The sequence below is a fragment of the Streptomyces racemochromogenes genome, assembly GCF_044129415.1.
GTDB classification, from domain to species: Bacteria; Actinomycetota; Actinomycetes; order Streptomycetales; family Streptomycetaceae; genus Streptomyces; species Streptomyces racemochromogenes_A.
Genome location: NZ_JBBDHD010000036.1, coordinates 1 through 56,511, shown reverse-complemented (window position 1 = coordinate 56,511; position 56,511 = coordinate 1). Strand labels below are relative to the sequence as shown.

Sequence of the window (56,511 nt, the reverse complement as noted above, 5' to 3'; positions counted from 1 at the left end):
GGGGCCCCGTACAGCCGACCGCCCGCCAGGAGGAACCCTGGCGGGCGGCGGTGTGCGCGGGGGAGGGGGCGGGTCAGTACGAGGAGATCCCGACCGGCACGGTCCTGGCCACGGCGGCGGACAGGTCCACGAGCATGCTCGCGTCCGTGGCGTGCTCCTTGTCGATCCAGACCTCCGTGTAGGCGAGCCGCGAGCCGGTGGTGAACTTCAGACCGCCGTCCGCGGGTCGCTCCACCAGCCAGCCGACGCCGTTGACCTCCACGCCGTCCGCCTTCGGATCGGCCATCTTCGCGGGCTTGGGGATCCCGCACCGCAGTACGATCGCCGGGCCGCCCCACGCGGCGGTCAGGTCCGACGCCGGTTCGGTGGCGGTCCGCTCCAGCCCGGACACCGTCTCCGGAAGCTCCTTGTGCAGTGCGGCACAGAGCCCCGCGACGTCGGCGGGCGGCGCGGGCGGCGGAGTCACCCGGGCCGTCGAGGCCCCGGGGGAGCAGCCCGCCAGGGCCAGGCCCGCCGCCAGGGCGGGCAGGGCCATCAGACGCAGGGGCCGGCGGTGCGAAGACATCACCGGCCAAGAGTAGACGGGGGCTACAGATGGACCACGGGGCAGGTCAGGGTGCGGGTGATCCCCTCCACCTGCTGCACCTTGGCGACCACCATGCGGCCGAGATCGTCGACGGTGTCGGCCTGGGCGCGCACGATGACGTCGTACGGCCCCGTCACGTCCTCGGCCTGGATCACCCCCGCGATGTTCCCGATGGACTCGGCGACGACCGACGCCTTGCCCACCTCGGTCTGGATGAGGATGTACGCCTGTACCACGGAACCTCCAGGGCGGCCACGAGGATCATTTCCCCTAACCTTCGGATGGGCCCGACAGAATCGGAAGGGCCGGGGGAAGAAGGGACGCCACGGTACCGCGTCGCCGGGTGCCACGGGGAGACCCGCAGACCAGGCGCCACGCACAGCGGGGCGTACACAGACCAGAAGTTGACGTATCTGTTGACGGTACCCAGAGCTGTGACGGCTCGCGACCGCAAGCGGACTTGCCAAGAAGGGGCACAGCGATGAAGGGCACTGTGGGCGAGCTGGGGGAATTCGGGCTCATCAGGGAGCTCACCTCACGGCTCACCACCACCCCGGCGGTCCGGCTCGGGCCGGGCGACGACGCCGCGGTCGTGTCGGCCCCCGACCGGCGGGTCGTGGCCAGCACCGACATCCTGCTGGAAGGCAGGCACTTCCGGCGCGACTGGTCCACCGCCTACGACGTCGGCCGCAAGGCCGCCGCGCAGAACCTGGCCGACATCGCCGCCATGGGCGCGGTGCCGACGGCCATCCTCCTCGGCCTCGTGGTCCCGGCGGAGCTGCCGGTCACCTGGCCCACCGAACTGATGGACGGCATCCGCGACGAGTGCCAGGTCGCCGGCGCGGCCGTGGTCGGCGGCGACGTCGTCCGCGGGGACACCATCACCGTCTCCATCACCGCCCTCGGCGACCTGCGCAACCACGAGCCCGTGCTGCGCTCCGGCGCCCGCCCCGGCGACGTCGTGGCCGTCACCGGCTGGCTCGGCTGGTCCGCCGCCGGCTACGCGGTGCTCTCGCGCGGCTTCCGCTCGCCGCGGGCCTTCGTCGAGGCGCACCGGCGCCCCGAGCCGCCGTACCACGCGGGCCCGGCGGCCGCCGGACTCGGCGCCACCGCCATGACCGACGTCAGCGACGGCCTGATCGCCGACCTCGGGCACATCGCCGAGGCCAGCCACGTACGGATCGACCTGCGCTCGGGGGCCGTGGACATCCCGACCCAGATGCACGACATCGGCCAGGCCGTCGGCGTCGACCCGCTCCAGTGGGTGCTCACCGGGGGAGAGGACCACGCCATCGTGGCCACCTTCCCGCCCGACGTGAAGCTTCCGGCCCGCTGGAAGGTCATCGGCGAGGTCCAGCACCGCTCCGCCCTGCCCCAGGTCACCGTGGACGGCGCCCCCTGGACCAGCACCGGCGGCTGGGACCACTTCGGGGCCGACCCGGTCGAGGGCGAGGCCCCGTGAGCCGGGCCGGCGGGCCCCCGCCGCTGTGCCTGACCGTCGCCGGATCCGACTCCGGCGGCGGCGCGGGCATCCAGGCCGACCTCAAGACCATGCTCGCGCTCGGCGTGCACGGCATGAGCGTGGTCACCGCCGTGACCGCACAGAACTCCCTCGGGGTGACGGGGGCCTGGGAACTGCCCGCCGAGGCCGTCACGGCCCAGTACCGGGCCGTCGTGGACGACATCGGCGTGCAGGCCGTCAAGACCGGCATGCTCTCCTCCGCCGTCCTGGTGGAGACCGTCGCGGGGCTGCTGGCCGGCACCGACGCCCCGGTGGTCGTGGACCCCGTGGGGGTCTCCAAGCACGGTGACGCGCTGCTCGCCGCCTCGGCACTGGACGCCGTACGGGGCGAGCTGCTCCCCCTGGCCACGGTCGCGACACCGAACCTCGACGAGGTGGCGCAGCTGACCGGGGTGGTCGTCGAGGACGAGGACGGCATGCGGCGGGCCGCCGACGCGGTCCTCGGCCACGGGCCCCGCTGGGCGCTGATCAAGGGCGGCCACCTCGCCGCGCACGGCGGCCGGGCCGTGGACCTGCTGACCGACGGCTCCGAGGAGCTGTGGCTGCGGGCACCCCGCCACGACAACCGGCACACGCACGGCACCGGCTGCACCCTCGCCAGCGCGGTCGCCGCGGGCCTGGCCAAGGGCCTGCCCGTCCCGGAGGCCGTCACGGCGGCCAAGGAGTACGTCACCGGTGCCATCGCCGCCGGCTTCGCGCTCGGCGGCGGCATCGGCCCGGTGGACCACGCCTGGCGGTGGCGCTGAGGCGTCAGGAGCAGCCCTTGACCGTCAAGGGCTGCTCCCCGGAGGCCCCGGACAAGGCAAAAGGCCGGCCCACCAGAGGTGGACCGGCCTTCTTGGCAACCGGAAAGGGCTGCGCTACGACGACGGGAGGCGTCAGCGCGAGACCTTGCCGGCCTTGATGCACGAGGTGCAGGCGTTGAGGCGCTTCGGCGTCCCATTGACCACGGCACGGACGCGCTGGATGTTCGGGTTCCAGCGACGCGAGGTGCGGCGGTGCGAGTGGGAGATGTTGTTGCCGAAGCTCGGCCCCTTGGCGCAAACGTCGCAGTTGGCAGCCACAGGTCACTCCAAGACTTCAGATGCAATTACGGTGGAATCCGGCACACCGGAATCAGAGATCTGAAGTGGCTTGCCGGACGAATGACCCGACTCTCGACGGGCAACCTGAGCAGCATACAACGACTGCTTGGGTCCGAGAAAACTACCATGACGGGGCCGGACTCCGCCCCGGCGTCCCGGGTGGGCGGCCGTCCTTCGTTACCCTGCGGTGAACCCTGGCCCGCACAAGGAGGAACGCCCGGTGGCGCACGAGCCCGAGCCGCACACCCTCGACGCCGAAGCGGTGCGCACCTGGAGCTCCCTGGCCCTGACGGCGCTGGGCCGGGCCCGGACGGACATCGACGCCATCAACGTCTACCCCGTCGCGGACGCCGACACCGGCACCAACCTCTACCTGACCGCCCAGTCCGCCGACCGCGCCCTGGCCGAGGCCTTCGCCCGTTCCGCCCCCGGCGTGACCGACGGCACAGCCCGGCCCTCCCCGGCCTCCCTGCCCGAAGCCGTACGGGCCTACGCGCACGGCGCGCTCATAGGCGCCCGGGGCAACTCCGGGACGATCCTCGCCCAGCTGCTGCGCGGCGTGGCCGACGTCCTCGGCGCCGACCCCGCCGGCCGCGCCCCCGGCCCGCTGCTGGCACAGGCCCTGGAGCGGGCCGCCGAGGAGGCCTACCAGGCCGTCGCACACCCCGTCGAGGGCACGATGCTCACCGTCGCCGGGGCCGCCGCCCGTGCCGCCGGAACCGTCTCCGGGACCGCCGCCGACGTGGCCCGGGCCGCCTACGAGGGGGCCCGCGCGGCCCTCGCCGACACCCCCGCGCAACTGGCCGCCCTCGGCAGGGCCGGGGTCGTCGACGCGGGGGGCTGCGGACTGGTCGCCGTCCTCGGGGCGCTCTGGCAGGCCCTGTCCGGCCAGGAGCCCGAGACCGAGCCCGTCCACGGTCCGGCCGTGCCCGTCGAACGCCTCCCCGAGCCCTGCGCCCAGGAGGAAGGCGGGCCCGGCTACGAGGTGATCTACCTGCTGGAGGCCTCCGAGGAGGCCGTCGGCGCGCTGCGCACCGCCCTCGACGGAATCGGCGACTCCCTGGTGGTGGTCGGGGGGGACGGGCTGTGGAACGTCCACGTCCACGTCGACGACCCCGGCGCGGCCGTCGAAGCCGGAGTGGAAGCCGGCCGGCCGTACCGGATCCGCATCACCCACTTCGGTGACGAACGCCGCCGTGCCAGCGCCCCCCGCGCCCAGCGGGCCGTCGTGGCCGTCGTCCAGGGAGAAGGGCTGGCCGCACTGTACGGGGAGGCGGGCGCGAGCACCGTCCCCGCCCGCCCCGGAGAGCCGCCCGCCGTCGCCGACCTGCTCGACGCCGTCCGCCGGGCCCACGCCCGCGAGGTGGTCCTGCTGCCCGGCAGCGCCGAACTCCGGGCGGCCGCCGGCGCCGCCGCCGAGCAGGCCCGCGCCGACGGCGTACGGGTGGCCGTGATCCCCACCCGGTCCGCCGTCCAGGGCCTGGCCGCCCTCGCCGTCCACGACCCGCAGGCCAGCTTCGACGAGGACGTCGTCACCATGACCGCCGCCGCCGGCGCCACCCGCTACGGGGAACTCGCCGTCGCCGAACGGCAGTCCTTCACCTCCGCCGGGATCTGCCAGGCCGGGGACGTGCTCGGGCTCATCGACGGCGACGTCGCCGTCATCGGCGCCGGCCTGCCCGAGACGGCCGAGGCGGTCCTGGAGCGGATGCTCGGCTCCGGCGGCGAACTGGTCACCCTCGTCCTCGGACCCGAGGCACCCGAAACCCTCGCCGCCCGACTGGAGGCGTACGTCCAGCAGGCCCACCTGGCCGTGGACACCGTCACCTACAGCGGCGGCAGGCACTCGGCGCCCCTGCTCATCGGAGTCGAATAGCGGCCCTGTCACAGGCATGGTGTGCAATGGAACACGTGCCCGCGCTCGACGAAGACCTCAAGAAGACCCTCGGCCCCGCCACCGCCAAGGTGCTCGCCGAGCAGCTCGGCCTGCACACGGCCCTGGACCTGCTCCACCACTACCCCCGGCGGTACGCCGAGCGCGGCGAGCTGACCTCGCTCGCGGACCTCGCCGACCAGATCGACGAGCACGTCACCGTCGTCGCCCAGGTCGCCGACGCCCGGATCCTGACCTTCAACGGGGGCCGCGGCAAGCGGCTGGAGGTCACCATCACCGACGGCAGCGGCCGCCTCCAGCTCGTCTTCTTCGGCGCCGGCGTCCACAAGCCGCACAAGGAGCTGCTGCCCGGCAGCCGCGCGATGTTCGCGGGCAAGGTCTCCCGGTTCAACCACAGACTCCAGCTCGCCCACCCGGCGTACGAACCCCTCGGCGGCGACGCCTCCGACCGGGACGCCGCCACCGCCTTCGCCGGCCAGCTGATCCCGATCTACCCGGCCTGCGCCAAGCTGGAGTCCTGGAAGATCGCCAAATGCGTGGACGCCGTCCTGCCCCGCGCAGGCGAGGCCCTCGACCCGCTCCCGCCCGCCCTGCGCGACGGCCGCGGACTGGTCCCCCTCACCGAGGCCCTCCTCAAGATCCACCGCCCGGCCACCAAAGCCGACATCGAGGACGCCCGCCGCCGCCTGAAATGGGACGAGGCCTTCGTCCTCCAGGTCGCCCTCGCCCGCCGCCGGCACGCCGACTCCCAGCTCCCGGCCGTCGCCCGCCGCCCCACCCCCGGCGGCCTCCTCGACGCCTTCGACGCGAAGCTCCCCTTCACCCTCACCGAAGGCCAGCAGAAGGTCTCCCGGGAGATCTTCGACGACCTCGCCACCAGCCACCCCATGCACCGCCTCCTCCAGGGCGAGGTCGGAAGCGGCAAGACGATGGTCGCCCTGCGGGCGATGCTCGCCGTCGTCGACTCCGGCGGCCAGGCCGCCATGCTCGCCCCCACCGAGGTCCTCGCCCAGCAGCACCACCGCTCCATCACGGAGATGATGGGCGAGCTCGCCGAAGGCGGCATGCTCGGCGGCTCCGACCAGGGCACCAAGGTGGTCCTGCTCACCGGCTCCATGGGGACCGCCGCCCGCCGCCAGGCCCTCCTCGACCTGGTCACCGGCGAGGCCGGGATCGTCATCGGCACCCACGCCCTGATCGAGGACAAGGTGCAGTTCCACGACCTCGGCCTGGTCGTCGTCGACGAACAGCACCGCTTCGGCGTCGAACAGCGCGACGCCCTGCGCTCCAAGGGCAAGCAGCCGCCGCACCTGCTGGTCATGACCGCCACCCCCATCCCGCGCACCGTCGCCATGACCGTCTTCGGAGACCTGGAGACCTCCGTCCTCGACCAGCTGCCCGCCGGCCGCTCCCCCATCGCCACCCACGTCGTGCCCGCCAAGGACAAACCGCACTTCCTCAGCCGGGCCTGGGAGCGGGTCCGCGAGGAGGTCGGCAACGGCCACCAGGCGTACGTGGTCTGCCCGCGCATCGGCGACGGCGAGGACGACCCCAAGGGCAAGAAGAAGGCCTCCGCCGAGGACGAGGCCGAGAAGCGCCCGCCGCTCGCCGTCCTGGAGATCGCCGAACAGCTCACCGCCGGCCCCCTCGCCGGGCTCTCCGTCGAGGTGCTGCACGGCCGCATGGACCCCGCCGACAAGGACGACGTCATGCGCCGCTTCGCCGCCGGCGAGGTGAAGGTGCTCGTCGCCACCACCGTCATCGAGGTCGGCGTGAACGTCCCCAACTCCACGGTCATGGTCATCATGGACGCCGACCGCTTCGGCGTCTCCCAGCTGCACCAGCTCCGCGGCCGCGTGGGCCGCGGCTCCGCCCCCGGACTGTGCCTGCTCGTCAGCGACATGCACGAGGCCAGCCCCGCCCGCGCCCGCCTCGCCGCCGTCGCCGCCACCCTCGACGGCTTCGAACTCTCCCGGATCGACCTCGAACAGCGCCGCGAGGGTGACGTCCTCGGCCAGGCCCAGTCCGGCGTCCGCTCCTCCCTGCGCATGCTCGCCGTCATCGAGGACGAGGAGGTCATCGCCGAGGCCCGGGAGGAGGCCGCCCGCGTGGTCGCCGCCGACCCCGCACTGGAGCACCTGCCCGGCCTGCGCACCGCCCTCGACGCCCTGCTGGACACCGAGCGCGAGCAGTACCTGGAGAAGGGCTGAGCGGCACGACCTATCGTGGGAGGCCAGAACGGAGGCCCCGGCCTCCGACGACCGCCGCACAGAAGGACCCCAGATGACCCGCGTGATCGCCGGCACCGCCGGCGGCCGGCGGCTGGCCGTGCCGCCCGGCACCGGCACCCGCCCGACCTCCGACCGGATGCGCGAAGGGCTCTTCTCCACGTGGGAGTCGCTCCACGGCGTCCAGGACTCACGGGTCCTCGACCTCTACGGCGGCTCCGGCGCCGTCGGCCTGGAAGCCCTCTCCCGGGGCGCCGCCCACACCCTCCTCGTCGAGGCCGACGCCAAGGCCGCCAAGGCCATCCGGGACAACATCAGGACCCTGGGCCTGCCCGGCGCCGAGTTCCGGCCCGGCAAGGCCGAGCAGATCGTCGCGTCCGCCGCGCCCGGGGACCCGTACGACATCGTCTTCCTGGACCCCCCGTACGCCGTCGGGCACGGTGAACTCGGGGAGATCCTCCTCACACTCCGTGCCAATGGCTGGCTCACCGACGACGCCCTCGTCACCGTGGAGCGCAGCACCAGGAGCGGCCCGTTCCCGTGGCCGGAGGGGTTCGGTCCGCTGCGCTCGCGCAAGTACGGCGAAGGCACCCTTTGGTACGGTCGCGCCGCCTCCACCAGCGAAGACTCATGAACGAGGGAGCTCAGTTGCGCCGCGCGGTCTGTCCGGGGTCCTTCGATCCCATCCACAACGGGCACCTCGACGTCATCGGACGCGCCTCCAGGCTCTACGACGTCGTCCACGTCGCCGTGATGATCAACCCGGCGAAGAAGGGCCTGTTCACCGTCGAGGAGCGGATCGAACTGATCCGCGAGGCCACCGCCGGCTACGGAAACGTTCAGGTGGAGTCCTTCCACGGCCTCCTCGTCGACTTCTGCAAGCAGCGGGACATCCCGGCCATCGTCAAGGGCCTGCGCGCGGTCAGCGACTTCGACTACGAGCTCCAGATGGCCCAGATGAACATGGGCCTGTCGGGCGTCGAGACGCTGTTCGTCCCCACCATCCCGACCTACAGCTTCCTGTCCTCCTCGCTGGTCAAGGAGGTCGCTGCCTGGGGCGGCGACGTCGCCCACCTGCTCCCCGCACACGTCCACGCCGCGCTGATCGAACGGCTGCGCGCCGAGTGAGCCGGTGGACGGGGGGCTGAGGTTCCCCCGTCCCGTCCCGCGTGTCCGCTCCGTGGGCCTACAGTCGTCCCGTCAGTCCGAGGCGAAGAGAGCGCGAGCCCCCATGGACGTACAGAAGAAGCTGGACGAGATCGTCGCGGCCGTCGGCGGTGCCCGGTCGATGCCCATGTCGGCCTCCTGCGTGGTCAACCGCGCGGAGCTCCTCGCACAGCTCGAAGAGGTACGCCAGGCCCTGCCGGGCTCGCTGGCCCAGGCCCGGGAGCTGATCGGCGGGCGCGACCAGATGGTCGAGGAGGCCCGCCGGGAGGCGGACCGGATCATCGAGTCGGCACACGCCCAGCGGGGTTCCCTGATCTCCGACACCGAGATCGCGCGCCGCTCGCAGGCCGAGGCCGACCGCATCCTCGCCGATGCCCGCCGGGAGGCCGCCGAGATCCGGGCCGAGGCCGACGACTACGTCGACAGCAAGCTCGCCAACTTCGAGGTGGTCCTCAGCAAGACCATCGGGGCCGTGGACCGCGGCCGCGAGAAGCTGCTGGGCCGCGGGCCGGGCCTGGACGACCGGGGCTTCGACGACAGCGGCGCCCCCGAGCCGAGCCCGGACCCGCTGGTCCGGCGCGAGCAGGCGGACGCGTACGTGGACACCAAGCTGGCCACCGTCGAGGCGGTGCTCGCCAAGACCCTGGAGGCGGTCGGCCGCGGCCGCCAGAAGCTGCTGGGCCGGGTGCCCACCGACGACCTCGGCGCGCACATGGCCGCCCAGGACGCGGCGGGCGACCAGCACGTGCGCCCGTCCAGCGACGCGGACTTCCTGGCCGGGCTGGCCGAGCCGGAGCCGCCGGCGATCCCCGCCCAGGCGGCCCCGGTCTACGACGGCTACGCGGCGGCGGCCTACGCCACGCCCTACCCGCAGCCCCCGCAGCAGGACGGCTACGCCTACCAGGACCCGTACGCGTCCGGCTATGCGCAGCAGCCCGACCCGTACGGCTACGCCCCGCAGCCCGACCCGTACGCCGGCGCGGGCACCGGCTCCACCGGGGCGGTGTACGCCGCGCACCACGCCGACCAGCGGCATCCGCAGCCCCACCACCCGCAGCAGCCGGCGCTCGACGAGACCAGCTTCTTCGACACGAGCATGATCAACCTGGATCAGCTGCGCCAGTACGAACAGGGTCGCTAGCCCGGATTGGGCTCTGAGCGAAGCGGCGGGTATCCTGGCTCTTCGGTCGCGCGTATCCGCTGCGATCCATGCTGCCCTTGAGCAGCGAAATCTTTGATCTTCAGCGATCTGTGAAAGCAGGAACGGCCCTGAACACCCGCCTCGACCACCGCAACCCCCTCGTGTTCGACACGCACGAGCTGGGCCGGCGTCCTGGTGCCATGCAGCGGCTGTCCCGTGAGGTCGAGGCGCCGGCGGACTTCGGTCTCGTCGACGTCATCGGAGTGCCGGAAGGCGCCCCGGTGAAGATCGAGCTCCGCCTGGAGTCGGTCATGGAAGGGGTGCTTGTCACAGGCACCGTCCGTGCAAAGGCCGTGGGGGAGTGCGTAAGGTGTCTGGAGTCCGTCGAGCGCGAGCTCAAGGCGGACTTCCAGGAGATGTTCTCGTACCCTGACGCCGACGACCGGGGCCGCCCCAAGGCGGAGCCGGCCGACGACGCCGAGGACGACGAGGACATGCTCTTCCTTGAGGACGGATTGTTCGACCTCGAACCCGTGCTGCGGGACGCGGTGGTGCTCGCACTGCCCATGCAGCCGGTGTGCCGGGAGGATTGTCTCGGACTGTGCCCCGACTGCGGGGTCAGCCTGAACGACGACCCGGAACACCACCACGACGCCGTCGACATCCGTTGGGCGGCATTGCAGGAACTCGTCGTGACCGATCAGGACGGCGAGAAGGACAACATGAGCGGCACTGCATCTGACGGAGTTCAGAGCGCCGCCGAGAAGCAGGAGAAGTAGCCGTGGCTGTTCCGAAGCGGAAGATGTCGCGCAGCAACACGCGCCACCGCCGGTCGCAGTGGAAGGCTGCGGTCCCCACCCTGGTTTCGTGCGAGCGTTGCCAGGAGCCGAAGCTCCAGCACATCGCGTGCCCGAGCTGCGGCACCTACAACAAGCGCCAGGTCCTCGAGGTCTGAGCGGCTGGTGAGAGGCGCAATGTCTGAGCTGTCCAACGCTGAGAAGCAGGCAGACAGTAACAACGCGGCCTCGTCCCACACGCTTCTGGAAGGGCGGCTCGGGTATCAACTTGAGTCCGCCCTTCTGGTGCGTGCGCTGACCCACCGCTCGTACGCGTACGAGAACGGCGGTCTGCCCACCAACGAGCGGCTGGAGTTCCTCGGGGACTCCGTCCTGGGCCTGGTGGTCACCGACACGCTGTACACGACCCACCCCGACCTGCCGGAAGGCCAGCTGGCCAAACTCCGGGCCGCGGTGGTCAACTCGCGTGCGCTGGCGGAGGTCGGCCGCGGCCTCGACCTGGGCTCCTTCATCCGGCTCGGCCGGGGCGAAGAGGGCACGGGCGGCCGGGACAAGGCCTCCATCCTCGCCGACACCCTCGAAGCGGTGATCGGCGCGGTCTACCTCGACAAGGGCCTCGACGCGGCCTCGGAGCTGGTCCACCGGCTCTTCGACCCGCTCATCGAGAAGTCCTCGAACCTCGGGGCCGGCCTGGACTGGAAGACCAGTCTCCAGGAGCTCACGGCGGCCGAGGGCCTCGGCGTGCCCGAGTACCTGGTCACCGAGACCGGTCCGGACCACGAGAAGACCTTCACCGCTGCCGCCCGCGTCGGTGGTGTCTCGTACGGCACCGGCACCGGCCGCAGCAAGAAGGAAGCGGAACAGCAGGCGGCCGAGTCCGCGTGGCGCGGGATCCGGGCCGCCGCGGACCAGCGGAAGGCCGCGGAAGCGGCGTCCGCCGAGGCACCGGCCGGGACCGACGGGGCGCCGACCCCCGCCGACCCGGCGGCAACCGCCTGACCGGCGCTTCCTTCGGTACGTCCCGCCCGCTCCTGCCACCGGCAGGGGCGGGCGGTCCCGTTTCCGGGCGCCGTCCTCCCCGGGCGCCGTCCCGCTTTCCGGGCGGGGCCCCGGACGGGCCGGGCCGCCGGGTAGGCTCGCGGCAGAGCCGGACGCCCGCGCCGCCGCGTCCCGCGAAGCCCGCTTTCATCCGGAGGAACACCGTGCCCGAGCTGCCCGAGGTCGAAGTGGTGCGGCGTGGCCTGGAGCGCTGGGTGGCGGGGCGGACCGTCGCCGCCGTGGAGGTGCTCCACCCCAGGGCCGTACGCCGGCACCCCGCGGGCGGGGCCGACTTCGCGGCGCACCTGGCCGGGGGCACCATCGGGGTGCCGCACCGGCGCGGGAAGTACCTGTGGCTGCCGCTGGAGGGCCGGGACCTGTCCGTCCTCGGGCACCTCGGGATGAGCGGGCAGCTGCTGGTGCAGCCGGCCGACGCCCCCGACGAGAAGCACCTGCGCATCCGGATCCGCTTCGCCGACGACGCCGGCACCGAGCTGCGCTTCGTCGACCAGCGGACCTTCGGCGGGCTCTCGCTGCACGAGGTCGTCCCCGGCAGCGAGGAGGGGCTGCCGGAGGTCATCGCGCACATCGCCCGCGACCCCCTGGACCCCCTCTTCGACGAGGGCGCCTACCATCTGGCGCTGCGCGCGAAGCGCACCACCCTCAAGCGGGCCCTGCTGGACCAGTCGCTGATCAGCGGGGTCGGCAACATCTACGCCGACGAGGCCCTGTGGCGCGCGAAGCTGCACTACGAGCGCCCCACCGCCACCCTGCCCCGCCCCCGGAGCACGGAACTGCTCACCCACGTGCGGGAGGTCATGAACGCCGCGCTCGCCGTCGGCGGGACCAGCTTCGACAGCCTGTACGTCAACGTGAACGGCGAGTCGGGCTACTTCGACCGGTCCCTGGACGCCTACGGGCGTGAGGGCGAGCCCTGCCGCCGCTGCGGTACGCCGATGCGGCGGCGGGCCTGGATGAACCGGTCCAGCTACTTCTGCCCGCGCTGTCAGAGGCCGCCGCGCGCGGTGTCGTAGGCCTGCCGCGAGGCGAGGACCTCGTCCATGCTGCCCTCCAGGAAGTGGATCAGGGAGAGCAGGCGGTCGGCGACCTCCCTGCCGAGCGGGGTCAGCTCGTAGTCGACGCGGGGCGGGTTGGTCGGCTGGGCCTCGCGCGTGACGATGCCGTCGCGCTCCAGGGCGTGCAGGGTCTGGGAGAGCATCTTCTCGCTCACCCCCTCGACCCGGCGGCGCAGCTCGTTGAAGCGGCGGGGGCCGTCGCGCAGGGCGCCCACGGTGAGGCTGCCCCAGCGGCCGGTGACGTGTTCCAGGGTCTCCCGCGAGGGGCAGGCGCGCGCGAAGACGTCGAACGGCAGGTCGGCCGCGGCGGCCTCGGCGCACGGGTCGGTACAGGCAGGGGTCTCCATGCGTCCAGCGTACCCCCGGGTAGCGCTAACCGTCTGCTTGCGCTTTCAAAAAGTTAGTGCTTCTCTTGTCCCTGTCGCACCGCGGCCCACCGCGGCGCACCGGAACAGTCCCTCTAGGAGTAGCGCCATGTCTGCCACCATCCCCGCCCCCGTCGTCTCGATCGCCTACCACTCGGGTTACGGGCACACCGCCGTCGTCGCCGAGGCCGTCCGGGCCGGGGCCGCCGCGGCCGGGGCGACCGTGCACGTCGTCAAGGTCGACGCGATCACCGACGCCGAGTGGGAACTCCTCGACGCCTCCGACGCGATCGTCTTCGGCTCCCCGACCTACATGGGCACCGCGTCCGGCGCCTTCCACGTCTTCGCCGAGGCCACCTCGAAGCGCTGGTTCGGCGACGCCTGGCAGGACAAGGTGGCGGCCGGCTTCACCAACTCCGCGTCCAAGTCGGGGGACAAGCTCAACACCCTCCAGTACTTCCAGATGCTGGCCTCGCAGCACGGCATGAGCTGGGTGAACCTCGGCCTGAAGCCGGGCTGGAACTCCTCCACCGGCAGCGAGTACGACCTCAACCGCCTGGGCTTCTCCTCCGGCGCGGCCGCCCAGTCCAACGCCGACGAGGGTCCGGAGGCCGTGCACAAGGCCGACATCGCGACCGCCGAGCACCTCGGCCGCCGGGTCGCCGAGCACACCCGCGTGGTCATCGCGGGCCGGGCGGCGCTGGCGGCGGCCTCGGCCTGACCCCGCCGCTGGGCCGGCGGCCGGTTCTAGAAGCCGAAGTCCTGGGTCCACCAGGGGCCGCCGGCGCCGAAGTAGACCCCGACGCCGAGGGTGCGGAATTCGCAGTTGAGGATGTTCGCGCGGTGGCCCGGGCTGTTCATCCAGGACTCCATCACCGTCTTGGCGTCACCTTGGCCGCGCGCGATGTTCTCGCCGCCCAGCCCGGATATCCCGGCGTTCTGGGCCCGCTGCCAGGGGGTGTTCCCGTCCGGGTCGGTGTGGTCGAAGAAGCCGCGAGCGGCCATGTCCTTGCTGAAGGCGGCGGCCAGCGCGGCCAGCGGCGGGTTCGCCCGGACCGGGACGCAGCCGGCCTGGGCGCGCTCCTGGTTGACCAGGGCGAGCACCTCCGCCTCCGCGGACGGGTTCGCCACCCCGGCGGCCGGCGGCTTGGGCGCCGCGGGCTGCGGGGCGGCCGCCTTCGGGGCCGGCGGGGCACTCGCCTTCTCCGGTGCCTTGGTGGAGGCCGAGGGGGACGGCGTGGGCGTCGGCGAGGCCGAGGGGGACGGCGAGGCCGAGGGGCTGGGGGAGGCCGTCGGGGTGGCCGACGGGGTGCCCGCGCCGGGGCCGGTGGAGGCGCGGCCGGACAGGTTGGCGAGGCCCCCCGTGTCCAGCCCCCGCTCCGGGGTCGGGGTGGGCTTCACCCGGGCCTCGGTCCGGTCGGCGGAGTCCGTGCCGACGTAGGGGAAGGAGCCGCCGACCGGCACGAAGCCGGTCGTGACGGCGGCCGTGCCGAGGACGACGGCCACGGAGACACCGAGCAGGCCGGTGCGCACGGCGGTGCGCCTGGCACCGCGGCGCGGCGCGGCGTGGAGTCGGTGGCGTCCCATCGGTCGCGGCCCCTTCTTTGCAGGATCGAAGTTTGCTCACCCGAACGGGTGGGCCATTGGTGGGGGACTGTAGCCCATGCCGCAAAGGGGCCGATGGGATCAAGAGGCCCTGGTCCGGTTAGCGTTCTTGCATGAATGAAGATGTCCGCATGACCGCCTGGGTGCGCGGCCGTGTACAGGGAGTGGGCTTCCGCTGGTTCACCAGGGCCAATGCCCTGGAGATCGGCGGGCTGGCCGGCTTCGCGCTCAACCTGGACGACGGCCGAGTGCAGGTGGTGGCCGAAGGTCAACGTGAGAATTGCCACCGGCTGCTCGACTGGCTCCGCGACGGCGACACGCCCGGCCGGGTGGACGGGGTGACGGAGATCTGGGGCACGCCTCGCGGCGGCTACGACGGGTTCGAGATCCGGTGATCTATCGACCGATCATGGACTGATCAGACTCCCGTACCGTCCGCACCCGGTCGGAACTGCGCATTCGCCGTCGCCCCGTTGCCGTGGGCGGCGAACCGTGGAAGGCTCGGATACGAGGATGATCTCCACGCCCCCTGCGAGGGCCGGGATGCCCGCCGATACGGGGCGTGATCGTGTTGACCGTCAAACTTTTTGGTGAGACGCTGGAAGCCCCGCGCACCTGAGCTGTTTGGCAGTGCTGGCAGTAGGTAGCGTCAGCAAGAGAACGAGTGCAGTGACTGACAGTCGCTGTCGGACATCCGCGGGTGCGATTCCCTCACGACCCACACCGCTTCGGTCGGTCACTCAGTGTGGAGGACCATCCATCATGGCAAAGGCGCTTCTCGGTTACGTCGGCGGCTCCGACCCGCGACTCCTCGCCGAGATGCGACGGCTTCAGCAGCGCGTCCAGGACCTTGAGTCCGAGCTCGGACGGATCCAGTCCGAGAACGACGCCCTGACCGCGGCCGCCGCTCAGCACGGGGACTCGCTGCTCGGCAGCATGGACCTCGACGACGTATCCCAGGCGGAGCCTGCGCTCACCTGATCCGCGACTCACCCGTCGTTCGATTCCGGCCCCGGCACGATCTGCAAGGGCCCCGGCATGATCTGCAAGGGACGCTCCGGCGTCCCTTCTTTCTTGCGGCGCCCAGACACCACCGGGCCCGGCGGGCCGCCGCCGGCACGTTGGGCCAGGTGGGGGGCTGCTTCCCGTGAGGTCCGCTCCGCCCTGCACCTTCATGGGTGAAACCGGACACGGAAGGTAGAGTCCGGCGGCGTGCACCTCAAGTCCCTGACCCTGCGCGGCTTCAAGTCCTTCGCCTCCGCCACCACCCTCCGCTTCGAGCCGGGCATCACCTGTGTCGTGGGCCCCAACGGCTCGGGCAAGTCCAACGTGGTCGACGCCCTGTCCTGGGTCATGGGGGAGCAGGGGGCCAAGTCCCTGCGCGGCGGCAAGATGGAGGACGTCATCTTCGCCGGGACGACGGGCCGGCCGCCCCTCGGGCGGGCCGAGGTCTCCCTCACCATCGACAACTCCGACGGCGCCCTGCCCATCGAGTACGCCGAGGTCACCATCACGCGGATCATGTTCCGCGGCGGCAGCAGCGAATACCAGATCAACGGGGACACCTGCCGGCTCCTCGACATCCAGGAGCTCCTGTCCGACTCCGGCATCGGCCGCGAGATGCACGTCATCGTCGGCCAGGGCCAGCTCGACTCCGTGCTGCACGCCGACCCGATGGGCCGCCGTGCCTTCATCGAGGAGGCCGCCGGCGTCCTCAAGCACCGCAAGCGCAAGGAGAAGGCGCTGCGCAAGCTCGACGCGATGCAGGCCAACCTCGCGCGGGTGCAGGACCTGACGGACGAGCTGCGCCGCCAGCTCAAGCCCCTGGGACGGCAGGCGGCCGTGGCCCGCCGGGCCGCCGTCATCCAGGCGGACCTGCGGGACGCGCGGCTGCGGCTGCTCGCCGACGACCTGGTCGCCCTGCGGGCCGCGCTGGACGCGGAGATCGCCGACGAGGCCGCCCTCAAGGAGCGCAAGGAGTCCGCCGAGCGGGAGCTCGCGGAGGCGCTGCGCCGCGAGGCCGAGCTGGAGGAATCGGTACGCCGCCTCGCCCCGCGGCTCCAGCGGGCCCAGCAGACCTGGTACGAGCTGGCGCAGCTCGCCGAGCGGGTGCGCGGCACGGAGTCGCTGGCCCGGGCGCGGGTCAAGAGCGCGTCGGCGCCGGTGGAGGAGGAACGGCGCGGCCGCGACCCGGAGGACCTGGAGCGGGAGGCCGCGCGGATCAGGGAGCAGGAGGCGGAGCTCACGGCCGCGCTCGAAGCGTCCGAACGGGCCCTGGAGGACACCGCCGCGCACCGGGCCGAGCTGGAGCGCGCCCTCGCCGAGGAGGAGCGCAGGCTGCGCGACGCCGCGCGGGCCGTCGCCGACCGGCGCGAGGAGCTGGCCCGGCTGACCGGACGGCTGGGCGCGGCCCGGTCCCGGGCGGGCGCGGCCCAGTCGGAGATCGACCGGCTCGTGGCGGCCCGGGACGGGGCGCGGGCCCGGGCCGAGGAGGCCCGGGAGGAGTACGAGGCGCTGGCCGAGGAGGTCGGAGGGCTGGAGGAACCCTCCTCGCAGGAGGGGGAGTACGAGGCCGCGCGGGCCGGGCTCAAGGAGGCGGAGGCGGCGCTGGCGGCGGCCCGCGAGGCACGGACCGCCGCGGAGCGGTCCCGGGCGGCCGTCGCGGCGCGGCGGGAGGCGCTCGCGCTGGGGCTGCGGCGCAAGGACGGGACCGGAGCGCTGCTCGCGGTGCGGGAACGGCTCGCCGGGGTGCTGGGGCCTGCCGCGGAGCGGGTGTCGGTGGAGGCGGGGTACGAGGTCGCGGTGGCCGCGGCGCTGGGCTCCGCCGCGGATGCGGTGGCCGTGGCCTCGGCGGGGGCGGCGGCCGAGGCCATCCGGCACCTCAGGCAGGCCGACGCGGGCCGCGCCACCCTCCTGATCACCCCGCCCCCGGCCCTGGGCCCGGACCCGGTTCCGGACGTGGGCTTCGCCCCGGGCTCGGCCCCGATTCCAGGCCCGGCCCCGGCTCAGGACTCGGACCCCGGCGTGGTGCCGGGGCAGGCCCCGGGGCCGGAGGGTGTGGCGCCGGGCGGTGCCGGGCTGCCCGGGCAGGCCCACGGGGCTGGAGACGTTCCCCACGCCTCACCTTCCCGGGACCGGGGTTCCGCCCCGGAGGCGCCGGGTCTGCGGGGCACCGTCCTGGGGCTCGCCCGGCAGGAGGTGGCCCGCGGGGGCGTTCCGGCGGGCTGCCGGGAGGCCGCCGGGCTGATGCGGGGGGACGAGGACGTGCTGCGGGCCGTCGCGTGGGTGCTGCGGGGGCACGTGGTCGTCGGGACCCTGGAGGAGGCCGAGGCCCTCGTCGCCGAGCGGCCCGATCTCGTCGCCGTGACCGCCGACGGGGACGTGCTCGGGGCGCACCTCGCGCACGGGGGTTCCGCCGGTGCGCCCAGTCTCATCGAGGTGCAGGCCGCCGTGGACGAGGCGGACGCGGAGCTGGAGCGGCTGGAGGCCGAGTGCCGGGAGCTGGCCGCGGAGGAGGAGGGCGCACGGGTGCGGCGCGCCGGCGCCGCCGCGCGGGTCGAGGAGCTCGGTGAGCTGCGGCGGGCCGGCGAACAGGCCCGGGCCGGGGCGGCGCAGCAGCTCGGGCGGCTGGCCGGGCAGGCGAAGGCGGCCCTCGGCGAGGCCGAGCGCGGCGCCCTGGCCGTGGCCACCGCCGAGGAGTCCTTGGAGCGCGCGCGGATCGACGTCGAGGAGTGTGCGGAGCGCCTCGCCGCCGTCGAGGAGCTGCCGGTCGCGGAGGATCCCGACACCTCGGTGCGGGACCGCCTCGCCGCCGACGGCGCCAACGCGCGGCAGACCGAGATGGAGGCCCGGCTCCAGCTGCGCACCCACGAGGAGCGCGTCAAGGGCCTGGCCGGCCGGGCGGACGCGCTCGACCGCGCGGCCCGGGCCGAGCGCGAGGCACGGGAGCGCGCCGAGCGGCGCAGGCAGCGGATGCGGTACGAGGCCGGGGTCGCCCGGGCCGTCGCCGACGGGGCGCGGCAGCTTCTGGCGCACCTGGAGGTGTCCGTCGGCCGGGCGGAGCAGGAGCGCACGGCCGCCGAACAGGCCAAGGCGCTGCGCGAGCGGGAGCTCGGCGAGGCCCGCGACCGGGGCCGCGAGCTCAAGGGCGAACTCGACAAGCTCACCGACTCGGTGCACCGGGGCGAGGTGCTGGGCGCCGAGCAGCGGCTGCGCATCGAGCAGCTGGAGACCCGTGCCCTGGAGGAGCTGGGCGTGGAGCCGGCCGCGCTCGTCGCGGAGTACGGGCCGGACCAGCCGGTTCCCCCGTCCCCGCCGGTCGAGGGCGAGGTGCTCCCGGAGGATCCCGAGCACCCCCGCAACCGGCCCGGCCCCTTCGACCGGGCCCGGCAGGAGAAGCGGCTCAAGGCGGCGGAGCGCGCGTACCAGCAGCTGGGCAAGGTCAACCCGCTCGCCCTGGAGGAGTTCGCCGCCCTGGAGGAGCGCCACCAGTTCCTCGCCGAGCAGGTGGAGGACCTGAGGAAGACGCGTGCCGACCTACTTCAAGTGGTGAAGGAAGTGGACCAGCGAGTCGAACAGGTCTTCACGGAGGCCTACCGGGACACCGCCCGCGAGTTCGAGGGGGTGTTCTCGCGGCTGTTCCCCGGCGGCGAGGGCCGTCTGGTGCTCACCGACCCCGAGAACATGCTGGCCACCGGCGTGGACGTCGAGGCCCGTCCGCCGGGCAAGAAGGTCAAGCGGCTGTCCCTGCTGTCCGGCGGCGAGCGGTCCCTGACGGCCGTGGCGCTGCTGGTCTCCATCTTCAAGGCGCGGCCCAGCCCGTTCTACGTGATGGACGAGGTCGAGGCGGCGCTGGACGACACCAACCTCCAGCGGCTGATCCGGATCATGGAGGAGCTCCAGGAGAGCTCGCAGCTGATCGTCATCACCCACCAGAAGCGGACCATGGAGGTCGCGGACGCCCTGTACGGGGTCTCGATGCAGGGCGACGGGGTGTCGAAGGTGATCAGTCAACGCCTCCGCTGAAGGTTGATCATTTAAGAAATGAAGACAACGGCTGGATTTATCCGTTAACCCAACCTTCACAGGAAGTATTGACTTCAGGAAATGAACACATAGGCTCTGGGCTGTCTCCCGGCTCCCAGTGGTGCCCGATCTTGATCTGTGCGCCACTGGGAGAACGGACAGAACCCCCCTCGGAGCACACCTTGACCAGCAGCACAACGAAGCCGTCGTCGGGCGGCGCGAACGCGCCCCACCCCGACCACCTCGGCCACGTCATCTTCATCGCCGCGGCCGCCGCTATGGGCGGCTTCCTCTTCGGATACGACAGCTCCGTGATCAACGGTGCCGTCGTCGCCATCCGTGAACGCTTCGACGTCGGCCCGGCCGTGCTCGCCCAGGTGATCGCCGCCGCACTGATCGGCTGCGCCGTCGGCGCCGCCACCGCGGGCCGGCTCGCCGACCGGCTCGGCCGCATCCGCTGCATGCAGATCGCCGCCGTCCTCTTCACCGCGAGCGCCATCGGCTCGGCCCTGCCCTTCGCCCTCTGGGACCTCGCCGTCTGGCGCGTGATCGGCGGTTTCGGCATCGGCATGGCCTCCGTCATCGGCCCCGCCTACATCGCGGAGGTCTCCCCGGCCGCCTACCGCGGCCGGCTCGCCTCCTTCCAGCAGGCCGCCATCGTCATCGGCATCGCCGTCTCGCAGCTGGTCAACTGGGGCATCCTCAACCTCGCCGACGGCGACCAGCGCGGCGTGATCGGCGGGCTTGAGGCCTGGCAGTGGATGCTCGGGGTGATGGTCGTCCCCGCCGTGCTCTACGGACTGATGTCCTTCGTCATCCCGGAGTCCCCCCGCTTCCTGGTCTCCGTCGGCCGCAACGCCGAGGCCCGCAAGGTGCTCGCCGAGGTCGAGGGCTCCCACGTGGACCTCGACGCGCGCGTCGCCGAGATCGAGACGGCCATGCGCTCCGAGCACAAGTCCACCTTCAAGGACCTGCTCGGCGGCCGCTTCGGCCTGCTGCCCATCGTCTGGGTCGGCATCGGCCTCTCGGTCTTCCAGCAGCTCGTCGGCATCAATGTGATCTTCTACTACAGCTCCTCGCTGTGGCAGTCCGTCGGCATCGACCCGACCAGCTCGTTCCTGTACTCCTTCACCACGTCGATCATCAACATCGTCGGCACGGTGATCGCGATGATCTTCGTCGACCGCATCGGCCGCAAGCCGCTCGCGCTGATCGGCTCGGCGGGCATGGCGATCTCGCTGGGGCTGTGTGCCTGGGCGTTCTCGTACAAGACCGAGGTCGCCGGCGAGATCTCCATGCCCTCCGCCCAGGGCACCGTCGCGCTGGTCGCCGCGCACGCCTTCGTGCTCTTCTTCGCCCTGTCCTGGGGCGTGGTGGTCTGGGTGCTGCTCGGCGAGATGTTCCCCAACCGCATCAGGGCCGCCGCCCTCGGTGTGGCCGCGGCCGCCCAGTGGGTCGCCAACTGGGTCATCACCGTCACGTTCCCGTCCCTGTCGGACTGGAACCTGTCGGGGGCGTACGTCATCTACACGGTCTTCGCCGTGCTCTCGATCCCCTTCATCCTCAAGTGGGTGCCGGAGACCAAGGGCAAGGCGTTGGAGGAGATGGGGTAACCAACCCCGCCACCACCCCCTCTCCTCCGCGGCGCTGCCCCGGCTCACTCCCTGAGCCGGGGCAGCACCCGTTCGCACAGCAGCCGCAGGCTGCGCCACCCCTCCTCCAGCGGCATCCCGCCGCACAGCGGGTGCAGCACCAGGTTCCCCGCCTCGCCCGCCTCCCGGCCGTAGGCCACCGCCTCCTCCGGGGAGAGGATCCGGTACACCCCCTCGGCCCGCAGCTCCTCCACCGTGCGGGCGCCGGAGCGGACCGCCGAGCGGATGTCCTCCGACTGCCACGAGGCGTACGTCCCCGCCTCGTGCAGGAAGTGCTCCCCGTACCGCGCCCAGGCGCGGTCCGGGTCCTCCGCGACGTGCAGCAGCGGCGTCCGCTCCGCCGGCATCAAGCAGAAGCCCTCGGTGCCGTACTCGGCGAGCCGCTCCCGGTAGTACGCCTCCAGCTCCGGCAGGTGCGCGCTCGGGAAGAACGGCAGCCCCAGCCGGGCCGCCCGCCGCGCCGCCGCCTTCGAACTCCCGCCGACCAGCAGCATCGGGTGCGGCTGCGTGAAGGGCACCGGGGTCACCTTCACCGTGCGGCCGCGGAAGGCGAACGGCTCACCGGTCCACGCCTTCAGCAGGGTCTCCAGCAGCTCGTCCTGGAGCCGGCCCCGCCGCCCCCACTCCACCCCGTGCTGCTCGTACTCCTCGGGCCGGTAGCCGATGCCCGCCACCGTCACCAGCCGGCCGCCGCCGATCAGGTCCAGCACGGCGATGTCCTCGGCCACCTTCAGCGGGTCGTGCAGCGGGCCGATGACCGCCGAGACCGTCACCGCGATCCGCCGGGTGGCGCCGAGCACCGCGCCCGCGAACGTGAAGGGGGAGGGCAGCCAGTGGTTGTCCGTGCCGTGGTGCTCCTCGGTCTGGATCGTGTCGATCCCGTGCTCGTCGGCGTAGCGGGCCATCTCCACCGCCGCCTGGTAGCGGGCGCCGAGGCTCGCGGGGGTGCCGTTCGGGTCGACGAGGTTGAAACGGGCCACGGTGACGGGCATGGAGGGGTTCCCCTTCGCCGGATGCGGTCGGGCGGGCGAAGGGGGAGGTTAGCTGACGGGGTGTCAGTTGGACAGGGCTCCGGCGGCCTCGTCCTCCGCGGCGGGCCGCTCCGCCGGAGCGGGGGAGGCCGTACGGGGGAGTACGGCGTACAGCGCGCCGGAGGTGAGGATGCCGGCCACCCAGCCCAGGCCGTTCTCGCCGACCCAGGTCGTCGCGAGCGGCCCGGTGAACCAGTCCACCCGGGTGAACAGCGTGCCCACCACCAGGGCCGCGGCCCAGGCCGTCATCGCCTGCCAGGCGAAGCCGCCCCGGTACCAGTAGGCGCTGGTGCGCGTGGTGTCCAGCAGCGCGGCGCCGTCGTAGGAGGTGCGGCGCAGCATGTCCACGCCGAACACCCCGATCCAGGCGGAGAAGGCCACGGCCAGCAGGGTCAGGAAGGAGATGAAGGAGCCGAAGAAGCTGGTGGCCACCACCATCAGCAGGAAGCCGAAGACCAGGCTGATGACGGCGTTGACGCTGACCGCCCAGGCGCGCGGCACCCGGATGCCCAGGGTCTGCGCGGTGAAGCCGGCGGAGTACATCGACATCGAGTTGATCAGCAGCATGCCGAGCAGGGCGATCAGCAGGTACGGGACCGCGATCCAGGTCGGCAGCAGCTCGCCGATGAAGGAGACCGGGTCCTGGGCGCCGGCCAGGTCCGGAGTGCCGACGGCCATGACCGCGCCCATCAGCACCATCGGCAGCACGACCACCCCGGCGCCGCCGATCGTCGCGCCGACCACGCCCCTGCCGGAGGCGGTGCGGGGCAGGTAGCGGGTGAAGTCCGGTCCGGACGGCACCCAGCTGATGCCGCCGGCCGCGATGGTGCCGATGCCCGCGATCATCATCGCCGTGGAGCCGGCCGGCTTGCCGAGGACGGCGGACCAGTCGGTGGTGAAGAGCAGATAGCCGAGCACCAGGACGCTGAACGCGCCGAAGAGGTACGTCGACCAGGTCGAGCAGGCCCGCAGCGCCTTGATCCCGAGCCCCGACACCACGAAGGTGCAGCCCACGAAGAACAGCAGGGTGACCACGATCAGCGCGGTGTTGCTCTTGATGCCGAAGAGCAGGTCGAGCACGGTCAGGACGGCGTAGGCGCCGCTGACCGCGTTGATCGTCTCCCAGCCCCAGCGGGCCACCCAGATCAGCGCCCCGGGGAAAAGGTTCCCGCGCTGGCCGAAGACGGCCCGCGAGAGCGCCATGCCGGGGGCGCCGCCGCGCTTGCCCGCGATCGAGACCAGCCCGACCAGCCCGTACGAGACCATGGGCGCGGCCACCGCGACGACCAGCACCTGCCAGATGTTGAGCTTGTTGAAGATCACCAGCCCCGCGCCCATGGTCAGCAGCAGCACGCTGATGTTCGCGGCCACCCAGGTGGGTACGAGCTCGCGGACCCGCCCGCCGCGCTCGCCGTCCGGTACGGGCTCCAGCCCGCGCGTCTCGACGGCCGTCTCTTCAGCAGGCATGGGTACTCCGGGGAAGCGGGTGCGGACAATCCGCCCATCATCGTAGAAGTGGCGTTAAGACCACAAATGGCGGATCGGTGCCCGGTGGGAAGGCCCAAGGTCCGGGGGCCGGGGCGACCCGTGGCCGATACTGGGACCGTTATGGAAATCCTGATCCTTGCTGTAGTCATCGCCCTGGTCGCGGTCGGCGCGATCAGCGGGCTCGTGGTCAGCAGCCGCAAGAAGAAGCAGCTGCCCCCCACGGCGCCGCCGAGCACGCCGACCATCACTGCCCCGCCTGCCGAACCGCAGGTGGGGGAGGACGCCGTAGAGACGGCGGAAGAACCGCGCCGCACCATCGAGGAGGTCGGGCTTCCGGAGGCGGAGGCCGGGGCCACCCCGGTGGAGGCGCCGGCGGCGGAGCCCGAGGCCCCGGCCGCCCCCGAGATCGAGGTGCCCGAGCCCACGGCCGGCCGCCTGGTGCGGCTGCGCGCGCGGCTCGCCCGTTCGCAGAACTCCCTCGGCAAGGGCCTGCTCACGCTGCTCTCGCGCGAGCACCTCGACGAGGACACCTGGGAGGAGATCGAGGAGACCCTCCTCATCGCCGACGTCGGCGTCGCGCCCACCCAGGAGCTCGTCGAGCGGCTGCGCGAGCGGGTCAAGGTGCTCGGCACCCGGACCCCCGCGGAACTGCGCGGCCTGCTGAAGGAGGAGCTGGTCGCCCTCGTCGGCACCGACTTCGACCGCGCCGTGAAGACCGACAGCGGCGTCGAGACGCCGGCCGTCGTGATGGTCGTCGGGGTCAACGGCACCGGCAAGACCACCACCACCGGCAAGCTGGCCCGCGTACTGGTCGCCGACGGCCGCAGCGTCGTGCTCGGCGCCGCCGACACCTTCCGTGCCGCCGCCGCCGACCAGCTCCAGACCTGGGGCGAGCGCGTCGGCGCCCGTACCGTGCGCGGTCCCGAGGGCGGCGACCCCGCCTCGATCGCCTACGACGCGGTCAAGGAGGGCATCGCCGAGGGCGCCGACGTCGTGCTCATCGACACCGCCGGCCGCCTGCACACCAAGACCGGCCTCATGGACGAGCTCGGCAAGGTCAAGCGCGTCGTGGAGAAGCACGGGCCGCTGGACGAGGTCCTGCTGGTCCTCGACGCCACCACCGGCCAGAACGGCCTGACCCAGGCGCGGGTGTTCGCCGAGGTCGTGGACATCACCGGCATCGTGCTGACCAAGCTCGACGGCACCGCCAAGGGCGGCATCGTCGTCGCCGTCCAGCGCGAGCTGGGCGTCCCCGTCAAGCTCATCGGCCTCGGTGAGGGCGCGGACGACCTCGCCCCCTTCGAGCCCGAGGCGTTCGTGGACGCCCTGATCGGCGACTGAGCGGCCGCACCGCCCCGCAGACGAGTGCCCCCGCGTCCGGAACTCCGGGACGCGGGGGCACTGCGCTGTGCGCGGACGGGGCGGGCGGGGCGTCAGCGCCGGAAGCGGTGGCAGGTGTAGGCGAGGGTGCCCAGCAGCAGCCGGGCCTGCGGGGGCCCGCCCGCACAGTCCAGGGCGGGCCCCCGCAGCCAGGCGGCCGGGCCGAGGCCCCCGTGGTCGGAGGGCGGCGCGGTGAGGAAGGCCCCGTGGCCCAGGGCGCGCAGGTCCAGGTCCGCGTCGTCCCAGCCCATCCGGTACAGCAGCTCGGGCAGCTCGGCCGCGGCGCCGGGCGCCACGAAGAACTGCGCCCGCCCGTCGGGGGTCACGGTCACCGGCCCCAGGGGCAGGCCCATCCGCTCCATGCGGACCAGGGCGCGCCGGCCCGCCTCCGCGGAGACCTCGATGACGTCGAAGGAGCGGCCGACGGGGAGCAGGATCGCCGCGCCCGGGTACTCGCCCCAGATCTCGGCGACCTCGTCCAGAGTGGCCCCGCCCGGGACGGTGGGAGCGAAGTCCAGCGGATGCGCCCCCGGCGCGGGGCAGTTCGTATGACCGCAGGAGCAGTCGCGGGCCGGGGCCGCGGCGCGGGCGCCGGGGACCGCGTCCCAGCCCCAGAGGCCGGTGTACTCGGCCACCGCCGTGCACTCCGAGGTGCGGCCGCGGCGCCGGACGCCGGAACGGAATTCCTTGGTGCCGCGGCTGCCGCCGATCGTGAAGCCCATGCCCATGCCCCCTCCAACGGGTCGGACGCGCCGGTGGTTACGACGTCGGCGAGACCTCTCGGAAGCCGGATCGAGCAGGCCCTCCACCGGGAGCCGCCCGGCGCACTCCCCGCCGCGCGCGCCCCGGGCGTGCTCCCGTCCAACCGTTCCGTTTCGCCTTCCTGTCAAGTGAATCGCGCCTGGCCGGTGGCGAGTTCATTCGAAGGGGTGGCGAATGGTGGCGTTTCCGCGATCGACCTCGCCGACGGGGTGATCGTAGGATTACTTTCGGTGCACGAACCCGGGAGGCGGGCCCATCCGTGGGTATGCCGGAGGCAATGTGTGGAGGATCTGTAAAGGTCCCAGGCGGCAGGGGCCGCCCCGGCCAGGGTTTCGTTGAAGAAGCGATGCGGATGGGGGCGTTCCAGTGGGCGGCAGCGGCGCAAGCGGAACGAGCGGGGAATCGGCCGGCCGCAACGAACAGCTGACGTCGTGGTTCGTCCGCAGCGGCTGGTCCAAGGGCGAGCTCGCCCGCCAGGTCAACCGCCGGGCCCGTCAGATGGGCGCGCACCACATCAGCACCGACACCTCCCGCGTCCGGCGCTGGCTCGACGGTGAACAGCCCCGCGAACCCGTGCCGCGGATTCTCTCGGAGCTCTTCTCCGAACGGTTCGGCGCCGTCGTCGCCATCGAACAGCTCGGCCTGCGCAGCGCCCACCAGACCCCGTCCGTCTCCGGCGTCGACCTGCCCTGGGCCGGCCCGCAGACCGTGGAACTGCTCAGCGAGTTCTCCCGCAGCGACCTCATGCTGGCCCGGCGCGGCTTCCTCGGCCCCTCCCTCGCCCTCTCCGCCGGCCCCGCCCTCATCGAACCCATGCAGCGCTGGCTCGTCCCCGCCCCGGCCGCCGACCCCGCGGCCCGCGACGCCGGCGGGCAGGCGGGAGCTCCCTCCGGCTACCGGCCGCCCCGCCTCTCCGAACCCGAGCTCGACCTCCTCGAAGCCACCACCGTGATGTTCCGCCAGTGGGACGCCCAGTGCGGCGGCGGACTGCGCCGCAAGGCCGTCGTCGGGCAGCTCCACGAGGTCACCGACCTGCTCCAGGAGAGCCACCCCGCCCCCGTCATGAAGCGGCTCTTCAAGGTGGCCGCCGAACTCGCCGAGCTGGCCGGCTGGATGAGCTACGACATCGGCCTGCACCCCACCGCCCAGAAGTACTTCGTCCTCGCGCTGCACGCCGCGAAGGAGGCCGGGGACAAGCCGCTGGGCTCGTACATCCTCTCCGGCATGAGCCGCCAGATGATCCACCTCGGCCGCCCCGAGGACGCCCTGGAGCTCATCCACCTCGCCCAGTACGGCAGCCGGGACTGCGCCGGACCGCGCACCCAGGCCATGCTCTACGCCATGGAGGCCCGCGCCTACGCCAACATGGGCCAGCCCAGCCGCTGCAAGCGGGCCGTGCGCATGGCCGAGGACACCTTCGGCGACGTCGGCTTCGGCGGCGAACCGGAACCCGACTGGATCCGCTTCTTCTCCGAGGCCGAGCTCAACGGCGAGAACTCCCACTCCTACCGGGACCTGGCCTACGTCGCCGGACGCAGCCCCACCTACGCCTCCCTCGCCGAACCCGTCATGGAACGGGCCGTCGAGCTCTTCGCCAAGGACGGGGAGCACCAGCGCTCCTACGCCCTCAACCTCATCGGCATGGCCACCGTCCACCTGCTCCAGCGCGAACCCGAGCAGGCGACCGTCCTCGTCGACCAGGCCCTCGACGTGGCGCGAAAGGTGCGCTCCGAACGGGTGAACACCCGGCTCCGCAAGACCGTCGACATCGCCGCCCGTGAATACGGCGACGTCGCCGAGGTGGTCCGGCTGACCGACCTCCTCGCCTCCCGCCTCCCCGAGGCCGCCGAGGCCGTCTGAGCCGCCCCCGGGGCCCGGGCCCGCGCCTGACGGGCGCCCGACCCCCGCCTGACCCTCACCTGACACGGACCGGACCCCCGCCTCACCGGTTCATTCAGGCGTAACACGCCCGACCTCTTCGTCATCGGGGCGAAACACCGAGCGGCACCGCCGGAAACCGGCCTGCGCGAACCTCAGGGCCAATAACCGGCCAGACCCTGCGCCGCCGCTCAGGCCCCACGATCGCCCGCACGCGAACGTACCGACGACGAGGAGACGCCGATGGCATCAGCCATCACGACCCTCGCGGCAGACACCCCGACCCTGTCTGCCGCGAACACCGGGTTCATGCTCATCTGCTCCGCCCTGGTCATGCTGATGACCCCGGGACTCGCCTTCTTCTACGGAGGCATGGTCCGCGTCAAGAGCAGTCTCAACATGCTGATGATGAGCTTCGTCAGCCTCGGGATCGTCACGATCCTGTGGGTGCTCTACGGCTTCAGCCTCGCCTTCGGCACCGACTCCGGCTCGGTCATCGGCTGGAACTCCGACTACGTCGGCCTCAGCGGCATCGGCCTCACCGAGCTGTGGGACGGCTACACCATCCCCGTCTACGTCTTCGCCGTCTTCCAGCTGATGTTCGCGGTCATCACCCCCGCCCTGATCAGCGGCGCCCTCGCCGACCGCGTCAAGTTCAGCGCCTGGGTGCTCTTCACCGCCCTGTGGGTCACCGTCGTCTACTTCCCCGTCGCCCACTGGGTGTGGGGCACCGGCGGCTGGCTCTTCAAGCTCGGCGTCATCGACTTCGCCGGCGGCACCGCCGTCCACATCAACGCAGGCGCCGCCGCCCTCGGCGTCATCCTCGTCATCGGCAAGCGCGTCGGCTTCAAGAAGGACCCGATGCGCCCGCACAGCCTCCCCCTGGTGATGCTCGGCGCCGGCCTGCTCTGGTTCGGCTGGTTCGGCTTCAACGCCGGGTCCTGGCTCGGCAACGACGACGGCGTCGGCGCCGTCATGTTCGTCAACACCCAGGTCGCCACCGCCGCGGCCATGCTCGCCTGGCTCGCCTACGAGAAGCTGCGCCACGGCTCCTTCACCACCCTCGGCGCCGCCTCCGGCGCGGTCGCCGGCCTCGTCGCCATCACCCCCGCAGGCGGCTCCGTCAGCCCGCTCGGCGCGATCGCCGTCGGCGCCATCGCCGGTGTGCTCTGCGCCATGGCCGTCGGACTCAAGTACAGGTTCGGCTACGACGACTCCCTGGACGTGGTCGGCGTCCACCTCGTCGGCGGCGTCGTGGGCTCCCTCCTCGTCGGCCTCTTCGCCACCGGCGGCGTCCAGTCCGACGCCAAGGGCCTCTTCTACGGGGGCGGCTTCGAGCAGCTCGGCAAGCAGGCGGTCGGAGTCTTCTCCGTCCTCGCCTACTCCCTCGTCGTATCGGCGATCATGGCCTTCCTCCTCGACAAGACCATCGGGATGCGGGTCGCCGAAGACGTGGAGGTCTCCGGCATCGACCAGGCCGAGCACGCCGAGACCGCCTACGACTTCAGCGGCGCCGGCGGCGGCATCTCCGCCCGCCCCGCCGCCTCCCACGCCCCCGCGGCCGCCGCCAACAAGAAGGTCGACGCATGAAGCTGATCACCGCGATCGTCAAGCCCTACAAGCTCGACGACATCAAGGAAGCCCTCCAGGCCTTCGGGGTCCAGGGCCTGACCGTCTCCGAGGCCAGCGGATACGGCCGCCAGCGCGGCCACACCGAGGTCTACCGCGGCGCCGAGTACACCGTCGACCTCGTACCGAAGATCCGCATCGAGGTCCTCGCCGACGACGACGAGGCCGAGGAACTCGTCAACGTCATCGTCAGCGCCGCCCGCACCGAGAAGATCGGCGACGGCAAGGTGTGGAGCGTCCCCGTGGACTCGGTCGTCCGGGTCCGCACCGGCGAGCGCGGCGCCGACGCCCTCTAGACGACGGGAGCCCCGGTGACGAGCGTCGAAGCGACCGCGCAGGACCCCACCGGCCCGGAACCCGGCGGATACGCCGAGGCCCGGCTGCGACTCCTCCAGCAGGAGCCGTGGTCCGGGCCCTCCCGGCGTTCCGGCCTCTCCGCCCTGACCGACCAGTGGCTGGCCGGCCTGTTCGCGGCCGCCGCGCAGGAAACCGGCGTACGGGGCGCGGCCCTCGTCGCCGTCGGCGGCTACGGACGCGGGGAACTCTCCCCCCGCAGCGACCTGGACCTGCTGCTGCTCCACGACGGCAAGGCCCGCCCCCGGGCGCTCGGCGCCCTCGCCGACCGCCTCTGGTACCCGGTCTGGGACACCGGGGTAGCCCTCGACCACTCCGTCCGGACCCCCGCCGAAGCCCGCAAGGTCGCCTCCGAGGACCTCAAGGCCCACCTCGGACTGCTCGACGCCCGGCTCGTCGCGGGCGACGCGGGACTCCTCGCGGGACTGCGCACCTCGGTGCTCGCCGACTGGCGCAACCAGGCCCCCAAGCGGCTCCCGCAGCTGCACGCCCTCTGCCGCGAGCGCGCCGAACGGGCCGGGGAGCTGCGGTTCCTGCTGGAGCCCGACCTGAAGGAGGCGCGCGGCGGGATCCGGGACGCCACCGCCCTGCGGGCCGTCGCCGCGTCCTGGCTGGCCGACGCCCCGCGCGAGGGGCTCGACGGTGCCCGGCGCCGGCTGCTGGACGCGCGGGACGCGCTGCACCTGGTCACCGGCCGGGCCACCGACCGGCTCGCCCTCCAGGAGCAGGCCCAGGTCGCCGCCCGGCTGGGGCTGCTCGACGCGGACGCGCTGCTGCGCGAGGTGTACGAGGCCGCCCGGGTGGTCGCCTACGCGGGCGACGTCACCTGGCGCGAGGTCGGACGGGTCCTGCGCGCCCGGGCCGCCCGGCCGAGGCTGCGGGGGCTGCTGGGAGCCCGGGGCGCGGCGGCCGCCGCCGAGCGGACGCCGCTGGCCGAAGGGGTGGTGGAGGCCGAGGGGGAGGCCGTGCTGGCGCTCGCCGCCCGGCCCGAACGCGACCCCGTGCTGCCCCTGCGGCTGGGTGCCGCGGCCGCGCAGGCCGGGCTGCCCGTCTCACTGCACGCCGTACGCCGGCTCGCCGCGCAGGGCCGGGCGCTGCCCGTGCCCTGGCCGGCCGAAGCCCGGGAGGAGCTGCTGACCCTGCTGGGCGCGGGGGAGCCGATGGTGGGGGTGTGGGAGGCGCTGGAGGCCGAGGGGCTGATCACCCGGCTGCTGCCCGACTGGGAGCGGGTGCGCTGCCGGCCCCAGCACAACCCCGTGCACACCTGGACCGTGGACCGGCACCTGATCGAGACGGCCGTACGGGCCTCCGCGCTGACCCGCCGGGTCGGCCGGCCCGACCTGCTGCTGATGGCGGCCCTGCTGCACGACATCGGCAAGGGCTGGCCCGGCGACCACTCCGTCGTCGGCGAGACCATCGCCCGCGACATGGCCGCCCGGGTGGGCTTCGACGCCGAGGACACCGCCGTCCTGGGCACCCTCGTACGCCACCACCTGCTGCTCGTGGACACCGCGACCCGCCGTGACCTCGACGACCCGGCGACCGTCACGGCTGTGGCCCGGGCCGTCAGGTCGACCGGCACCCTGGAGATCCTGCACGCCCTCACCGAGGCCGACGCCCTGGCCACCGGGCCCGCCGCCTGGAGCACCTGGCGGGGCTCCCTCGTGGCCGACCTGGTGCGGCGGGTCGCCGCCGTGCTGAGCGGGGCCCCGCCCGCCGACCCCGAGCCGGACCTCCCCACCGCCGAGCAGGAGCGCCTGGCGCTGGAGGCCCTGCGCACCGGGGAGCCGGTCCTCGCGCTGCACACCCGGCAGGAGGAGGACGACGCCGTCGGGGTCGAGCTGGTCGTGGCCGTCCCGGACCAGCCCGGCGTACTCCCGGCGGTGTCGGGGGTGCTGGCGCTGCACCGGCTCACGGTGCGGGCGGCGGACCTGCGGTTCCTGGAGCTGCCGGACCACCTGGGCGAGGTGCTGGTGCTGCGGTGGCGGGTGGCCGCCCAGTACGGGGCGCTGCCGCAGGCGGCCCGGCTGCGGACCGACCTGGTGCGGGCGCTGGACGGCTCGCTCGACGTCCCAGCGAAGCTGGCCGACCGCGAGGCGGCCTACCCGCGCCGGCGGGGGGTCGTCCCCCCGCCGCCCCGCGTCACGGCGTTCCCGGACGTCTCCCCGCTGGCCACGGTCCTGGAGGTCCGCGCCCCCGACGCGGTGGGGCTGCTGCACCGGATCGGGCGGGCCCTGGAGTCGTCCGGGGTCCGCGTCCGCAGCGCACACGTCTCCACCCTGGGGGCGAACGCGGTGGACACGGTCTACGTGGTCGACCCGGACGGCAAACCCCTGCCGCCCGCGGCGGCGGCCGCCGTCGCCGCCCGGCTCCAGTCGGCCCTGACGTAGCCGCTGCGCGCGGCGTCCGCGCCGGCGGGGGCCGTGCAGAGCCCTGCCGGCGTTCGGCCCGTCGACCCCGCCCCCGGGGAGCAGCGGGGCCGGATACCCTGGGGGGGACCATCACGCCCCCGACCCGAGGAATCGCGACCACCGTGTTCGATACGCTTTCCGACCGCCTCAGCGCGACCTTCAAGTCCCTCCGGGGCAAAGGCCGCCTCTCCGAGCAGGACATCGACGCTGCGGCGCGGGAAATCCGTATCGCCCTCCTTGAGGCCGACGTCGCGCTCCCCGTGGTCCGCTCCTTCATCGCCAACGTCAAGGAACGGGCCCGCGGCGAGGAGGTCAGCAAGGCGCTGAACCCCGGCCAGCAGGTCCTGAAGATCGTCAACGACGAGCTGGTCTCCATCCTCGGCGGCGAGACCCGCCGCCTGCGCTTCGCCAAGACCGCGCCGACCGTGATCATGCTGGCCGGTCTCCAGGGTGCCGGTAAGACCACCCTCGCCGGAAAGCTCGGCCTCTGGCTCAAGGGGCAGGGGCACTCCCCGCTCCTCGTCGCCTGCGACCTCCAGCGCCCCAACGCCGTCAACCAGCTCAGCGTCGTCGCCGAGCGTGCCGGCGTGGCGGTCTACGCCCCGGCCCCCGGCAACGGCGTCGGCGACCCGGTCCAGGTGGCCAAGGACTCGATCGAGTACGCCCGGACCAAGCAGTACGACATCGTCATCGTCGACACCGCCGGCCGCCTCGGCATCGACGCCGAGCTGATGCAGCAGGCCGCGGACATCCGCGACGCCGTCAGCCCCGACGAGATCCTCTTCGTCGTCGACGCCATGATCGGCCAGGACGCGGTCAACACCGCGGAGGCCTTCCGCGACGGCGTCGGCTTCGACGGCGTGGTGCTCTCCAAGCTCGACGGCGACGCCCGCGGCGGTGCCGCGCTCTCCATCGCGCACGTCACCGGCAAGCAGATCATGTTCGCCTCGAACGGCGAGAAGCTCGACGACTTCGACGCCTTCCACCCGGACCGCATGGCGGGCCGGATCCTCGACATGGGTGACATGCTCACCCTCATCGAGCAGGCCGAGAAGACCTTCTCGCAGGCCGAGGCCGAGAAGATGGCGGCCAAGCTCGCCAAGGGCCCCAAGGAGTTCACGCTCGACGACTTCCTGGCCCAGATGGAGCAGGTCCGCAAGATGGGCTCCATCTCCAAGCTCCTCGGCATGCTGCCGGGCATGGGCCAGATCAAGGAACAGATCAACAACATCGACGAGCGCGACGTGGACCGCACCGCCGCGATCATCAAGTCGATGACCCCGGCCGAGCGCCAGGACCCGACGATCATCAACGGCTCGCGCCGCGCCCGTATCGCCAAGGGCTCCGGCGTCGAGGTCAGCGCGGTCAAGAACCTCGTCGAGCGGTTCTTCGAAGCCCGCAAGATGATGTCCCGCATGGCCCAGGGCGGCGGCATGCCGGGCATGCCCGGCATCCCCGGGATGGGCGGCGGCCCCGGCCGGCAGAAGAAGCAGGTCAAGCAGGCCAAGGGCAAGCGCAAGAGCGGCAACCCGATGAAGCGCAAGGAAGAGGAGGCCGCGGCGGCGGCCCGGCGCGAGCAGGGCGCCCAGCCCGGGCTCCCCGCCGCGGGCGGCAACCCGTTCGGGCTCCCGGCGGGCGGCGGCCAGCCCGGCCAGGACTTCGACCTGCCGGACGAGTTCAAGAAGTTCATGAAGTAGCAGCGCTCCGTCAAGGAGCGGCCGTACCGGAAGGGCCCCGTCGCGCACCCGCGGCGGGGCCCTTCCGCACGGGCAAGGGGGCGGTTTGTCGCTTATGGTCGGCCGGGAGGACGGCATAAGGAGGCGCCCCCGTGCCCAGCCCCACCCCCGTACCGCCGCGTGACCGGGCCGACACCCCCTGGCGCTCCGAGGGCGCCCCGCCCAGCCCCCCGTCCCGCAGGAAGCCGCCCGGCGGCTGGCGCGGGCTGATCCTCGCCGCCCTGATCGTCTACCTGATCACCAACGTCGTCCTGTCCTTCTTCAACGAGGGCGACGGGCCGACCATCTCGTACACCGAGTTCAGCAAGCAGGTCAACGACGGCAACGTCGAGAAGATCTACTCCAAGGGCGACGCCATCCAGGGCGAGCTGAAGACCGAACAGCCCGTACCCGGCGGCGAAGGCCACTACCGCAAGTTCGTCACCCAGCGCCCCGCCTTCGCCGACGACCAGCTCTGGACCGGCCTCACCTCCAAAGGCGTCACCGTCACCGCCTCCCCGGTCGTCGAACAGCGCAGCTTCCTCGCCAACCTGCTGCTCTCCCTCGCCCCGATGCTGCTCATCGTGGCCCTGTGGCTGCTCATCGCCCGCCGGATGGGCTCCGCCCTGGGCGGCGCCGGAGGGTTCGGCCGCAAGGCGCCGCCCAAACCCGTCGAACTGGAGGGCGCCAAGCGCACCACCTTCGACGACGTGGCCGGGATCGACGAGGTCGAGGGCGAGCTCAGCGAGGTCGTGGACTTCCTCAAGAACCCCGAGCAGTACCGCCGGCTCGGCGCCCGCATGCCCGGCGGCGTGCTGCTCGCCGGGCCGCCCGGAACCGGCAAGACCCTCCTCGCCCGCGCCGTCGCCGGCGAGGCCGGGGTGCCCTTCTTCTCGGCCTCCGCCTCCGAGTTCATCGAGATGATCGTCGGCGTCGGCGCCTCCCGGGTCCGCGAGCTGTTCGCCGAGGCCCGCAAGGTGGCCCCGGCGATCATCTTCATCGACGAGATCGACACCATCGGGCGGGCCCGCGGCGGCTCCACCGCCATGGGCGGCCACGACGAGCGCGAGCAGACCCTCAACCAGATCCTCACCGAGATGGACGGCTTCTCCGGCTCCGAAGGCGTCGTCGTCATCGCCGCCACCAACCGCGCCGACGTCCTCGACCCCGCCCTGACCCGCCCCGGCCGCTTCGACCGCACGGTCGCCGTCTCCCCGCCCGACAGGGCGGGCCGCGAGGCGATCCTGCGCATCCACACCCGCGAGATCCCCCTCGCGCCCGGCGTGGACCTGGCCCAGGTCGCGCGCACCACCCCCGGGATGACCGGCGCCGAGCTCGCCAACCTCGCCAACGAGGCCGCCCTGCTGGCCGTCAAGCGCCGCCAGGACGCGGTCACCCAGGCCGACCTCTCCGACGCCCTGGAGAAGGTCCAGCTGGGCGCCGAGCGCCCGCTCGTGATGCCGCAGGAGGAGCGCCGGCGCACGGCGTACCACGAGAGCGGCCACGCCCTGCTCGGCATGCTCCAGCCGGGCGCCGACCCCGTACGCAAGATCACCATCGTGCCGCGCGGCCGCGCGCTCGGCGTCACCCTCTCCACGCCCGACGCGGACCGCTACGCGTACACCGAGCCCTACCTGCGGGGCCGCATCATCGGCGCCCTCGGGGGCATGGCCGCCGAGCACGTCGTCTACGACGTGATCACCACGGGCGCCGAGAGCGACCTGGAACAGGTCACCCACATCGTCCGCGGCATGGTGGGCCGCTGGGGGATGAGCGAGCGCGTCGGCCGCCTGACCGCCATCCCGTCCGACGGCCAGGGCCCCTACGGCCTGACCGCCGCCCCCGCCACCCTCGACGCCGTGGACCACGAGATGCGGCGGATCGTCGACGAGTGCTACGAGGAGGCCTGCCGCCTGCTCATCGAGCACCGCCCGAAACTCGACGCCCTGGCGGAGGCCCTCCTCGCCGCCGAGACCCTGGACGAGCACGCGGCGTACGAGGCGGCCGGCATCCCCCGCCCCGCCAAGGACGACGGCACGCGATGAGCGCCGCTCCGCCTACGCCACCCGGGCGATGACGTACCGGAGGATGTTCGGCAGCCAGACGGCGCCGTCGGCCCGCTCGTACGGGTGAATGGCCTCCGCCAGCTCCTTCTCCGCCAGGGCCGGGTCCGCCGCACAGGGCCCGGACCCGGTCCCCGCGACGGGGTACAGCCCCGTCGACAGCAGCCCCCGTACGGCGCTGTCCGCGTCGGCGTACCCGAACGGGCAGAACACCCGCCCCGACCCGTCCGGCACCAGCCCGGCGTCCTCCGCCACCGCGTCCAGGTCCCGGACCACCGGCCCGCCGCCCAGCACCGCGGGCACCGTGCACCGCTCCGCCGGCCCCCAGCCGGCCAGCACCACCGCACCGCCCCGCCGCACCGACGGCAGGGCCGCCGCCAGGGCCCCCGGGGAGGGCTCGAAGGCCAGCAGCACGTCGTAGGGGCGGGCCGCGGGCACCGGGGGAGCGCCCACCACCTCCAGCAGCCGCTCCCGGGCCAGCGCCCGCCGGGCGGGGTCCGCCTCCACGCCGGTGGCGGCGGCGCCCCGTCCGGAGGCCAGCAGCAGGGCCAGCCCGGCCCCGCAGTCGAGGCACAGCAGCCGGGTGCCCGGCCCGACCTCCAGCCGGTCGTAGACCGCCTCGTACAGCGGTACCAGCATCCGTTCCTGGATCTCCGCCCAGTCCCGGGCGACGAGCGTTGCCGTCGGCGTCGGTGTCATCGAAAGAGCGCTCCTGATTCCGTCTCGCCCCCTTGCCCCCGTTGCCAGAGAACTCCCCATCGGCCCCCGCGTCCAGAGGAGTGCGCCACCCGATTCACGCATCCGGTGCCCGGCGCCGTACCATTCGCGCCATGGCAAAGGCACCCGTTCTCACCCCGCAGGCGGAGGATTTCCCCCGCTGGTACCAGGATCTGATCAACAAGGCCGAGCTGGCCGACAACGGTCCGGTCCGCGGCACCATGGTCATCCGACCGTACGGCTACGGCCTGTGGGAGCGGATGCAGCAGGAGATGGACGCCCGGATCAAGGACGCCGGTGCCCAGAACGCCTACTTCCCGCTGTTCATCCCGCAGTCGTACCTGACCAGGGAGGCGGAGCACGTCGAGGGCTTCGCCCCCGAGCTCGCGGTCGTCACGCACGGCGGCGGCAAGGAGCTGGAAGAGCCGGTCGTCGTCCGGCCCACCTCCGAGACGATCATCAACGACTACTTCTCCAAGTGGGTCCAGAGCTACCGGGACCTGCCGCTGCTGATCAACCAGTGGGCGAACGTCGTCCGCTGGGAGATGCGCCCCCGCGTGTTCCTCCGTACGAGCGAGTTCCTCTGGCAGGAGGGCCACACCGCCCACGCCACGTACGAGGACGCCCGCGACTACGCCGCGCACATCCACCGGAACGTGTACGGCGACTTCATGACCAACGTGCTCGGCATCGACGTCGTGCTCGGCCGCAAGACCCCCAAGGAGCGCTTCGCCGGCGCCATCAACACCCTCACCCTCGAAGGCATGATGGGCGACGGCAAGGCCCTCCAGATGGGCACGAGCCACGAGCTCGGCACCAACTTCGCCAAGGCCTTCAACACCTCCTACCTCTCCAAGGAGGGGCAGCAGGAGCTGGTCTGGCAGACCTCGTGGGGCGTCTCCACCCGCATGGTCGGCGGCCTGATCATGTCCCACGGCGACGACAACGGCCTGCGCGTCCCGCCGCGCCTGGCGCACGTCCAGGTCGTCGTCATGGCGATCAAGGGCGACGAGGCCGTGGCCAAGGTCCGCGAGATCGGCGCCCGGCTGAAGGCCGCGGGCCTGCGCGTCCACGTGGACGACCGCGTCGACACCCCCTTCGGCCGCCGCGCCGTGGACTGGGAGCTCAAGGGCGTACCGGTCCGCATCGAGATCGGCCCCCGCGACCTGGAGAACGGCACGGCCATGCTGGCCCGCCGGATCCCCGGCGGGAAGGAGCCGGTGCAGATCGACGCGCTGGCCGACCTGCTGCCCAAGGTGCTCGACGAGGACCAGGCCCAGCTGCTGCGCGAGTCCCGCGAGCGCCGGATCTCCCGTACGTCCGACGTGGCCACCATCGAGGAGGCCGCCGAGGCCGCCCTCGCCGGCGGCTGGGCGCGGATCCCGTGGAGCGTCCTGGGCCCGGAGGGCGAGGCCAAGCTCGGCGAGCAGGCCGTGACCGTCCGCTGCCTGGTCGCCGAGGACGGGTCGGTCCCGGAGGCGGACGACGCCCCCGGTACGCTCGCGATCGTCGCGCGCTCCTACTGAGTTCCTCCTTCCAGCCCCCGGCGCGCGGTTTCGGCCGCACGCCGGGGGCTGGTTTTTCCGGTCGGCGTTACGTACCGACTCCTCCTGGGATCGGCGCACCCGTCCTCGTCGGGACGCATGAGACTGAACTGACTGGTACGTGCAAAAAATTTGGAATGGCCCGGAATCGGAACACCGGGGCACCCCGGCTCGTTGTCACGACGTGAGCACGACACCACCTGTTCTCGCCGCAGAGCTGGCGCAGGCGTGGGCCGACATTCAGCGGTACCACCCCGAGCTGCCTGACCTTGCCGCGCCCGAGTCCCTGATCGGAGAGTCCTCGTCCGCCTGTGGCGCCGAGCTCTCCTTCGAGCGACTGCTGCACGAGGCAGTCCACGGCATCGCGGCCGCCCGCGGGGTCCGTGACACCTCGCGAGCGGGCCGCTACCACAACCGCAGATTCCTCGCGATCGCCGAGGAGATGGGGCTGGACCACTCCGAGGAGCCGCACGCCAGCAGCGGGTTCTCCCTGGTCTTCCTCAACCCCGAGGCCAAGAAGCGCTACCGGCCCACCATCGAGCGGCTCCAGCGCGCCCTCAAGGCGCACACTGCCGCCACGGCCGCCGACACCAAGCGCAGCTTCCGCGGACCGGCCGCCCGGCACGGCTCCTCCGGCGGCGGCGTACGCGTGAAGGCGGTCTGCGACTGTGGCCGCAACGTGCGGGTCGTCCCCTCCGTGCTCGCCCAGGCGCCGATCGTGTGCGGCGGCTGCATGAAGCCGTTCCGCATTCCCGAGGTCGCCACGGCGGCGGCGTCCTGACGCGGTGCCTCCGGCGGGCGGAGCGGTGGTCCTCCCCGCTCGGAGGCGCCTCGGGCATGTGGCACAATGGGCAGCTGTACTCGACAGTCGCACAGGACCCCTCTCTCCTCCGGCTGACGCGTCCATCGGGCACCCGAGTACCGCAACCCCACGTGGCATCTCAAGTGCCCAACCACGTCAAGTTCAGGAGACACCACTCCAGTGGCAGTCAAGATCAAGCTCAAGCGCCTCGGTAAGATCCGCTCCCCTCACTACCGCATCGTCGTCGCCGACGCCCGCACCCGCCGGGACGGCCGCGCGATCGAGGAGATCGGCATCTACCAGCCGACGTACAACCCCTCGCGCATCGAGGTCAACGCCGAGCGCGCGCAGTACTGGCTCTCCGTGGGCGCCCAGCCCACCGACGCCGTTCTCGCCATCCTGAAGCTCACCGGTGACTGGCAGGCGCACAAGGGCCTCCCGGCCCCCGCGCCGCTGCTGCAGCCGGCCACGAAGGAAGACAAGCGTCGCTCCTTCGACGAGTTCGCCAAGGCCCTTGAGGGCATCGGCGAGGCCAAGGGCGAGGCCATCACGCAGAAGAAGAAGGCCGACAAGAAGGCGGACGAGGCTGACGCCGCCGCCGAGTCGACCGAGGCCTGAGCATGCTCGAGGAGGCTCTTGAGCACCTCGTAAAGGGCATTGTGGACAACCCCGACGACGTGCAGGTCGCCTCGCGCAACCTGCGCCGCGGGCAGGTGCTGGAGGTCCGGGTGCACCCCGAGGACCTCGGGAAGGTGATCGGCCGCAACGGCCGCACCGCACGTGCGCTGCGTACCGTCGTGGGCGCCATCGGCGGGCGGGGGATCCGCGTCGACCTCGTCGACGTGGACCAGGTCCGCTGAGCAGGTGAATCACCGGCACGGGCCGGGGAGGGCATGCGTGCCCGCCCCGGCCCGTCGTCGTCTGAACAGGAGAGGCACAGAGTGGAGCTCGTAGTCGCGCGGATCGGCCGCGCCCACGGGATCAAGGGTGAGGTCACCGTCGAGGTGCGCACGGACGAGCCCGAGCTGCGGCTCAGCCCCGGCGCCGTGCTCCGCACCGACCCGGCGTCGGTGGGCCCGCTGGCCATCGAGGCCGGCCGGGTGCACAGCGGCCGGCTCCTGCTGCGGTTCGCGGGGGTCAAGGACCGGACCGCCGCCGAGGCGCTGCGCAACACCCTCCTCATCGCGGACGTGGACCCCGCGGAGCTGCCGGAGGAGGAGGACGAGTACTACGACCACCAGCTGATGGACCTGGACGTGGTGCTGGAGGACGGCACCGAGATCGGCCGGATCACCGAGATCTCCCACCTGCCCTCGCAGGACCTGTTCATCGTCGAGCGCCCGGACGGCTCGGAGGTCATGATCCCCTTCGTCGAGGAGATCGTCGCCGAGATCGACCTGGAGGAGCAGCGCTGCGTCATCACCCCGCCGCCGGGGCTGATCGACGACCGCGCCGTGATCGCCTCCGCCCGTGACGCCGAGGCCGGGGACGCCGAGGCCGGGGACGACGCCTGATGCGGCTCGACGTCGTCACGATCTTCCCTGAGTACCTGGAGCCCCTGAACGTCTCCCTCGTCGGCAAGGCGCGGGCCCGCGGGCAGCTGGACGTGCACGTGCACGACCTGCGGGACTGGACCTACGACCGGCACAACACGGTCGACGACACCCCGTACGGCGGCGGCCCCGGCATGGTCATGAAGACCGAGCCGTGGGGCGAGGCCCTGGACGCGGCCCTGGCCGACGGCTACGAGGCCGGCGCGCACGGCCCCGTCATGGTGGTCCCCACCCCCAGCGGCCGGCCGTTCACCCAGGAACTGGCCGTCGAGCTCTCCGAGCGCCCCTGGCTGATCTTCACGCCGGCCCGGTACGAGGGCATCGACCGCCGCGTGATGGACGAGTACGCCACGCGCATGCCGGTCTACGAGGTCTCCATCGGCGACTACGTGCTGGCGGGCGGGGAGGCGGCCGTCCTGGTCGTCACCGAGGCCGTGGCCCGGCTGCTGCCCGGGGTGCTCGGCAACGCCGAGTCGCACCGCGACGACTCGTTCGCGCCCGGCGAGATGGCCAACCTGCTGGAGGGCCCCGTCTACACCAAGCCCCCCCGGTGGCGCGGGCGGGAGATCCCCGACGTCCTGCTCAGCGGCCACCACGGGAAGATCGCCCGCTGGCGCCGGGACGAGGCCTTCCGCCGCACCGCGGCGAACCGGCCCGACCTGATCGAGCGCTGCGAGGCCGCCGCCTTCGACAAGAAGGACCGCGAGATCCTGAGCATCCTGGGCTGGAAACCGTCCGCGGACGGCCGATTTTGGCGCAGGCCGGAGGTCGTGGAAGAATAGGCGGCTGCTGTGTGCTCGCGTACGCCCCTGCCACAGGGGGATCGTCGTCCGCCGGGTGGCACGGCTCTCGAATTCTCTACGGAAACCCGCACCGGCGACCTGTGGCGTCGTGCGAAGAAAGCAGACGAACTCATGTCTCACCTGCTCGATGGCGTCAACGCCGCCTCCCTGCGTACGGACGTCCCGGCCTTCCGCCCGGGTGACACGATCAACGTGCACGTCCGCGTGATCGAGGGCAACCGCTCCCGTATCCAGCAGTTCAAGGGCGTTGTCATCCGCCGCCAGGGCTCCGGCGTCTCGGAGACCTTCACGGTCCGCAAGGTCTCCTTCAGCGTCGGCGTGGAGCGTACCTTCCCGGTCCACTCCCCGATCTTCGAGAAGATCGAGCTCGTCACCCGCGGTGACGTGCGTCGCGCCAAGCTGTACTTCCTCCGTGAGCTCCGCGGCAAGGCCGCGAAGATCAAGGAGAAGCGCGACCGCTGATCTCCTCTCCGGGTCCACGGGAAGGCCGGATAGGCTCCACCCCGATGGACACCGAAGCAGAGCTCACAGAGCGCGGCCACTCCTCCCCCGAGCAGGGGGAGGGGCGGCCGCGCTCTGCTTTTCCCCGGACGCGCGCCCTTCTCGGCACCCCGTGGCGGCGGGCCGGGGCGCTGGGCGTGCTCTGCACGGTCTTCCTGCTGCTGGTCAGCAATTTCGTGGTCCAGCCCTTCCTGATCCCGAGCCGGTCCATGGAGCCGACGCTGCGGGTCGGCGACCGGATCCTGGTGAACAAGCTGGCGTACCGTTTCGGCTCCACGCCGCGGCGGGGGGACGTGGTGGTCTTCGACGGCACCGGTTCCTTCGTGCGGGAACCCGCGCGGGGCAACCCGGTCGGCGACGCCCTGCACGGCGCCGCCTCGGCGCTGGGGCTGGCGGAGCCCTCGGACACCGACTTCGTCAAGCGGGTCGTGGGCGTCGGCGGGGACGACGTGGTCTGCTGCGACACGGGCGGCAGGATCCGGGTCAACGGGGTCCCCGTGGAGGAGCCGTACCTGTATCCCGGCGACACGCCGTCGGAGGTCCCCTTCCGGATCGTCGTCCCGCTGGGGACCCTGTGGGTCATGGGGGACCACCGGTCCCAGTCGCGTGACTCCCGCGACCATCTGGGGGAGCCGGGCGGGGGGATGGTGCCGGTGGAGAAGGTGATCGGGCGGGCCGACTGGATCGGCTGGCCGGCGTCCCGGTGGGGCTCGCTGCCCGGGACGGCCGCGGCCGGGGGCCCGCGTGGGTAGCCGGGGGCGGCCGCCGGAGCCGGCCGAGGGCGGGCGGGCCCAGCGGCGCCGGATGGCGCGCAAGGTGCGGCGGCGCCGGCGCACCCGGCGGGCCGGTGAACTCCCGCTGCTGGTGGCGGTGGCCCTGTGCATAGCCCTGGTGCTCAAGACCTTCCTGGTCCAGGCGTTCTTCATCCCGTCCGGCTCGATGGAGCAGACGATCCGGATCGGTGACCGCGTGCTGGTGGACAAGCTGACCCCGTGGTTCGGCTCCAAGGTCGAGCGGGGCGACGTGGTCGTCTTCAAGGACCCCGGAGGATGGCTCAAGGGCGAGGCGGCGCGCCCCGCCCAGGACCCCCCCGGCGTGAAGCAGGTCAAGCAGACCCTGACCTTCATCGGCCTGCTGCCCTCGGCCGACGAGCAGGATCTGATCAAGCGGGTCATCGGCATCGGTGGCGACACCGTGGCCTGCTGCGACAACCGGGGGCGGGTGACCGTCAACGGCCGTCCGCTCGATGAGCCCTACGTGTCACCCGGGAACTCTCCCTCGGACATCCCCTTCGAGGTGCGCGTACCCGCCGGGCGGCTCTTCGTGATGGGAGACCACCGCGCCAATTCGGCCGATTCCCGTTATCACCTCGACGAGGCGTTCCAGGGCACGATCGACGAGAACGGCGTGGTGGGACAGGCCGTGGTGATCGCCTGGCCGTTCGGCCACTGGCGCCGGCTGGAACAGCCCGCCACCTTCCTCGACGTTCCGGATCCGGTCCGGTCCGGGCGGCGGCAGCGGCCCGGCCGCCGCCGTCGGGGCACCGCGTTCGCATAGTGTGTTCCCGGTCTCCCGCGCCCTAGGGAACTCCCGCTCGTTAAGGGAGGGGAGGGCCCGTTCCTGTTCCGGCGCGGGCGGTGGTTTTCCGAGTGAGGAGTGGATGTGGGGGATGTGGCGGTAGGCGCTCGATCCGGACGCGATGAGGGCGAGGAGCGGCCGGAGGATGCCGTCACGCACGAGACCGACGAGGCGGCTGCGGAGGAGAAGCAGCACCGTTCCTTCTGGAAGGAACTCCCGCTCCTCATCGGTATCGCCCTGGTCCTGGCCCTGCTGATCAAGACCTTCCTGGTCCAGGCGTTCTCGATCCCGTCCGACTCGATGCAGAACACCCTGCAGCGCGGTGACCGGGTGCTCGTGGACAAGCTGACCCCCTGGTTCGGCTCGGAGCCGGAGCGCGGCGAGGTCGTCGTGTTCCACGACCCCGCGCAGTGGCTGGCGGGGGAGGCCACCCCCGAGCCCAACGTCGTGCAGAAGGTCCTCAGCTGGATCGGCCTGATGCCGTCCGCCGAGGAGAAGGACCTGATCAAGCGGACGATCGCCATCGGCGGGGACACCGTGGAGTGCAAGCAGGGCGGTCCGGTCATCGTCAACGGCAAGCCGCTGGACGAGCCGTACATCTTCCCCGGCAACACCCCCTGCGACGACAAGCCGTTCGGGCCGCTCACCGTGCCCAAGGGCAAGATCTGGGTGATGGGCGACCACCGCCAGGACTCCCAGGACTCCCGCTACCACATGCAGGACTCCACCCAGGGCTTCGTGCCGGTCGACGACGTCGTCGGGCGGGCCGTGGTCATCGCCTGGCCGGTCACCCGCTGGGCCACCCTGCCGATCCCGGACACCTTCGACCAGAAGGGGATCGACAAGCAGCTCCCGGCGCCCCTGCACTCGCCGCAGGCCTCCGGCCCCGGCGTGGCCGACGTCAACTCGGCGGCCCTGGGGCTCGTGGGCGCCGTGCCCCTCGTCCTGTGGCGCCGGCGGAGGCTGACCAAGGGCTCTACCGCCCGGTAGGGTGCCGCCCAGGCCGGCCGCCGCCGGGTGGCGGCCATCTCCGGGTATGGGGGCGCACCAATGGGTGGAACTCAGGCAATACGCGCGAGCGGCAGAGAGGGCCGCGGCGGCCTCGGCAACACGTTGTCGGGCATCGCCGTGGCCCTCGGCTTCGCGCTCTTCCTCGGCGGCTTCGTCTGGGGGGCGCTGGTGTACCAGCCCTACACGGTGCCGACGAACTCCATGGTCCCCACCGTTCAGCCCGGCGACCGGGTGCTGGCGGAGCGGATCGGCGGCGCCCAGGTGCGCCGCGGCGACGTGGTCGTCTTCAAGGACTCCCAGTGGAGCGACTCGCCGATGGTCAAGCGCGTCGTGGCCGTCGGCGGCGACACGGTCGGCTGCTGCGGCCAGGGCGGCAGGCTGACCGTCAACGGGAAGCCGCTGGAGGAGCCGTACGTCGACCAGGCCGGGCGCGACGCGCTGGCCGCCGGGACGACCTCCTTCGAGGTGACCGTCCCCGAGGGCAACCTCTTCCTGATGGGCGACCGGCGCTCCGGCTCCCTGGACTCGCGGGCGCACCTCCAGGACGCCGGGCAGGGCACGGTGCCCCGCTCGGCGGTCGTGGCCCGCGTCGACGCGCTGGCCTGGCCGAACACGAGGATGCTGGACCGGCCGCAGACGTTCGCCGCCCTTCCCGGCGGGACCTCGCAGGCGGGTCCGCTGCGGCTCCAGGTGGCCGCGGTGGTGGCCGGCGCCGCCCTGGTCGTGCTGGGGGCCGCCTACGGGCCGGTCGCCCGGGTCCTGGGCCGCGGGCGGGCGCGGGGGCGCTCCGGTGGCCGCTGAGCGGCCCGCGGCGGGGCCGCGGAAGGTGTCCCGGGTGATCCTGCTGGACCCCGCGGACCGGATCCTGCTCCTGCACGGTTTCGAGCCGGGCGATCCCCGCGACCACTGGTGGTTCACGCCGGGCGGCGGCCTGGAGGGCGACGAGACCCGCGAGCAGGCCGCGCTGCGCGAACTCGCGGAGGAGACCGGGATCACCGAGGTGGAGCTGGGGCCCGTGCTGTGGCACCGCTACTGCTCCTTCCCCTTCGACGGCAGGCGCTGGGAGCAGGACGAGTGGTACTTCCTGGCCCGGACCACCCGGACGGAGACCGTCCTGGGCGGGCTCACCGAACTGGAGCGCCGCAGCGTCACGGGGGCGAGATGGTGGACCTCCGAGGAACTTCTCGCGGCCCGTGAGACGGTGTACCCGACCAAGCTCGCCGGGCTGCTGCGGACGCTGCTCGACGACGGTCCCCCGGACGCTCCGGTGGTCCTGCCCCCGGAAATCGTTTAGGGGCGCACGGCGCTGGCGCACAATAGGGGGACGCACGGCTGAAGGGGAACATGCCATGAGCGCCGAGGACCTCGAAAAGTACGAGACCGAGATGGAGCTGAAGCTCTATCGGGAGTACCGCGACGTCGTCGGGCTGTTCAAGTACGTGATCGAGACGGAACGCCGTTTCTACCTCACCAACGACTACGAGATGCAGGTGCACTCGGTCCAGGGGGAGGTGTTCTTCGAGGTCACGATGGCCGATGCCTGGGTCTGGGACATGTACCGGCCCGCCCGCTTCGTCAAGCAGGTCCGGGTGCTGACCTTCAAGGACGTGAACATCGAGGAGCTCAACAAGAGCGACCTCGAACTGCCGGGCGGCTGAGCCGGCCGGGCCCGCCGCCGCGGAGGGGCTGCCTCTCTCACTCGCACGGGTGAGCGCGGCATCCACAACGCCCGGGTTGTCCACCAAGATCCACTCGATGGGCGGGGGCGCGGGATCTTCGGTACCGGAGGTGGTGCCGGATGGACGCGCAGGGCGTGGCACGACAGGCATTGGGCCGGTACGGCGAGGAGCTCGCCGTACGGCGGCTCACCGAGTCGGGGATGACGGTGATCGCCCGGAACTGGCGGTGCCGGGGCGGGGAGATCGACATCGTCGCGCGCGACGGGGACGCCCTCGTCGTGTGCGAGGTCAAGACGCGGCGCACCGGGGGCTTCGAGCACCCCATGGCCGCCGTCCGGGCGGGGAAGGCCGAGCGGCTGCGCCGGCTCGCCGGGCGCTGGCTCGCCGACCACGGCGGCCCGCCACCGGGCGGGGTGCGGATCGACCTGGTCGGCGTCCTGCTGCCGAGCCGCGGCGCGCCCGTGGTGGAGCACGTCAGGGGGGTGGCCTGATGGGGTTCGCGCGGGCCTGCTCGGTGGCCCTGGTGGGCGTCGAGGGCGTGGTGGTGGAGGTCCAGGCCGACCTGGAGCCGGGGGTGGCGGCCTTCACCCTGGTGGGACTGCCCGACAAGACCCTGGTCGAGAGCCGGGACCGGGTCCGGGCGGCGGTGGCGAACTCCGGCGCGCCCTGGCCGCAGAAGAAGCTCACGGTCGGACTCAGCCCGGCCTCCGTGCCGAAGTCCGGGGCCCATTTCGACCTGGCCGTGGCGGCTGCCGTCCTGGGGGCCGCCGAGGTGGTCGACCCCGGGGAGATCGCCGACCTCGTGCTCATCGGGGAGCTGGGCCTCGACGGCCGGGTGCGCCCGGTCCGGGGGATCCTGCCGGCCGTGATCGCCGCGGCCGAGGCCGGGTACCGGCAGGTGGTGGTGCCCGAGCAGTGCGCCGCCGAGGCGTCCCTGGTCCCCGAGGTGTCCGTGCTCGGCGTGCGCAGCCTGCGGCAGCTGATCGCCGTCCTGACCGACGCGCCGGTCCCCGAGGAGGACCCGCCGGACGGGGAGGGGCGCCCGGACGCGATGCTGGCCGGGCTGGTCCTGCCGGGCGCCGGGCTCGGTACGGGCCTGGCCCGGGGCGCGGAGGCCCCGGACTGCCCCGACCTCGCCGACGTGGCCGGCCAGCACGCGGCCCGCCGGGCCCTGGAGGTCGCCGCCTCGGGCGGCCACCACCTCTTCCTCAGCGGGCCCCCGGGCGCCGGGAAGACGATGCTCGCCGAGCGCCTGCCCTGGATCCTGCCGCCGCTCACCCGGCAGGAATCCCTGGAGGTGACGGCCGTCCACTCGGTCGCGGGCATCCTCCCGCCGGGCGAACCGCTGGTCCCGCGCCCCCCGTACTGCGCCCCGCACCACTCGGCGACCATGCAGGCCCTGGTCGGCGGCGGAGCCGGGATCCCCCGGCCCGGGGCGGTCTCCCTGGCCCACCGGGGGGTGCTGTTCCTCGACGAGGCGGCCGAGTTCAGCGGCAAGGTGCTGGACGCCCTGCGCCAGCCCCTCGAATCGGGACACGTGGTCATCGCCAGGGCCGCCGGGGTGGTACGGCTCCCCGCCCGGTTCCTGATGGTCCTCGCGGCCAACCCCTGCCCCTGCGGGCGGCACACCCAGGGCGGTTCCGGCTGCGAATGCCCCTCCTCGGTGATCCGCCGGTACCAGGCCCGGCTGTCGGGCCCGCTGCTGGACCGCGTCGACCTCCGGGTGGAGGCCGAGCCGGTCACCCGCTCCGACCTGTTCGGCCGCGGAGGCCGGGGCGAGGGCACGGCGGCCGTCGCCGAGCGGGTGCGGCAGGCCCGTGAGCGCGCGGCCGCCCGCTACGCCGGCACCCCCTGGCGGCTCAACGCGGAGGTGCCGGGGCACGAGCTGCGCACCCGGTGGCCGGCCGGCCCCGGCGCCCTGGCGCAGGCCGAGCGGGAGATGGAGCGCGGACTGCTCACCGCCCGGGGGCTGGACCGGGTGCTGCGGGTCGCCTGGACGGTGGCCGACCTGCGCGGCCGCGACCGCCCCGAGGCGCTGGACGCGGCCGTGGCGCTGGAACTGCGCACCGGGATCGCCCGCGGGGCGGCCCTGGCCACGGGGGCGGGGTCATGACCGCCGCCGGGCCGCCGGACCCCGCCTTCCTGGCCCGGGCCGCGCTGACCCGGGTCCTGGAGCCGGGGGACGAGCACGGCGGGCGCTGGCTGCGGGAACTCGGCCCCGCCGCCCTGATGGAGGCCCTCACCGGTGCCGCGGCCGACGCGGAGCCCGGACCCCTGACCGGCGTGGGCCCCGAGCGGCTCGCCGGGTACCGCAGGCGGGCGGCGCTCGCGGAGCCAGGGCAGGACCTCGAACGGGCCGCGGCGGCGGGCGTCCGCTTCGTCTGCCCGGGCTCCGCGGAGTGGCCGAGCCAGCTCGACGACCTCGGCGACGCCCGGCCCGTGGGGCTCTGGCTGCGGGGCCGGCCGAACCTGCGGACCTGGGCCCTGCGCTCCGTCGCCGTGGTCGGGGCCCGCGCCTGCACCCCCTACGGGGCCCACATGGCGCAGACCCTGGCCGCCGGGCTCGCCGAGCGGGGCTGGGTGGTGGTGTCCGGCGCGGCGTACGGGATCGACGGCGCCGCCCACCGAGGGGCTCTCGCCTCCGGGGGCGCCACGGCCGCGGTGCTGGCGTGCGGGGTGGACACGGTCTACCCGCGCGGCCACGCCGGACTGCTCGGCCGGATCGCCCGCCAGGGCCTGGTCCTGGGCGAACTGCCGCCCGGCAGCCACCCCACCCCCAGCCGGTTCGTCCTGCGCAACCGGGTCATCGCCGCCCTCACCCGCGGCACCGTCGTGGTCGAGGCCGCCCAGCGCAGCGGCTCCCTCGTCACCGCGCGCCGTGCCCAGCGGCTGGGCCGCCTGACCATGGGTGTCCCGGGCCCCGCCACCAGCGGGCTCTCCGCCGGGGTGCACGAGCTGCTGCGGGGCGAGGCCGTCCTGGTCACCGACGCCGCCGAAGTGGTCGAACTCGTCGGCGCCATGGGCGAACTGGCCCCCGTCCGCCGCGGCCCCGTCCTCGCGCGGGACCTGCTGGACCCCGCGGCCGCGCGCGTCCTGGAAGCGCTCCCCGCGGGCCGGCCCGCCGACGTCGAGGAGATCTCCCTCGCCGCGGGCACCGGCACCGATGAAGTCATCGGCAGACTGTACGAACTTCACTCTCTGGGGTTCGTCGAACGGCAGGGCGACGACTGGCGGTTGACCCGGCATGGACCGAAGGGGGAGGCGTAATCCGGAGCCCTCCGGCGAGGCGGTCGTTGACCTGGGGCGTTCCGGTGAAAGAGTGAAGGCGATGAGAGACGCGGTCTTCCCCGAGGCGGTCGCCCGGGCCGTGCGCGACGTGCCGGTCCCGGGCCGCCCCCGCGAGTCCGGGCGCCCCTGCGCCCCTGCGTCATCCCGTACTCTTCGCGCACCGCGACGTCTCCGTCACGCTACGCTCCCAAGGAATCCCGCTCCGGCAAAGGCGAAGCATGCCCCAGCACACCTCAGGGTCCGACCGCGCTTCGGTGCCACCCGCTGCCCGTGGCAGCGTGCGGTCCGCCGAGCCCTCGTCCCTGGAGCTGCTCTGGCGCTCATACAAGGACTCGGGTGACGAGCGGCTGCGGGAGCAGCTGATCCTGCACTACTCGCCGCTGGTCAAGTACGTGGCGGGCCGGGTCAGCGTCGGCCTCCCGCCCAATGTGGAACAGGCCGACTTCGTCTCCTCCGGGGTCTTCGGACTGATCGACGCCATCGAGAAGTTCGACATCGAGCGGTCCATCAAGTTCGAGACCTACGCGATCACCCGGATCCGCGGCGCGATGATCGACGAGCTGCGGGCGCTGGACTGGATCCCGCGCTCCGTGCGCCAGAAGGCCCGCGCCGTGGAGCGCGCCTACGCCACGCTGGAGGCCCAGCTGCGGCGCACCCCGACCGAGGGCGAGGTCGCGGGGGAGATGGGCATCGGGGTGGAGGAACTGCACTCCGTCTTCAGCCAGTTGTCCCTCGCCAACGTGGTCGCCCTGGAGGAGCTGCTGCACGTCGGCGGAGAGGGCGGCGACCGCCTCTCCCTGATGGACACCCTGGAGGACACCGCTGCCGACGACCCGGTGGAGGTGGCCGAGGACCGGGAGCTGCGCCGGCTCCTCGCCCGCGCCATCAACACCCTCCCCGAGCGGGAGAAGACCGTGGTGACCCTCTACTACTACGAGGGCCTCACCCTCGCCGAGATCGGCAACGTCCTGGGCGTCACCGAGAGCCGGGTCAGCCAGATCCACACCAAGTCCGTGCTCCAGCTGCGCGCCAAGCTCGCCGACGTGGGCCGCTGAGCCGCCGTCGGCCGCGGCCGACGGAGCTTGCGCGGCCTCCGTACAGTGGTGACGTGCCCAGGATTCGAGCGGCCTCCGTGGCCGAGCACCGGTCGATGCAGCGCGGCGCCCTCTTGGACGCGGCGCGTTCCCTGCTGTCGGAAGGCGGGACCGAGGCCCTGACCTTCCCCGCCCTCGCGGAGCGGACCGGCCTCGCCCGGTCCTCCGTGTACGAGTACTTCAAGTCGCGCGCCGCCGTCGTCGAAGAGCTGTGCGCGGTGGACTTCCCCGTCTGGGCCGCCGAGATCGAGGCGGCGATGGAGGCCGCGCCGACGCCCGAGGCGAAGGTCGAGGCGTACGTGCGCAGCCAGCTGGAGCTGGTGGGGGACCGCCGGCACCGCGCGGTGGTGGCGATCTCCGCCGGCGAGCTGGACGCGGGTGCGCGGGAGAAGATCCGCGCCGCGCACGGCGGACTGGTCGCGATGATCGTCGAGGCGCTGGAGGCCCTCGGCGGTCCGGAGCCCCGGCTGGCCGCGATGCTGCTCCAGGGCGTCGTGGACGCCGCGGCGCGCCGGATGGAGCTGGGCGCTGCCGAGGACCCCGCCGTGATCACCTCCACCGCCGTCGCGATGGCCCTGCGCGGCATCTGCGGTCAAGCCGGCGCGCCCGGCGCCTGCGGGGGTTCGGATCCCGGCGCCGACGGCAGCAGCCGGGGCGCGGCCGCGGGGAGCAGGGACAGCGGGTTGCGGTAGGCGTCCTCGCCCGCCAGGAGCCCCCAGTGCAGGCAGGGCCCCGGGCAGTGCGAGCCCTCGGTGAGCACCGCCACCACCTGGCCCGCCGCCACCGCCTCCCCCTCCGCCACCAGCGGCCGCACCGGCTCGTACGTGGTCCGCAGCCCACCCGGAAGGGTGAGCGACAGCACGCCCCGCCCCGCCACCGGCCCCGCGAAGTGGACCCGCCCCGGCCCCACGGCCCGTACCTCCGCCCCCGCCGGGGCCGACAGGTCCACCCCGCGGTGCCCCGCCGCGTACGGGGTCGGGGGCGGATCCCACCACCGGGCCACGGACAGTGGCGCCGGCAGCGGCCGGACCGCCCGGAAGGGCGCCTCCGCGGCGGGCCCCGCAGGGGCCGGGAGCAGCGCCCGGGACAGGGCGAACAGCAGGGTGAGCAGCAGCGTCGTCGTCATGCGCCCAGGGTCCCGCGCGGGCACCCGCGCCCGCCCGGGCCTGTGGACGGGCGAAACGGTGTGGACAAGGGCGTCACCCGGCATACCGCCGGGTCCCGTACACTTCTTGTGGCGATCCGGGTCACCGGGTCGACTTCGCACGCCCCAGCGCCGACCGGTTCCGGTCGGGCGACAGCGTCTCTCGGTCCCTCTGCGGGGCAGGGCGCGGCGGGGCGTCAGGAACCAAAACCGAGAAACCAAGGAGATGGCCATGGCCGTCGTAACGATGCGGGAGCTGCTGGAGAGCGGCGTCCACTTCGGTCACCAGACCCGTCGCTGGAACCCGAAGATGAAGCGCTTCATCTTCACCGAGCGCAACGGCATCTACATCATCGACCTGCTCCAGTCGCTGTCGTACATCGACCGCGCCTACGAGTTCGTGAAGGAGACCGTCGCGCACGGCGGTTCCATCATGTTCGTCGGTACGAAGAAGCAGGCGCAGGAGGCCATCGCCGAGCAGGCGACCCGCGTCGGCATGCCGTACGTCAACCAGCGCTGGCTGGGTGGCATGCTCACCAACTTCTCCACCGTCTACAAGCGCCTCCAGCGTCTGAAGGAGCTTGAGGCGATCGACTTCGAGGACGTCGCCGCCTCGGGTCTCACCAAGAAGGAGCTCCTGGTCCTCTCCCGCGAGAAGGCCAAGCTGGAGAAGACCCTCGGTGGTATCCGCGAGATGTCGAAGGTCCCCAGCGCCGTCTGGATCGTCGACACCAAGAAGGAGCACATCGCCGTCGGTGAGGCGCGCAAGCTGCACATCCCGGTCGTCGCGATCCTCGACACCAACTGCGACCCCGACGAGGTCGACTACAAGATCCCGGGCAACGACGACGCCATCCGCTCCGTCACCCTGCTCACCCGCGTGATCGCCGACGCCGTCGCCGAGGGCCTCATCGCCCGCTCCGGCGCTGCGACCGGTGACTCGAAGCCGGGCGAGAAGGCCGCCGCCGAGCCGCTCGCCGAGTGGGAGCGCGACCTGCTTGAGGGCGAGAAGAAGGCCGACGCCGAGGCCCCCGCGGCCGAGGCCCCGGCTGCCGAGGCTCCGGCCGCGGACGAGCAGGCCTGACCCACTGAGAGCGCCCGGCGTTCATCCGCCGGGCACTCGCAGCACGGACGATGACGGCGGGGGAGCCGTGCCACGAGCGCGCTCCTCCGCCGTTCACCCGTAGATCTACGACTTCGAGAGAGAATCACAGACTCATGGCGAACTACACCGCCGCTGACGTCAAGAAGCTCCGCGAGCTCACCGGCGCCGGCATGCTGGACTGCAAGAACGCGCTCGTCGAGGCCGACGGCGACGTCACCAAGGCCAACGAGATCCTGCGCGTCAAGGGCCTGAAGGGTGTCGCCAAGCGCGAGGGCCGTTCCGCCGAGAACGGTGCCGTCACCTCCCTGATCTCCGAGGACGCCACCTCCGGCGTGCTCGTCGAGCTCAAGTGCGAGACCGACTTCGTGGCCAAGAGCCCGAAGTTCCTGGCCGTCGCCGACCAGCTCGCCGCCCACGTGGCCGCCACCAAGCCCGCCGACATCGAGGCGCTGCTGGCGTCCGAGATCGAGGCCGGCAAGACCGTCCAGGCGTTCGTGGACGAGGCCAACGCCAACCTCGGTGAGAAGATCGTCCTCGACCGCTTCGCGCAGTACGAGGGTGCGTTCGTCGCCTCCTACATGCACCGCACCATGCCCGACCTGCCCCCGCAGATCGGTGTCCTGGTCGAGCTGGACAAGGCCGACGCCGACCTGGCCAAGGGCATCGCCCAGCACATCGCCGCCTTCGCGCCGAAGTACCTCACCGCCGAGGACGTCCCGGCCGAGATCGTCGAGTCCGAGCGCCGCGTCGCCGAGGAGACCACCCGCGCCGAGGGCAAGCCCGAGGCCGCGATCGCCAAGATCGTCGAGGGTCGCGTCAACGGCTTCTTCAAGGACGCCACGCTGCTCGGCCAGCCCTACGCGCTGGACAACAAGAAGTCCGTCCAGAAGGTTCTGGACGAGGCCGGTGTCACCCTGAAGCGCTTCACCCGCATCAAGGTCGGCATCTGAGTCCGTCCGTACGCGACGGACACCGGACCCCGATAGGGTCTGAGGCAGTCGTCCACGCTTGCGCCGGACGACCGCAGATCTGACGAGGAGGCCATTGCCGCAGAGGGAACCGCGAGGACCCACCGGCAATGGCCTTCTTCGTATGTGCACGAGGAGATCTCCATGAATCAGGGCGTGGACCCCCACACCGCATCCCACGACAAGAGCGACCACGACAAGAAGGGTCGCCGCTTCATGCTGAAGCTGTCCGGCGAAGCCTTCTCCGGCGGCGGCGGGCTGGGTGTCGACCCTGACGTCGTGCACGCCATCGCCCGCGAGATCGCGGCCGTGGTCCGAGACGGCGCCGAGATCGCGGTCGTCATCGGCGGCGGCAACTTCTTCCGCGGCGCGGAGCTTCAGCAGCGCGGCATGGACCGGGCCCGGTCCGACTACATGGGCATGCTCGGCACCGTCATGAACTGCCTCGCCCTCCAGGACTTCCTGGAGAAGGAGGGCATCGACAGCCGCGTCCAGACCGCCATCACCATGGGCCAGGTCGCGGAGCCGTACATCCCGCTGCGCGCCGTCCGCCACCTGGAGAAGGGCCGCGTCGTCATCTTCGGCGCCGGCATGGGCATGCCGTACTTCTCCACCGACACCACGGCCGCCCAGCGCGCCCTGGAGATCGACGCCGAGGCCCTCCTCATGGGCAAGAACGGCGTCGACGGGGTCTACGACTCCGACCCGAAGACCAACCCGGACGCGGTGAAGTTCGACGCGCTGGAGTACAACGAGGTGCTGTCCCGGGACCTGAAGGTCGCCGACGCCACGGCCATCACGCTGTGCCGCGACAACCAGCTCCCGATCCTGGTCTTCGAACTGCTCGCCGAAGGCAATATCGCCCGCGCCGTCAAGGGTGAGAAGATCGGCACGCTCGTGAGCGACCAGGGCACCCGGGCCTGAACCCGTCGCACCGGGTCCCACGGGGCCCGGTCCGGGCGGCCCGGACCGCCCCGCCCCGCCTGAACCATCCATTCAAGACATGCAGGAGCACGTGGTGATCGAAGAAATCCTCCTCGAAGCCGAGGAGAAGATGGAGAAGGCCGTCGTCGTCGCCAAGGAAGACTTCGCCGCGATTCGCACCGGCCGTGCGCACCCGGCGATGTTCAACAAGATCGTGGCGGACTACTACGGTGCCATCACGCCCATCAACCAGCTCGCCTCCTTCTCGGTGCCCGAGCCGCGCATGGCCGTCGTGACCCCGTTCGACAAGAGCGCGCTGCGCAACATCGAGCAGGCGATCCGCGACTCCGACCTGGGCGTCAACCCCAGCAACGACGGCAACATCATCCGGGTGACCTTCCCCGAGCTGACGCAGGACCGCCGCAAGGAGTACATCAAGGTCGCCAAGAACAAGGCCGAGGACTCCCGCGTCTCCATCCGCTCCGTGCGCCGCAAGGCCAAGGACGCCCTCGACAAGCTGGTCAAGGACAAGGAGGCCGGCGAGGACGAGGTGCGCCGCGCCGAGAAGGAGCTCGACGACACCACGGCGAAGTACGTCGCGCAGGTGGACGAGCTGCTCAAGCACAAGGAAGCCGAGCTTCTTGAGGTCTGATGAACGACTCTCCCTGGGCCGCTGAGCCGGTACCGGCGGGTCCCGCATACGATGCGCTGGTGGGCCCGCAGACTGCGCCCATGCCCATCGTGCCCGATGCCGCCGGCCGTGCGTTCGACGACCGGGAAGCACGCGATCGGGGGGCCGCCTTCGCCGGCGGCCCCCCGCTCCGTACCGAGATGCCGTTGCAGGAGCCCATGCCCAGCCCCCCGCCCCCGCCTTCGCAGGCTCCGCAGGACGCCTCGCCCCCGCCGCACAAGAAGCGCGCCGGGCGGGATCTGCGTGCCGCCATAGGGGTCGGCGTCGGCCTCGGCGCGGTGATCTTCGCTTCGCTGTTCATCGTCAAGGCCGTCTTCGTCGGCGTGATCGTCGTCGCGGTCGTCGTCGGCCTGTGGGAGCTCACCTCCCGGCTCCAGGAGAAGAAGGGCATCAAGGCCCCGCTGGTCCCGCTCGCGGTCGGCGGTGCGGCGATGGTCATCGCCGGCTACGTCCGGGGGGCCGAGGGCGCCTGGGTCGCCATGGCGCTCACCGCGCTGGCGGTGCTCGTCTGGCGGATGACGGAACCGCCGGAGGACTACCTCAAGGACGTCACCGCGGGCGTCTTCGCCGCCTTCTACGTGCCCTTCCTCGCCACCTTCGTCGCGATGCTGCTCACGGCCGAGGACGGCCCGCAGCGGGTGGTGACCTTCCTCCTGCTGACCGTCGTCAGCGACACCGGGGCGTACGCCGTCGGCTGGCGCTTCGGCAAGACCAAGCTCGCGCCGCGCATCAGCCCCGGCAAGACCCGCGAGGGGCTCTTCGGCGCGGTGGCCTTCGCCATGGCGGCGGGCGCCCTGTGCATGGAGTTCCTGATCGACGGCGGCTCGTGGTGGCAGGGCCTGCTGCTGGGCCTGGCCGTCGCCGTCAGCGCGACCCTGGGCGACCTCGGCGAGTCGATGATCAAGCGTGACCTGGGCATCAAGGACATGGGCACGCTCCTCCCGGGCCACGGCGGCATCATGGACCGCCTGGACTCGCTCCTGCCGACCGCCCCGGTGGTCTGGCTGCTGCTGGCGGTCTTCGTCGGCACCGGCTGACGGGTCCGGGCCGGGTTATCCTGGAGGGGGGGGGGGGGGGCGCCCCCCCCCCCCCGGCCCCCCCGCGCGCCCCCCCCCCCCCCCCCCCCCCCCCCCCCCCCCCCCTCGGCGGGGACGGGAGGCGGGGAGAGGTCCTGTTGCATGGTGCAGCAACTACCCCGCCCCGCCTCACCGGGACAT

Annotated in this window: 55 protein-coding genes and 1 pseudogene; 46 read left to right on the top strand and 10 right to left on the bottom strand. The window is 72.6% G+C overall.

What is annotated here, in order from left to right; all coding sequences use genetic code 11:
• Positions 1-73: 73 nt before the first annotated feature.
• Both WDV06_RS16540 and WDV06_RS16535 read right to left on the bottom strand, forming a co-directional pair.
• Positions 74-565: a DUF3515 domain-containing protein gene (locus WDV06_RS16540; protein WP_395510506.1), complete on the bottom strand. Its 492-nt coding sequence runs from the start codon at positions 563-565 to the stop codon at positions 74-76.
• Between the two features lie 23 nt (positions 566-588).
• Positions 589-822, bottom strand: a complete 234-nt coding sequence (locus tag WDV06_RS16535) for an Lrp/AsnC ligand binding domain-containing protein (RefSeq protein WP_042816780.1) — start codon at positions 820-822, stop codon at positions 589-591.
• A 245-nt stretch (positions 823-1,067) separates the two neighbouring features.
• On the opposite strand from WDV06_RS16535, the gene WDV06_RS16530 reads away from it, so the two are divergent.
• Positions 1,068-2,048, top strand: coding sequence for a thiamine-phosphate kinase (locus WDV06_RS16530; protein WP_395510505.1), 981 nt, complete (start codon positions 1,068-1,070; stop codon positions 2,046-2,048).
• Entirely contained in the window at positions 2,045-2,854 is an 810-nt protein-coding gene (gene thiD / locus WDV06_RS16525) for a bifunctional hydroxymethylpyrimidine kinase/phosphomethylpyrimidine kinase (protein WP_395510504.1), read from the top strand. The genes WDV06_RS16530 and thiD overlap by 4 nt, the downstream gene beginning before the upstream one ends.
• A 132-nt stretch (positions 2,855-2,986) precedes the next feature.
• On the opposite strand, the gene rpmB is transcribed toward thiD, so the two are convergent.
• Positions 2,987-3,172 carry a 50S ribosomal protein L28 gene (gene rpmB / locus WDV06_RS16520; protein WP_007266795.1) on the bottom strand — a complete coding sequence of 62 codons (186 nt, stop codon included), beginning with the start codon at positions 3,170-3,172 and terminating at the stop codon, positions 2,987-2,989.
• A 241-nt stretch (positions 3,173-3,413) separates the two neighbouring features.
• On the opposite strand from rpmB, the gene WDV06_RS16515 reads away from it, so the two are divergent.
• The 9 genes from WDV06_RS16515 to mutM all read left to right on the top strand — a co-directional run bounded on the left by WDV06_RS16515 (position 3,414) and on the right by mutM (position 12,492).
• Positions 3,414-5,069: a DAK2 domain-containing protein gene (locus WDV06_RS16515; RefSeq protein ID WP_395510503.1), complete on the top strand. Its 1,656-nt coding sequence runs from the start codon at positions 3,414-3,416 to the stop codon at positions 5,067-5,069.
• Between the two features lie 26 nt (positions 5,070-5,095).
• On the top strand, positions 5,096-7,297 hold the full coding sequence (gene recG / locus WDV06_RS16510; protein ID WP_395510502.1) for an ATP-dependent DNA helicase RecG: 2,202 nt from the start codon (positions 5,096-5,098) through the stop codon (positions 7,295-7,297).
• Positions 7,298-7,370: 73 nt separating this feature from the next.
• Complete coding sequence (gene rsmD / locus WDV06_RS16505; RefSeq protein WP_395510501.1) at positions 7,371-7,949, top strand: 16S rRNA (guanine(966)-N(2))-methyltransferase RsmD; 579 nt, start codon at positions 7,371-7,373, stop codon at positions 7,947-7,949.
• 14 nt (positions 7,950-7,963) lie between these two features.
• Positions 7,964-8,443, top strand: coding sequence for a pantetheine-phosphate adenylyltransferase (coaD, locus tag WDV06_RS16500; RefSeq protein WP_395510515.1), 480 nt, complete (start codon positions 7,964-7,966; stop codon positions 8,441-8,443).
• A 103-nt stretch (positions 8,444-8,546) separates the two neighbouring features.
• On the top strand, positions 8,547-9,623 hold the full coding sequence (locus WDV06_RS16495; RefSeq protein ID WP_395510500.1) for a DivIVA domain-containing protein: 1,077 nt from the start codon (positions 8,547-8,549) through the stop codon (positions 9,621-9,623).
• 68 nt (positions 9,624-9,691) lie between these two features.
• Positions 9,692-10,402, top strand: a complete 711-nt coding sequence (locus tag WDV06_RS16490; protein ID WP_395510499.1) for a YceD family protein — start codon at positions 9,692-9,694, stop codon at positions 10,400-10,402.
• A 2-nt stretch (positions 10,403-10,404) separates the two neighbouring features.
• A complete protein-coding gene (gene rpmF, locus WDV06_RS16485) occupies positions 10,405-10,578 on the top strand; it encodes a 50S ribosomal protein L32 (RefSeq protein ID WP_003965982.1) in 174 nt (57 codons plus the stop codon).
• A 19-nt stretch (positions 10,579-10,597) separates the two neighbouring features.
• Positions 10,598-11,419, top strand: coding sequence for a ribonuclease III (gene rnc, locus WDV06_RS16480; protein ID WP_395510498.1), 822 nt, complete (start codon positions 10,598-10,600; stop codon positions 11,417-11,419).
• A gap of 203 nt (positions 11,420-11,622) precedes the next feature.
• Positions 11,623-12,492, top strand: coding sequence for a bifunctional DNA-formamidopyrimidine glycosylase/DNA-(apurinic or apyrimidinic site) lyase (mutM, locus tag WDV06_RS16475; protein ID WP_395510497.1), 870 nt, complete (start codon positions 11,623-11,625; stop codon positions 12,490-12,492).
• Here the strand turns inward: mutM and WDV06_RS16470 are convergent.
• The gene (locus WDV06_RS16470) at positions 12,465-12,881 is read right to left on the bottom strand and encodes a winged helix-turn-helix transcriptional regulator (RefSeq protein ID WP_395510496.1); all 417 of its coding nucleotides are present in this window, start codon (positions 12,879-12,881) and stop codon (positions 12,465-12,467) included. The two genes, mutM and WDV06_RS16470, sit on opposite strands and share 28 nt — an antisense overlap.
• Before the next feature lie 139 nt (positions 12,882-13,020).
• Here WDV06_RS16470 and WDV06_RS16465 point away from each other — a divergent pair, with 139 nt between their 5' ends.
• Positions 13,021-13,620 (top strand): flavodoxin family protein, encoded by a 600-nt coding sequence (locus tag WDV06_RS16465; protein ID WP_463668215.1) that lies wholly within the window; start codon positions 13,021-13,023, stop codon positions 13,618-13,620.
• A 26-nt stretch (positions 13,621-13,646) separates the two neighbouring features.
• Here WDV06_RS16465 and WDV06_RS16460 read toward each other — a convergent pair whose 3' ends face one another.
• Positions 13,647-14,486: a CAP domain-containing protein gene (locus WDV06_RS16460; RefSeq protein WP_395510494.1), complete on the bottom strand. Its 840-nt coding sequence runs from the start codon at positions 14,484-14,486 to the stop codon at positions 13,647-13,649.
• A gap of 131 nt (positions 14,487-14,617) precedes the next feature.
• Here WDV06_RS16460 and WDV06_RS16455 point away from each other — a divergent pair, with 131 nt between their 5' ends.
• The 4 genes from WDV06_RS16455 (at position 14,618) to WDV06_RS16440 (ending at position 21,142) form a co-directional block, all read left to right on the top strand.
• The gene (locus WDV06_RS16455) at positions 14,618-14,899 is read left to right on the top strand and encodes an acylphosphatase (protein WP_358892717.1); all 282 of its coding nucleotides are present in this window, start codon (positions 14,618-14,620) and stop codon (positions 14,897-14,899) included.
• Positions 14,900-15,266: 367 nt separating this feature from the next.
• A complete protein-coding gene (locus WDV06_RS16450) occupies positions 15,267-15,485 on the top strand; it encodes a hypothetical protein (RefSeq protein ID WP_395510493.1) in 219 nt (72 codons plus the stop codon).
• Between the two features lie 231 nt (positions 15,486-15,716).
• Positions 15,717-19,529: an AAA family ATPase gene (locus WDV06_RS16445; protein WP_395510492.1), complete on the top strand. Its 3,813-nt coding sequence runs from the start codon at positions 15,717-15,719 to the stop codon at positions 19,527-19,529.
• A 182-nt stretch (positions 19,530-19,711) separates the two neighbouring features.
• On the top strand, positions 19,712-21,142 hold the full coding sequence (locus WDV06_RS16440; RefSeq protein WP_395510491.1) for a sugar porter family MFS transporter: 1,431 nt from the start codon (positions 19,712-19,714) through the stop codon (positions 21,140-21,142).
• A gap of 44 nt (positions 21,143-21,186) precedes the next feature.
• Here the strand turns inward: WDV06_RS16440 and WDV06_RS16435 are convergent, their stop codons facing one another.
• Together WDV06_RS16435 and WDV06_RS16430 are read right to left on the bottom strand one after the other, a co-directional pair.
• Entirely contained in the window at positions 21,187-22,173 is a 987-nt protein-coding gene (locus WDV06_RS16435) for an LLM class flavin-dependent oxidoreductase (protein ID WP_395510490.1), read from the bottom strand.
• A 63-nt stretch (positions 22,174-22,236) separates the two neighbouring features.
• Entirely contained in the window at positions 22,237-23,679 is a 1,443-nt protein-coding gene (locus WDV06_RS16430; protein WP_395510489.1) for a cytosine permease, read from the bottom strand.
• A gap of 141 nt (positions 23,680-23,820) precedes the next feature.
• Here WDV06_RS16430 and ftsY point away from each other — a divergent pair, with 141 nt between their 5' ends.
• The gene (gene ftsY, locus WDV06_RS16425) at positions 23,821-25,041 is read left to right on the top strand and encodes a signal recognition particle-docking protein FtsY (protein WP_395510488.1); all 1,221 of its coding nucleotides are present in this window, start codon (positions 23,821-23,823) and stop codon (positions 25,039-25,041) included.
• 92 nt (positions 25,042-25,133) lie between these two features.
• Here the strand turns inward: ftsY and WDV06_RS16420 are convergent, their stop codons facing one another.
• Positions 25,134-25,802 (bottom strand): bifunctional DNA primase/polymerase, encoded by a 669-nt coding sequence (locus WDV06_RS16420; protein ID WP_395510487.1) that lies wholly within the window; start codon positions 25,800-25,802, stop codon positions 25,134-25,136.
• A 406-nt stretch (positions 25,803-26,208) separates the two neighbouring features.
• Between WDV06_RS16420 and nsdA the strand changes: the two genes are divergently transcribed.
• The 6 genes from nsdA to ftsH all read left to right on the top strand — a co-directional run bounded on the left by nsdA (position 26,209) and on the right by ftsH (position 35,874).
• Positions 26,209-27,702: a transcriptional repressor NsdA gene (gene nsdA / locus WDV06_RS16415; protein ID WP_395510486.1), complete on the top strand. Its 1,494-nt coding sequence runs from the start codon at positions 26,209-26,211 to the stop codon at positions 27,700-27,702.
• 261 nt (positions 27,703-27,963) lie between these two features.
• Entirely contained in the window at positions 27,964-29,310 is a 1,347-nt protein-coding gene (locus WDV06_RS16410; protein WP_395510485.1) for an ammonium transporter, read from the top strand.
• Positions 29,307-29,645: a P-II family nitrogen regulator gene (locus WDV06_RS16405; protein ID WP_079429980.1), complete on the top strand. Its 339-nt coding sequence runs from the start codon at positions 29,307-29,309 to the stop codon at positions 29,643-29,645. Before WDV06_RS16410 ends, WDV06_RS16405 begins: the two co-directional genes overlap by 4 nt.
• A gap of 15 nt (positions 29,646-29,660) precedes the next feature.
• Entirely contained in the window at positions 29,661-32,093 is a 2,433-nt protein-coding gene (locus WDV06_RS16400) for a [protein-PII] uridylyltransferase (RefSeq protein WP_395510484.1), read from the top strand.
• 143 nt (positions 32,094-32,236) lie between these two features.
• Positions 32,237-33,811 carry a signal recognition particle protein gene (gene ffh / locus WDV06_RS16395; RefSeq protein ID WP_395510483.1) on the top strand — a complete coding sequence of 525 codons (1,575 nt, stop codon included), beginning with the start codon at positions 32,237-32,239 and terminating at the stop codon, positions 33,809-33,811.
• 131 nt (positions 33,812-33,942) lie between these two features.
• Positions 33,943-35,874, top strand: coding sequence for an ATP-dependent zinc metalloprotease FtsH (gene ftsH, locus WDV06_RS16390; protein ID WP_395510482.1), 1,932 nt, complete (start codon positions 33,943-33,945; stop codon positions 35,872-35,874).
• A gap of 12 nt (positions 35,875-35,886) precedes the next feature.
• Here ftsH and WDV06_RS16385 read toward each other — a convergent pair whose 3' ends face one another.
• A complete protein-coding gene (locus WDV06_RS16385) occupies positions 35,887-36,591 on the bottom strand; it encodes an SAM-dependent methyltransferase (RefSeq protein WP_395510481.1) in 705 nt (234 codons plus the stop codon).
• A gap of 131 nt (positions 36,592-36,722) precedes the next feature.
• Here WDV06_RS16385 and proS point away from each other — a divergent pair, with 131 nt between their 5' ends.
• The 18 genes and pseudogenes from proS (at position 36,723) to WDV06_RS16295 (ending at position 51,154) form a co-directional block, all read left to right on the top strand.
• Positions 36,723-38,135, top strand: coding sequence for a proline--tRNA ligase (proS, locus tag WDV06_RS16380; RefSeq protein WP_395510480.1), 1,413 nt, complete (start codon positions 36,723-36,725; stop codon positions 38,133-38,135).
• Between the two features lie 202 nt (positions 38,136-38,337).
• Positions 38,338-38,934: a hypothetical protein gene (locus WDV06_RS16375; RefSeq protein ID WP_366455174.1), complete on the top strand. Its 597-nt coding sequence runs from the start codon at positions 38,338-38,340 to the stop codon at positions 38,932-38,934.
• Positions 38,935-39,135: 201 nt separating this feature from the next.
• Entirely contained in the window at positions 39,136-39,573 is a 438-nt protein-coding gene (rpsP, locus tag WDV06_RS16370) for a 30S ribosomal protein S16 (RefSeq protein ID WP_042810018.1), read from the top strand.
• A gap of 2 nt (positions 39,574-39,575) precedes the next feature.
• The gene (locus WDV06_RS16365) at positions 39,576-39,815 is read left to right on the top strand and encodes an RNA-binding protein (protein ID WP_042810017.1); all 240 of its coding nucleotides are present in this window, start codon (positions 39,576-39,578) and stop codon (positions 39,813-39,815) included.
• Between the two features lie 81 nt (positions 39,816-39,896).
• On the top strand, positions 39,897-40,469 hold the full coding sequence (gene rimM / locus WDV06_RS16360) for a ribosome maturation factor RimM (RefSeq protein WP_395510479.1): 573 nt from the start codon (positions 39,897-39,899) through the stop codon (positions 40,467-40,469).
• On the top strand, positions 40,469-41,290 hold the full coding sequence (gene trmD, locus WDV06_RS16355; RefSeq protein ID WP_395510478.1) for a tRNA (guanosine(37)-N1)-methyltransferase TrmD: 822 nt from the start codon (positions 40,469-40,471) through the stop codon (positions 41,288-41,290). The genes rimM and trmD overlap by 1 nt, the downstream gene beginning before the upstream one ends.
• A 132-nt stretch (positions 41,291-41,422) precedes the next feature.
• Positions 41,423-41,773, top strand: a complete 351-nt coding sequence (gene rplS, locus WDV06_RS16350) for a 50S ribosomal protein L19 (RefSeq protein ID WP_030227407.1) — start codon at positions 41,423-41,425, stop codon at positions 41,771-41,773.
• 44 nt (positions 41,774-41,817) lie between these two features.
• Entirely contained in the window at positions 41,818-42,564 is a 747-nt protein-coding gene (gene lepB / locus WDV06_RS16345) for a signal peptidase I (protein WP_395510477.1), read from the top strand.
• Between the two features lie 52 nt (positions 42,565-42,616).
• Positions 42,617-43,512 (top strand): annotated as a pseudogene (gene lepB, locus WDV06_RS16340) (signal peptidase I); the annotation flags it as partial.
• A complete protein-coding gene (gene lepB / locus WDV06_RS16335) occupies positions 43,484-44,380 on the top strand; it encodes a signal peptidase I (RefSeq protein ID WP_395510476.1) in 897 nt (298 codons plus the stop codon). The pseudogene lepB (WDV06_RS16340) and the gene lepB (WDV06_RS16335), both read left to right, overlap by 29 nt.
• A 60-nt stretch (positions 44,381-44,440) precedes the next feature.
• On the top strand, positions 44,441-45,202 hold the full coding sequence (lepB, locus tag WDV06_RS16330) for a signal peptidase I (RefSeq protein ID WP_395510475.1): 762 nt from the start codon (positions 44,441-44,443) through the stop codon (positions 45,200-45,202).
• Entirely contained in the window at positions 45,192-45,695 is a 504-nt protein-coding gene (locus WDV06_RS16325; protein WP_395510474.1) for an NUDIX hydrolase, read from the top strand. The genes lepB (WDV06_RS16330) and WDV06_RS16325 overlap by 11 nt, the downstream gene beginning before the upstream one ends.
• Before the next feature lie 55 nt (positions 45,696-45,750).
• Entirely contained in the window at positions 45,751-46,059 is a 309-nt protein-coding gene (locus WDV06_RS16320) for a DUF2469 domain-containing protein (RefSeq protein WP_014675276.1), read from the top strand.
• A gap of 140 nt (positions 46,060-46,199) precedes the next feature.
• Positions 46,200-46,571, top strand: a complete 372-nt coding sequence (locus tag WDV06_RS16315; protein ID WP_395510473.1) for a YraN family protein — start codon at positions 46,200-46,202, stop codon at positions 46,569-46,571.
• Positions 46,571-48,193, top strand: coding sequence for a YifB family Mg chelatase-like AAA ATPase (locus WDV06_RS16310; protein WP_395510472.1), 1,623 nt, complete (start codon positions 46,571-46,573; stop codon positions 48,191-48,193). The genes WDV06_RS16315 and WDV06_RS16310 overlap by 1 nt, the downstream gene beginning before the upstream one ends.
• Positions 48,190-49,347: a DNA-processing protein DprA gene (gene dprA, locus WDV06_RS16305; protein WP_395510471.1), complete on the top strand. Its 1,158-nt coding sequence runs from the start codon at positions 48,190-48,192 to the stop codon at positions 49,345-49,347. The genes WDV06_RS16310 and dprA overlap by 4 nt, the downstream gene beginning before the upstream one ends.
• A 239-nt stretch (positions 49,348-49,586) precedes the next feature.
• Positions 49,587-50,423: an RNA polymerase sigma factor WhiG gene (gene whiG, locus WDV06_RS16300; protein ID WP_395510470.1), complete on the top strand. Its 837-nt coding sequence runs from the start codon at positions 49,587-49,589 to the stop codon at positions 50,421-50,423.
• Positions 50,424-50,500: 77 nt separating this feature from the next.
• Positions 50,501-51,154, top strand: a complete 654-nt coding sequence (locus WDV06_RS16295; protein ID WP_395510514.1) for a TetR/AcrR family transcriptional regulator — start codon at positions 50,501-50,503, stop codon at positions 51,152-51,154.
• On the opposite strand, the gene WDV06_RS16290 is transcribed toward WDV06_RS16295, so the two are convergent.
• A complete protein-coding gene (locus WDV06_RS16290; protein WP_395510469.1) occupies positions 51,055-51,588 on the bottom strand; it encodes a M23 family metallopeptidase in 534 nt (177 codons plus the stop codon). The genes WDV06_RS16295 and WDV06_RS16290 overlap by 100 nt on opposite strands.
• Positions 51,589-51,838: 250 nt before the next feature.
• Between WDV06_RS16290 and rpsB the strand changes: the two genes are divergently transcribed.
• From rpsB to WDV06_RS16265, 5 genes are all read left to right on the top strand, one after another.
• Positions 51,839-52,690 carry a 30S ribosomal protein S2 gene (gene rpsB / locus WDV06_RS16285; protein WP_395510468.1) on the top strand — a complete coding sequence of 284 codons (852 nt, stop codon included), beginning with the start codon at positions 51,839-51,841 and terminating at the stop codon, positions 52,688-52,690.
• A gap of 134 nt (positions 52,691-52,824) precedes the next feature.
• Positions 52,825-53,661 (top strand): translation elongation factor Ts, encoded by an 837-nt coding sequence (gene tsf, locus WDV06_RS16280; protein WP_045945959.1) that lies wholly within the window; start codon positions 52,825-52,827, stop codon positions 53,659-53,661.
• A gap of 162 nt (positions 53,662-53,823) precedes the next feature.
• Positions 53,824-54,603 (top strand): UMP kinase, encoded by a 780-nt coding sequence (pyrH, locus tag WDV06_RS16275; protein WP_395510467.1) that lies wholly within the window; start codon positions 53,824-53,826, stop codon positions 54,601-54,603.
• 94 nt (positions 54,604-54,697) lie between these two features.
• Positions 54,698-55,255: a ribosome recycling factor gene (frr, locus tag WDV06_RS16270; protein ID WP_079431974.1), complete on the top strand. Its 558-nt coding sequence runs from the start codon at positions 54,698-54,700 to the stop codon at positions 55,253-55,255.
• Positions 55,255-56,331: a phosphatidate cytidylyltransferase gene (locus WDV06_RS16265; protein WP_395510466.1), complete on the top strand. Its 1,077-nt coding sequence runs from the start codon at positions 55,255-55,257 to the stop codon at positions 56,329-56,331. The genes frr and WDV06_RS16265 overlap by 1 nt, the downstream gene beginning before the upstream one ends.
• Positions 56,332-56,511: the final 180 nt, after the last annotated feature.

Bases quoted from the DNA above. Each gene is read 5' to 3' on its own strand.
- WDV06_RS16540 (WP_395510506.1), bottom strand. From the start codon at position 565: ATGTCTTCGCACCGCCGGCCCCTGCGTCTGATGGCCCTGCCCGCCCTG.
- WDV06_RS16530 (WP_395510505.1), top strand. From the start codon at position 1,068: ATGAAGGGCACTGTGGGCGAGCTGGGGGAATTCGGGCTCATCAGGGAG.
- recG (WP_395510502.1), top strand. From the start codon at position 5,096: ATGGAACACGTGCCCGCGCTCGACGAAGACCTCAAGAAGACCCTCGGC.
- rsmD (WP_395510501.1), top strand. From the start codon at position 7,371: ATGACCCGCGTGATCGCCGGCACCGCCGGCGGCCGGCGGCTGGCCGTG.
- WDV06_RS16495 (WP_395510500.1), top strand. From the start codon at position 8,547: ATGGACGTACAGAAGAAGCTGGACGAGATCGTCGCGGCCGTCGGCGGT.
- WDV06_RS16490 (WP_395510499.1), top strand. From the start codon at position 9,692: ATGCTGCCCTTGAGCAGCGAAATCTTTGATCTTCAGCGATCTGTGAAA.
- rnc (WP_395510498.1), top strand. From the start codon at position 10,598: ATGTCTGAGCTGTCCAACGCTGAGAAGCAGGCAGACAGTAACAACGCG.
- WDV06_RS16470 (WP_395510496.1), bottom strand. From the start codon at position 12,881: ATGGAGACCCCTGCCTGTACCGACCCGTGCGCCGAGGCCGCCGCGGCC.
- WDV06_RS16460 (WP_395510494.1), bottom strand. From the start codon at position 14,486: ATGGGACGCCACCGACTCCACGCCGCGCCGCGCCGCGGTGCCAGGCGC.
- WDV06_RS16455 (WP_358892717.1), top strand. From the start codon at position 14,618: ATGAATGAAGATGTCCGCATGACCGCCTGGGTGCGCGGCCGTGTACAG.
- WDV06_RS16450 (WP_395510493.1), top strand. From the start codon at position 15,267: ATGGCAAAGGCGCTTCTCGGTTACGTCGGCGGCTCCGACCCGCGACTC.
- WDV06_RS16435 (WP_395510490.1), bottom strand. From the start codon at position 22,173: ATGCCCGTCACCGTGGCCCGTTTCAACCTCGTCGACCCGAACGGCACC.
- WDV06_RS16430 (WP_395510489.1), bottom strand. From the start codon at position 23,679: ATGCCTGCTGAAGAGACGGCCGTCGAGACGCGCGGGCTGGAGCCCGTA.
- ftsY (WP_395510488.1), top strand. From the start codon at position 23,821: ATGGAAATCCTGATCCTTGCTGTAGTCATCGCCCTGGTCGCGGTCGGC.
- WDV06_RS16420 (WP_395510487.1), bottom strand. From the start codon at position 25,802: ATGGGCTTCACGATCGGCGGCAGCCGCGGCACCAAGGAATTCCGTTCC.
- WDV06_RS16410 (WP_395510485.1), top strand. From the start codon at position 27,964: ATGGCATCAGCCATCACGACCCTCGCGGCAGACACCCCGACCCTGTCT.
- WDV06_RS16405 (WP_079429980.1), top strand. From the start codon at position 29,307: ATGAAGCTGATCACCGCGATCGTCAAGCCCTACAAGCTCGACGACATC.
- WDV06_RS16385 (WP_395510481.1), bottom strand. From the start codon at position 36,591: ATGACACCGACGCCGACGGCAACGCTCGTCGCCCGGGACTGGGCGGAG.
- proS (WP_395510480.1), top strand. From the start codon at position 36,723: ATGGCAAAGGCACCCGTTCTCACCCCGCAGGCGGAGGATTTCCCCCGC.
- WDV06_RS16365 (WP_042810017.1), top strand. From the start codon at position 39,576: ATGCTCGAGGAGGCTCTTGAGCACCTCGTAAAGGGCATTGTGGACAAC.
- trmD (WP_395510478.1), top strand. From the start codon at position 40,469: ATGCGGCTCGACGTCGTCACGATCTTCCCTGAGTACCTGGAGCCCCTG.
- rplS (WP_030227407.1), top strand. From the start codon at position 41,423: ATGTCTCACCTGCTCGATGGCGTCAACGCCGCCTCCCTGCGTACGGAC.
- lepB (WP_395510477.1), top strand. From the start codon at position 41,818: ATGGACACCGAAGCAGAGCTCACAGAGCGCGGCCACTCCTCCCCCGAG.
- lepB (WP_395510475.1), top strand. From the start codon at position 44,441: ATGGGTGGAACTCAGGCAATACGCGCGAGCGGCAGAGAGGGCCGCGGC.
- WDV06_RS16320 (WP_014675276.1), top strand. From the start codon at position 45,751: ATGAGCGCCGAGGACCTCGAAAAGTACGAGACCGAGATGGAGCTGAAG.
- WDV06_RS16315 (WP_395510473.1), top strand. From the start codon at position 46,200: ATGGACGCGCAGGGCGTGGCACGACAGGCATTGGGCCGGTACGGCGAG.
- WDV06_RS16310 (WP_395510472.1), top strand. From the start codon at position 46,571: ATGGGGTTCGCGCGGGCCTGCTCGGTGGCCCTGGTGGGCGTCGAGGGC.
- dprA (WP_395510471.1), top strand. From the start codon at position 48,190: ATGACCGCCGCCGGGCCGCCGGACCCCGCCTTCCTGGCCCGGGCCGCG.
- whiG (WP_395510470.1), top strand. From the start codon at position 49,587: ATGCCCCAGCACACCTCAGGGTCCGACCGCGCTTCGGTGCCACCCGCT.
- WDV06_RS16290 (WP_395510469.1), bottom strand. From the start codon at position 51,588: ATGACGACGACGCTGCTGCTCACCCTGCTGTTCGCCCTGTCCCGGGCG.
- rpsB (WP_395510468.1), top strand. From the start codon at position 51,839: ATGGCCGTCGTAACGATGCGGGAGCTGCTGGAGAGCGGCGTCCACTTC.
- tsf (WP_045945959.1), top strand. From the start codon at position 52,825: ATGGCGAACTACACCGCCGCTGACGTCAAGAAGCTCCGCGAGCTCACC.
- pyrH (WP_395510467.1), top strand. From the start codon at position 53,824: ATGAATCAGGGCGTGGACCCCCACACCGCATCCCACGACAAGAGCGAC.
- WDV06_RS16265 (WP_395510466.1), top strand. From the start codon at position 55,255: ATGAACGACTCTCCCTGGGCCGCTGAGCCGGTACCGGCGGGTCCCGCA.